This window comes from Bradyrhizobium sp. ISRA464, assembly GCF_029910095.1.
GTDB lineage: Bacteria > Pseudomonadota > Alphaproteobacteria > Rhizobiales > Xanthobacteraceae > Bradyrhizobium.
On sequence record NZ_CP094526.1, the window covers coordinates 5,579,949 to 5,637,619 of the forward strand.

General features: G+C 62.5%; 51 protein-coding genes and 2 pseudogenes (2 of these 53 cut by a window edge). 19 read left to right on the forward strand and 34 right to left on the reverse strand.

The window, feature by feature from the left end; genetic code table 11:
• Together yghU and MTX19_RS26045 are read right to left on the reverse strand one after the other, a co-directional pair.
• On the reverse strand, nt 1-18 hold the beginning of the coding sequence (gene yghU, locus MTX19_RS26040) for a glutathione-dependent disulfide-bond oxidoreductase (protein WP_280979940.1). 861 nt of this gene lie to the left of the window's left edge; only the first 18 of its 879 coding nucleotides appear in the window; the start codon lies at nt 16-18; the stop codon falls past the left edge of the window.
• 225 nt (nt 19-243) lie between these two features.
• Entirely contained in the window at nt 244-1,902 is a 1,659-nt protein-coding gene (locus MTX19_RS26045) for an NAD(P)/FAD-dependent oxidoreductase (RefSeq protein ID WP_280979941.1), read from the reverse strand.
• A 277-nt stretch (nt 1,903-2,179) separates the two neighbouring features.
• Between MTX19_RS26045 and MTX19_RS26050 the strand changes: the two genes are divergently transcribed.
• Together MTX19_RS26050 and MTX19_RS26055 are read left to right on the forward strand one after the other, a co-directional pair.
• Complete coding sequence (locus MTX19_RS26050; protein WP_280979942.1) at nt 2,180-3,313, forward strand: nitronate monooxygenase; 1,134 nt, start codon at nt 2,180-2,182, stop codon at nt 3,311-3,313.
• Between the two features lie 169 nt (nt 3,314-3,482).
• On the forward strand, nt 3,483-4,994 hold the full coding sequence (locus tag MTX19_RS26055; protein WP_280979943.1) for an acetyl-CoA acetyltransferase: 1,512 nt from the start codon (nt 3,483-3,485) through the stop codon (nt 4,992-4,994).
• A 159-nt stretch (nt 4,995-5,153) separates the two neighbouring features.
• Here MTX19_RS26055 and MTX19_RS26060 read toward each other — a convergent pair whose 3' ends face one another.
• From MTX19_RS26060 to ltnD, 6 genes are all read right to left on the reverse strand, one after another.
• The gene (locus MTX19_RS26060; protein ID WP_280979944.1) at nt 5,154-6,356 is read right to left on the reverse strand and encodes an efflux RND transporter periplasmic adaptor subunit; all 1,203 of its coding nucleotides are present in this window, start codon (nt 6,354-6,356) and stop codon (nt 5,154-5,156) included.
• Nucleotides 6,343-9,522: an efflux RND transporter permease subunit gene (locus MTX19_RS26065; protein WP_280979945.1), complete on the reverse strand. Its 3,180-nt coding sequence runs from the start codon at nt 9,520-9,522 to the stop codon at nt 6,343-6,345. The genes MTX19_RS26060 and MTX19_RS26065 overlap by 14 nt, the downstream gene beginning before the upstream one ends.
• 398 nt (nt 9,523-9,920) lie before the next feature.
• The gene (locus tag MTX19_RS26070) at nt 9,921-11,612 is read right to left on the reverse strand and encodes a methyl-accepting chemotaxis protein (protein ID WP_280979946.1); all 1,692 of its coding nucleotides are present in this window, start codon (nt 11,610-11,612) and stop codon (nt 9,921-9,923) included.
• A gap of 167 nt (nt 11,613-11,779) precedes the next feature.
• On the reverse strand, nt 11,780-13,069 hold the full coding sequence (gene otnK, locus MTX19_RS26075; RefSeq protein WP_280979947.1) for a 3-oxo-tetronate kinase: 1,290 nt from the start codon (nt 13,067-13,069) through the stop codon (nt 11,780-11,782).
• Nucleotides 13,066-13,848: a 2-oxo-tetronate isomerase gene (gene otnI / locus MTX19_RS26080; RefSeq protein WP_280979948.1), complete on the reverse strand. Its 783-nt coding sequence runs from the start codon at nt 13,846-13,848 to the stop codon at nt 13,066-13,068. Before otnI ends, otnK begins: the two co-directional genes overlap by 4 nt.
• Nucleotides 13,849-13,860: 12 nt before the next feature.
• A complete protein-coding gene (gene ltnD / locus MTX19_RS26085; protein WP_280979949.1) occupies nt 13,861-14,772 on the reverse strand; it encodes an L-threonate dehydrogenase in 912 nt (303 codons plus the stop codon).
• A 176-nt stretch (nt 14,773-14,948) separates the two neighbouring features.
• Here ltnD and MTX19_RS26090 point away from each other — a divergent pair, with 176 nt between their 5' ends.
• Nucleotides 14,949-15,605, forward strand: coding sequence for an aldolase (locus tag MTX19_RS26090; RefSeq protein ID WP_280979950.1), 657 nt, complete (start codon nt 14,949-14,951; stop codon nt 15,603-15,605).
• Between the two features lie 33 nt (nt 15,606-15,638).
• Nucleotides 15,639-15,905 (forward strand): hypothetical protein, encoded by a 267-nt coding sequence (locus tag MTX19_RS26095; protein WP_280979951.1) that lies wholly within the window; start codon nt 15,639-15,641, stop codon nt 15,903-15,905.
• Between the two features lie 95 nt (nt 15,906-16,000).
• Here MTX19_RS26095 and MTX19_RS26100 read toward each other — a convergent pair whose 3' ends face one another.
• The 6 genes from MTX19_RS26100 to MTX19_RS26125 form a co-directional block, all read right to left on the reverse strand.
• Nucleotides 16,001-16,705, reverse strand: a complete 705-nt coding sequence (locus MTX19_RS26100; RefSeq protein ID WP_280979952.1) for an ABC transporter ATP-binding protein — start codon at nt 16,703-16,705, stop codon at nt 16,001-16,003.
• Complete coding sequence (locus tag MTX19_RS26105; RefSeq protein ID WP_280979953.1) at nt 16,689-17,420, reverse strand: ABC transporter ATP-binding protein; 732 nt, start codon at nt 17,418-17,420, stop codon at nt 16,689-16,691. The genes MTX19_RS26100 and MTX19_RS26105 overlap by 17 nt, the downstream gene beginning before the upstream one ends.
• Nucleotides 17,417-18,394 carry a branched-chain amino acid ABC transporter permease gene (locus tag MTX19_RS26110; RefSeq protein ID WP_280985532.1) on the reverse strand — a complete coding sequence of 326 codons (978 nt, stop codon included), beginning with the start codon at nt 18,392-18,394 and terminating at the stop codon, nt 17,417-17,419. Before MTX19_RS26110 ends, MTX19_RS26105 begins: the two co-directional genes overlap by 4 nt.
• On the reverse strand, nt 18,394-19,272 hold the full coding sequence (locus MTX19_RS26115; RefSeq protein ID WP_280979954.1) for a branched-chain amino acid ABC transporter permease: 879 nt from the start codon (nt 19,270-19,272) through the stop codon (nt 18,394-18,396). The genes MTX19_RS26110 and MTX19_RS26115 overlap by 1 nt, the downstream gene beginning before the upstream one ends.
• Before the next feature lie 177 nt (nt 19,273-19,449).
• A complete protein-coding gene (locus tag MTX19_RS26120) occupies nt 19,450-20,697 on the reverse strand; it encodes an ABC transporter substrate-binding protein (RefSeq protein WP_280979955.1) in 1,248 nt (415 codons plus the stop codon).
• An 87-nt stretch (nt 20,698-20,784) separates the two neighbouring features.
• Nucleotides 20,785-21,600 (reverse strand): putative hydro-lyase, encoded by an 816-nt coding sequence (locus tag MTX19_RS26125; RefSeq protein WP_280979956.1) that lies wholly within the window; start codon nt 21,598-21,600, stop codon nt 20,785-20,787.
• A 120-nt stretch (nt 21,601-21,720) separates the two neighbouring features.
• Between MTX19_RS26125 and MTX19_RS26130 the strand changes: the two genes are divergently transcribed.
• From MTX19_RS26130 to MTX19_RS26140, 3 genes are read left to right on the forward strand one after another with little or no spacing between them, the layout of a single operon-like run.
• Nucleotides 21,721-22,653 (forward strand): LysR family transcriptional regulator, encoded by a 933-nt coding sequence (locus tag MTX19_RS26130; protein ID WP_280985533.1) that lies wholly within the window; start codon nt 21,721-21,723, stop codon nt 22,651-22,653.
• A gap of 14 nt (nt 22,654-22,667) precedes the next feature.
• Nucleotides 22,668-23,918 carry a Zn-dependent hydrolase gene (locus MTX19_RS26135; protein ID WP_280979958.1) on the forward strand — a complete coding sequence of 417 codons (1,251 nt, stop codon included), beginning with the start codon at nt 22,668-22,670 and terminating at the stop codon, nt 23,916-23,918.
• 31 nt (nt 23,919-23,949) lie between these two features.
• A complete protein-coding gene (locus MTX19_RS26140; protein ID WP_280979959.1) occupies nt 23,950-24,861 on the forward strand; it encodes an NAD(P)-dependent oxidoreductase in 912 nt (303 codons plus the stop codon).
• A 101-nt stretch (nt 24,862-24,962) separates the two neighbouring features.
• On the opposite strand, the gene MTX19_RS26145 is transcribed toward MTX19_RS26140, so the two are convergent.
• The gene (locus MTX19_RS26145; RefSeq protein WP_280979960.1) at nt 24,963-26,036 is read right to left on the reverse strand and encodes a tartrate dehydrogenase; all 1,074 of its coding nucleotides are present in this window, start codon (nt 26,034-26,036) and stop codon (nt 24,963-24,965) included.
• 169 nt (nt 26,037-26,205) lie between these two features.
• Here MTX19_RS26145 and MTX19_RS26150 point away from each other — a divergent pair, with 169 nt between their 5' ends.
• Entirely contained in the window at nt 26,206-26,982 is a 777-nt protein-coding gene (locus tag MTX19_RS26150; RefSeq protein ID WP_280979961.1) for an SDR family oxidoreductase, read from the forward strand.
• A 260-nt stretch (nt 26,983-27,242) separates the two neighbouring features.
• Nucleotides 27,243-28,664 carry an amidase family protein gene (locus MTX19_RS26155; RefSeq protein ID WP_280979962.1) on the forward strand — a complete coding sequence of 474 codons (1,422 nt, stop codon included), beginning with the start codon at nt 27,243-27,245 and terminating at the stop codon, nt 28,662-28,664.
• Between the two features lie 188 nt (nt 28,665-28,852).
• On the opposite strand, the gene MTX19_RS26160 is transcribed toward MTX19_RS26155, so the two are convergent.
• Both MTX19_RS26160 and MTX19_RS26165 read right to left on the reverse strand, forming a co-directional pair.
• Nucleotides 28,853-29,485 carry a TetR/AcrR family transcriptional regulator gene (locus MTX19_RS26160; protein WP_280979963.1) on the reverse strand — a complete coding sequence of 211 codons (633 nt, stop codon included), beginning with the start codon at nt 29,483-29,485 and terminating at the stop codon, nt 28,853-28,855.
• 297 nt (nt 29,486-29,782) lie between these two features.
• Nucleotides 29,783-30,436 carry a response regulator transcription factor gene (locus tag MTX19_RS26165; protein ID WP_280979964.1) on the reverse strand — a complete coding sequence of 218 codons (654 nt, stop codon included), beginning with the start codon at nt 30,434-30,436 and terminating at the stop codon, nt 29,783-29,785.
• Between the two features lie 469 nt (nt 30,437-30,905).
• On the opposite strand from MTX19_RS26165, the gene MTX19_RS26170 reads away from it, so the two are divergent.
• Complete coding sequence (locus tag MTX19_RS26170; protein WP_280979965.1) at nt 30,906-31,793, forward strand: response regulator transcription factor; 888 nt, start codon at nt 30,906-30,908, stop codon at nt 31,791-31,793.
• A 285-nt stretch (nt 31,794-32,078) separates the two neighbouring features.
• Here MTX19_RS26170 and MTX19_RS26175 read toward each other — a convergent pair whose 3' ends face one another.
• Nucleotides 32,079-33,437, reverse strand: a complete 1,359-nt coding sequence (locus MTX19_RS26175; protein WP_280979966.1) for an O-antigen ligase family protein — start codon at nt 33,435-33,437, stop codon at nt 32,079-32,081.
• A gap of 297 nt (nt 33,438-33,734) precedes the next feature.
• Between MTX19_RS26175 and MTX19_RS26180 the strand changes: the two are divergent.
• The 7 genes and pseudogenes from MTX19_RS26180 to MTX19_RS26210 all read left to right on the forward strand — a co-directional run.
• A pseudogene (locus MTX19_RS26180) lies at nt 33,735-33,920 on the forward strand (WecB/TagA/CpsF family glycosyltransferase); the annotation flags it as partial.
• Nucleotides 33,917-35,332, forward strand: coding sequence for a lipopolysaccharide biosynthesis protein (locus MTX19_RS26185; RefSeq protein WP_280979967.1), 1,416 nt, complete (start codon nt 33,917-33,919; stop codon nt 35,330-35,332). The pseudogene MTX19_RS26180 and the gene MTX19_RS26185, both read left to right, overlap by 4 nt.
• Before the next feature lie 58 nt (nt 35,333-35,390).
• Nucleotides 35,391-36,170, forward strand: a complete 780-nt coding sequence (locus MTX19_RS26190; RefSeq protein WP_280976797.1) for a polysaccharide deacetylase family protein — start codon at nt 35,391-35,393, stop codon at nt 36,168-36,170.
• A 111-nt stretch (nt 36,171-36,281) separates the two neighbouring features.
• On the forward strand, nt 36,282-37,469 hold the full coding sequence (locus tag MTX19_RS26195) for a glycosyltransferase (protein ID WP_280986140.1): 1,188 nt from the start codon (nt 36,282-36,284) through the stop codon (nt 37,467-37,469).
• Nucleotides 37,436-37,615: pseudogene (locus MTX19_RS26200) on the forward strand (transposase domain-containing protein); the annotation flags it as partial. The gene MTX19_RS26195 and the pseudogene MTX19_RS26200, both read left to right, overlap by 34 nt.
• Before the next feature lie 414 nt (nt 37,616-38,029).
• Entirely contained in the window at nt 38,030-39,007 is a 978-nt protein-coding gene (locus MTX19_RS26205; protein WP_280979969.1) for a Wzz/FepE/Etk N-terminal domain-containing protein, read from the forward strand.
• 260 nt (nt 39,008-39,267) lie between these two features.
• Nucleotides 39,268-39,909: a phosphatase PAP2 family protein gene (locus MTX19_RS26210; RefSeq protein ID WP_280979970.1), complete on the forward strand. Its 642-nt coding sequence runs from the start codon at nt 39,268-39,270 to the stop codon at nt 39,907-39,909.
• A gap of 136 nt (nt 39,910-40,045) precedes the next feature.
• Here MTX19_RS26210 and MTX19_RS26215 read toward each other — a convergent pair whose 3' ends face one another.
• The 9 genes from MTX19_RS26215 to MTX19_RS26255 form a co-directional block, all read right to left on the reverse strand.
• Nucleotides 40,046-41,380, reverse strand: coding sequence for a Gfo/Idh/MocA family oxidoreductase (locus tag MTX19_RS26215; RefSeq protein ID WP_280979971.1), 1,335 nt, complete (start codon nt 41,378-41,380; stop codon nt 40,046-40,048).
• 6 nt (nt 41,381-41,386) lie between these two features.
• Nucleotides 41,387-41,950 carry a dTDP-4-dehydrorhamnose 3,5-epimerase gene (rfbC, locus tag MTX19_RS26220; RefSeq protein ID WP_280979972.1) on the reverse strand — a complete coding sequence of 188 codons (564 nt, stop codon included), beginning with the start codon at nt 41,948-41,950 and terminating at the stop codon, nt 41,387-41,389.
• Between the two features lie 20 nt (nt 41,951-41,970).
• Nucleotides 41,971-43,053, reverse strand: coding sequence for a GHMP kinase (locus MTX19_RS26225; protein ID WP_280985535.1), 1,083 nt, complete (start codon nt 43,051-43,053; stop codon nt 41,971-41,973).
• A gap of 30 nt (nt 43,054-43,083) precedes the next feature.
• Complete coding sequence (locus MTX19_RS26230; protein ID WP_280979975.1) at nt 43,084-44,151, reverse strand: SDR family oxidoreductase; 1,068 nt, start codon at nt 44,149-44,151, stop codon at nt 43,084-43,086.
• Nucleotides 44,144-45,403, reverse strand: a complete 1,260-nt coding sequence (locus MTX19_RS26235) for an HAD-IIIA family hydrolase (RefSeq protein ID WP_280979976.1) — start codon at nt 45,401-45,403, stop codon at nt 44,144-44,146. Before MTX19_RS26235 ends, MTX19_RS26230 begins: the two co-directional genes overlap by 8 nt.
• Complete coding sequence (locus MTX19_RS26240) at nt 45,403-46,038, reverse strand: SIS domain-containing protein (RefSeq protein WP_280979977.1); 636 nt, start codon at nt 46,036-46,038, stop codon at nt 45,403-45,405. The genes MTX19_RS26235 and MTX19_RS26240 overlap by 1 nt, the downstream gene beginning before the upstream one ends.
• 112 nt (nt 46,039-46,150) lie before the next feature.
• On the reverse strand, nt 46,151-46,483 hold the full coding sequence (locus MTX19_RS26245; RefSeq protein WP_280985003.1) for a hypothetical protein: 333 nt from the start codon (nt 46,481-46,483) through the stop codon (nt 46,151-46,153).
• Nucleotides 46,484-46,512: 29 nt separating this feature from the next.
• Entirely contained in the window at nt 46,513-47,706 is a 1,194-nt protein-coding gene (locus tag MTX19_RS26250; protein WP_280979978.1) for a glycosyltransferase, read from the reverse strand.
• Between the two features lie 38 nt (nt 47,707-47,744).
• Nucleotides 47,745-49,415 carry a GMC family oxidoreductase N-terminal domain-containing protein gene (locus tag MTX19_RS26255; RefSeq protein ID WP_280979979.1) on the reverse strand — a complete coding sequence of 557 codons (1,671 nt, stop codon included), beginning with the start codon at nt 49,413-49,415 and terminating at the stop codon, nt 47,745-47,747.
• Between the two features lie 699 nt (nt 49,416-50,114).
• Here MTX19_RS26255 and MTX19_RS26260 point away from each other — a divergent pair.
• Together MTX19_RS26260 and MTX19_RS26265 are read left to right on the forward strand one after the other, a co-directional pair.
• Complete coding sequence (locus MTX19_RS26260; protein ID WP_280985536.1) at nt 50,115-51,464, forward strand: oligosaccharide flippase family protein; 1,350 nt, start codon at nt 50,115-50,117, stop codon at nt 51,462-51,464.
• A 206-nt stretch (nt 51,465-51,670) separates the two neighbouring features.
• On the forward strand, nt 51,671-52,780 hold the full coding sequence (locus MTX19_RS26265) for a glycosyltransferase family 4 protein (protein WP_280985537.1): 1,110 nt from the start codon (nt 51,671-51,673) through the stop codon (nt 52,778-52,780).
• A gap of 69 nt (nt 52,781-52,849) precedes the next feature.
• Here MTX19_RS26265 and MTX19_RS26270 read toward each other — a convergent pair whose 3' ends face one another.
• From MTX19_RS26270 to MTX19_RS26300, 7 genes are all read right to left on the reverse strand, one after another.
• Complete coding sequence (locus tag MTX19_RS26270; protein WP_280979982.1) at nt 52,850-53,764, reverse strand: amidohydrolase family protein; 915 nt, start codon at nt 53,762-53,764, stop codon at nt 52,850-52,852.
• Nucleotides 53,765-53,870: 106 nt separating this feature from the next.
• Nucleotides 53,871-54,275 (reverse strand): recombinase family protein, encoded by a 405-nt coding sequence (locus tag MTX19_RS26275; RefSeq protein WP_280979983.1) that lies wholly within the window; start codon nt 54,273-54,275, stop codon nt 53,871-53,873.
• Nucleotides 54,276-54,565: 290 nt separating this feature from the next.
• Complete coding sequence (locus tag MTX19_RS26280) at nt 54,566-55,288, reverse strand: TylF/MycF/NovP-related O-methyltransferase (protein WP_280979984.1); 723 nt, start codon at nt 55,286-55,288, stop codon at nt 54,566-54,568.
• Between the two features lie 110 nt (nt 55,289-55,398).
• Nucleotides 55,399-55,533 (reverse strand): hypothetical protein, encoded by a 135-nt coding sequence (locus MTX19_RS26285; RefSeq protein WP_280979985.1) that lies wholly within the window; start codon nt 55,531-55,533, stop codon nt 55,399-55,401.
• A 53-nt stretch (nt 55,534-55,586) separates the two neighbouring features.
• Nucleotides 55,587-56,585 (reverse strand): UDP-glucose 4-epimerase GalE, encoded by a 999-nt coding sequence (gene galE / locus MTX19_RS26290; RefSeq protein ID WP_280979986.1) that lies wholly within the window; start codon nt 56,583-56,585, stop codon nt 55,587-55,589.
• Nucleotides 56,582-57,055, reverse strand: coding sequence for a hypothetical protein (locus tag MTX19_RS26295; protein ID WP_280979987.1), 474 nt, complete (start codon nt 57,053-57,055; stop codon nt 56,582-56,584). Before MTX19_RS26295 ends, galE begins: the two co-directional genes overlap by 4 nt.
• A gap of 126 nt (nt 57,056-57,181) precedes the next feature.
• Nucleotides 57,182-57,671, reverse strand: the 3' portion of a protein-coding gene (locus MTX19_RS26300; protein WP_280979988.1) for a WecB/TagA/CpsF family glycosyltransferase. 329 nt of this gene lie beyond the right edge of the window; 490 of the gene's 819 nt are visible here — the last part of the coding sequence; its start codon lies off the right edge, out of view — the gene reads right to left on this strand; it ends in the stop codon at nt 57,182-57,184.

The following is a 57,671-nucleotide window of genomic DNA, read 5'->3' on the forward strand; positions in this document are numbered from 1 at the left end:
GGCAGGGGTATCGGTCATGCAATTGGCTCCGGCGCAAAGGGCGCGTCCGTTCTAGCTAGCCTCGAAACCGTGATTGGCAAGGGTACTGGGCGAGCGACCGCCCTTTCCCGTCGTCATGCCGGGCATGACGAATCTGGGTCTCGCGTTGCCCCACCGGTCATTGCGAGCGAAGCGAAGCAATCCATCTCTCCGCTTGCTGACGCATGGATTGCTTCGTCGCTTCGCTCCTCGCAATGACGGAAACTATGATGCCGCTGCTCGCTGCCTCTGCTCCACCCCCGTCATCGCGAAGCCCTCGTAGCCTTTCGCCGCGACCTCGTTGCAGATCTGCCGGTACGGACCGACGCCGCCGATATAGGGCATGAAGATGCGCGGCTTGCCTGGAATGTTGGCGCCCATGTACCAGGAATCCGCCTGCGGATAGAGCGTCGCGAAGGCGACCTCGTTGACATGGGCGACCCATTTGTCCTCGGCGTCCTTCTCTGCCTCGAGCATCGCAAGGCGATTGTCGCGCATGTAGCTCAGGCAATCGCTGATCCAGTCGACATGCTGCTCGATCGACACGATCATGTTCGACAGCACCGACGGGCTGCCGGGGCCGGTGATGACGAACAGGTTCGGGAAGCCCGCGCTCATCAGGCCGAGATAGGTGCGCGGCCCCTCCGCCCAATTCTGGTTCAGCGTCTGGCCATCGCGGCCGCGAATATCGATCCTGGCCACCGAGCCGGTCATCGCATCGAAGCCGGTCGCCAGCACCAGCGCGTCGAGCTCGTAATCCTCGCCGCCCGAGCGCACCGCGGTCTCGGTGATCTCCTCGATCGGATTGGTCTTGATATCGACCAGCGTCACGTTCGCCCGATTGAAGGTCGCGAAATAGTCGGTGTCGATGCAGATCCGCTTGGTGCCGATCGGATAGCTCGACGGCGTGAGCAGTTGCGCGGTCGCGGCGTCCTTGACGATCTCGGCGATCTTGCCGCGCACGAAGTCGGCCGCGGTGTCGTTCGCCGCCTTGTCGAGCGCGAGGTTGTTGTAGACCGTCATGAAGGTGAGGCCGCCGCGCTGCCAGCGCGCCTCGTATTTGGCACGGCGTTCATTGTCGCCGTCGTCGAGTGCGCCGCGATCGGGCAGTTCGGTGTAGATGCCGTTCTTCGCCTGCTCGCGGGCGAACGTCCTGATCTCCGGATAGTTGGCGCGGAACCAGGCGCGTTCCTCCTCCGTCAGTTTGGCGTTGCGCGCGGGGATCGAGAACTGCGCCGTGCGCTGGAACACCGTGACGTGCCTGGCCTGCTCGGCGATGACAGGGATCGACTGGATGCCGGACGAGCCGGTGCCGATCACGCCGACGCGCAGTCCAGTGAAATCCACCGGCTCATGCGGCCAGTGGCCGGTGTGATAGACCTTGCCCTTGAAGCGATCGAGCCCCTTGATGTCGGGCTTGCGCGCATTGGACAGGCAGCCCGTCGCGAGCACGACGAACCGAGCCGTCACCGCCTTGCCGTCCGATGTCGCGACCTGCCAGAGATTGTCGCGCTCGTCGAACTCGGCGCGCTCGACGCGGGTGTCGAACTGGATGTCGCGCCTGAGGTCGAAGCGATCGGCGACGTGGTTGGCGTATTGCAGGATCTCCGGCTGCGGCGCGTAGCGCTCGCTCCAATTCCATTCCTGCTGCAGTTCCTCGGAGAAGGAATAGGAGTACTGCATGCTCTCGACATCGCAACGCGCACCGGGGTAGCGGTTCCAGTACCAGGTGCCGCCGACGCCGCTGCCCTGCTCGTAGACGCGCGCGGAAAAGCCGAGGCCACGCAGACGGTGTAGCATGTACATGCCGGCAAATCCGGCACCGACCACGACGACGTCGTAATGTGCTGCGCTTGTCTTGGCGGCTGACGATTGAGCGGACATTCCAGCAAACTCCCCGATGAATTCTTCTCGCTTTGCCGAACAGAATTCTCTCTCGATCGCCAAAGCGCAAGAGGACAATGCGCGCCCCTTCGATCCGCATATTTTGCCTTACGGAATGCGTTGAGCGCAGCGCCGTACCCGTAGCGCCTGCACGCAAGATCGCCGCCGACGAAAGCCGCTTGGCTTCGCCGACCATCAGGGCTAGCGTCGCCGAGGCTGATGCCATCGAAGCAGGACAAGCAGCCGTCGAAGCTGCCGCCGGGGAGAGAACGCATCCATGAAATCACCGATCTGCGACATGCTGAGAATCGAATTCCCCCTGCTCGCCTTCAGCCATTGCCGCGACGTGGTGGCGGCGGTCAGCCGCGCCGGCGGCTTTGGCGTGCTCGGCGCGACCGCGCATACGCCGGAGACGCTGGAGCAGGAGCTGAAGTGGATCGACGCGCATGTCGACGGCAAGCCCTATGGCATCGACGTGCTGATCCCCGAGAACATCTCGACATCAGGCGAGAAGAACGTCACCTGGAAGAGCCTGGAGGCGCGTGTCTCGCAGGAGCACCGCGACTTCACCCGCAATCTGCTGAAGAAGTACGACATCGAGCTGACGACCCGGAACGTCGCCGACAACCAGCCGCAGCCGTTCGATGCCGAGACCGCGCTGCAGCTGCTTGAGGTCTCCTTCGGTCATCCGATCAAGCTGATCGCGAATGCGCTCGGCGTGCCGCCGAAGGCGATGATCGAGATGGGTCGCAAGCACAGCGTTCCGGTCGCAGCGCTGGTCGGCTCCAAGGAACATGCGCTGCGCCAGGTCGCGGCCGGCGTCGATATCCTGGTCGCGCAGGGCACCGAGGCCGGCGGCCATTGCGGCGAAGTCTCGACCATGGTGCTGGTGCCGGAGGTGATCAAGGCGATCAAGAAGGTCCGCGACGTGCCGGTGCTCGCCGCCGGCGGCATCATGACGGGAAGCCAGATGGCCGCTTGCATGGCGATGGGCGCGGCCGGCGCCTGGACCGGTTCGGTGTGGCTCGCGACCGTTGAATCGGAGACATCGGAGATCTTCCGCGAGAAGATGATCGCGGCGTCCTCGCGCGACGCGGTGCGCTCGAAGGGCCGCACCGGCAAGCCGGCGCGCCAGCTCCGCTCGGTGTGGACCGATGCGTGGGATCGCGCGCCTGATAGCCCCGGCGCGCTGCCGATGCCGCTGCAGAGCATCATCAGCCGCGACGCCTTCAACGCCATCGACCGCTCGGCCGCCGCCGGCAACGAAAAGGCGCGCGACCTCGTCAGCTACTTCGTCGGCCAGGGCGTCGGCCTGATCGACAGCGTGAAATCCGCAGGCGCCGTGGTGCAGGAGTTCAGGGAGGATTTCGTCGAGGCCGTCGAGCACATGAACGCGCTGGTGGCGGAGTAAGTCTCCCCCCGTCATTGCGAGGAGCTCGCGACAAAATTGCGAAGCAATTTTGCGCTGAAGCGACGAAGCAATCCATTCTGCTCCGATGCGGAGATGTGGATTGCTTCGCTTCGCTCGCAATGACGTCCAGAATTGACATCAAGCCTATATCTGAGAGCGAACAACAAGAATGTCGAACAACCTTCCCGAAGACCGCATTCCCGTCATCGTCGGCGTCGGCGAGATCGTCGATCGTCCAAAGGACATCGCCGCCGGTCTCGAGCCGCTCACGCTACTGGAAGAGGCGCTGAAACGCGCGGAGGCCGACAGCGGCGCAAGGCTGCTCGGCGACGTCCAATCGCTCGACATCGTCAACTTCCTGAGCTGGCGCTACCGCGATCCCGAGAAGCAGCTGGCGCAGCGTCTCGGCATCAATCCGGCCCATCTCTATTACGGCCCGGTCGGCGGCGAGAGCCCGATCCGCTATCTGCACGAGGCGGCACAGCGCATCGCGCGCGGCGAATGCAGCGTCGCTGCAGTCTGCGGTGCGGAGGCGCAATCGACCGCGACCAAAGCTCAGCGCGCCAACATCGAGCTGCCCTGGACGCCGTTCGCGCATGACGTCGAAGAGCCGAAGCGCGGCGCCGCGTTCCAGAAGCCGATGGCGGTGACGCTCGGCGTCTTTCGGCCGATCACAGTCTACCCGCTCTACGAGTCCGCCACATCGGCGCATTGGGGCCAGACGCCGCGCGAGGCGCTGAAGGAATCGGGCGAGCTGTGGTCGACCTATGCGCGGGTTGCGGCCGACAATCCGAACTCCTGGCTGAAGCAGCGCTTCACCGGCGAGGAGATCACGACGCCGACGCCGGACAACCGGATGATCGCCTGGCCCTACACCAAGCTGATGGTGGCGAACCCGACCGTGAACATGGGCGGCGCGCTGATCCTGACCAGCCTTGCGAAAGCGCGCGCCGCCGGCGTGCCGGAGGATCGGCTGATCTATCCGCTCGGCGGCGCTTCGGCGGAAGAGCCGCGCGACTATCTGACTCGCGATCAGTTCGTCGAGAGCCATTCGCAGACCGCGGTGCTGAAGGCCGTGATGGACCTCGTCGAGGGCGACGGCAGGACATTCGACGCGATCGAGCTCTATAGCTGCTTCCCCTGCGTGCCGAAGATGGCGCGCCGGACTCTTGGCCTGGGCGTCGACGTGCAGCCGACCGTGACCGGCGGCCTCACCTTCTTCGGCGCGCCGCTCAACACCTACATGACGCACGCGGCCTGCGCGATGGTGCGCAAGTTGCGAAGCGGCGGCAAGCTCGGCCTGCTCTACGGCCAGGGCGGCTTCGTCACCAAGCATCACGGCCTCGTGCTGTCCCGCCAGGCGCCGAAGGCGGCGCTCAAGCAGGCGACCTCCGTGCAGGCCGAGGCCGAGCGCCATCGCCGCAAGGCGCCGGAGTTCACCACCGAGGCGCGCGGCAAGGGCAAGGTCGAGGCGTTCACCGTGATCTATCGCGGCAATGGCGAGATCGAGCACGGCGTCACCATGCTGCGCACCGAAGACGGCCGGCGCACGCTCGGCCGCATCCCGGCCAGCGACACGGCAACGCTGGCGCATCTGCAGAACATGGAGCGCACGCCGGTCGGTACGACGGGCGACATCGTCACCGCCGGCGACGGCATGCTGGAATGGCGGGTGAGCTAAGATTCTTTCCGCGTCATGGCCGGGCATAGCCGTCCGAAGGACGGCGTCGCTTCCGCTCGCCTATGACCCGGCCATCCACGTCTTACTGGGTGACTGCCAAAAACGTGGATGCCCGGGACAAGCCCGGGCATGACGAAAAGGAAGCTGCTTGCGCCCGCCCTACCCCTTCACATCCTGCTTTTCGGAGGCCGTCGTCGGCTTGCCCTTGGCGCCGACGCCGACCACGCGCACCTGCTCGCCGTCGTTGAGACCATCCGGCGGGGCGGTGATGACGCGGTCGTCGGGCGCAAGGCCCGAGGCCAGCTCGATCTCCTTGCCGAGATCGCGCCCGATCTTCACTGTCTTGAACACCACCTTGTCGTCCGGGCCCACGGTCGCGACCCGCAGCCCGCTGGCGTTGAAGATCAGCGCGCTGGCGGGAATGCTCAGCGGCGTGGAATCGCGTTGCAGGTTGAGCTTCACGCTGGCGTAGCCGCCCGGCATCAATTCGCCCCTGGGATTTTCCAGCCCGAGCTGCATCCGCGTGGTGCCGGAGGCGACGTCGACCGCCTGCGACGAGGCCTCGACCGTCGCCTCGAACGTCCGGTTCGGATATTCCGGCAGCGAGATCGTGGCCTTGGCGCCGATCTTGATCGCGGGCACGTAGTTCTGCGGCACGTTGACGTAGACGCGCAGCTTGCTGATGTCGGAGATCGTGAACATCGCAGGGCCGGTGCCGCCGCCGGCGTTGATCAGGGCGCCGACGTCGGTATCGCGCGACGTCACCACGCCGTCGAACGGCGCCGTGATCTTCTTGTAGCCGGCGAGCGCTTCCAGCCGCTCGACATTGGCCTGGCCGGCCTTGACCGAAGCATTCTTGTTGGAGAGGTCGGCGGTGCGCTCGTCGATCTCCTGCGCGGAGACGAAGTTCGACGCCACCAGGGTCTTGCGTCGGTTCAGCGTGGCCTCCGAGAGCCTGGCGCTGGCCTGCGCGCTGGCGAGGTCGGCGCGCGCCTGCAGCAATTGCTGGTCGAGGTCGGGAGCCTCGATCTCGGCGATCACCTGGCCGGCCTTGACCCGCGCACCGATGTCCGCGTTCCAGCTCTTAAGGTATCCGGAAACCCGCGCGAAGATCGGCGCGCGATAGTAGGCCTCCAGCCGCCCCGGCAGATCGATCGTCGGGCTCAAGGCCTTCGCATTGGGCAGCGCCACGGCAACGGTCGGAATGGCCTGGTCATCGGTCCATTGCTTCAGCCGCGTGTCTTGCTCCTCACGGGCCCGGATGCCGGTGCCGACGATCAGTCCCGCGCCGATCAGTGCGACCACGCCGAATATGCCCAGTTTCCGGTGAGAGACCGGCGGGCGCTGTTCAGTGGGCGACATGCGGGATCTCCGATGAGGCGGCGGCTTTGGCGCCTTGTTTCTTATGTACCATACTGAATACCACGGGAACGAACATCAGGGTCGCGAAGGTCGCGAAGATCAGGCCGCCGATCACGGCCCGGCCGAGCGGCGCATTCTGCTCGCCGCCCTCGCCCAGTCCCAACGCCATCGGCGTCATGCCGATGATCATCGCGAGCGCCGTCATCAGCACCGGGCGGAACCGGACGAAGCCCGCCTCCAGCGCCGCCGCGATGGGATCGCCGAGCTCCTCGTAGCGCTCGCGGGCGAAGCTGATCACGAGCACGCTGTTGGCGGTCGCCACGCCCATGCACATGATGGCACCGGTCAGCGCCGGCACCGACAGCGTCGTCTGGGTCGTGAACAGCATCCAGACGATGCCGGCAAGCGCGGCGGGCAGCGCCGTGATGATCACGAACGGGTCCGACCAGGACTGGAAGTTCACGACGATCAAGAGGTAGATCAGCACCACGGCGCCGAGCAGGCCGAACAACAGGCCGGTGAAGGCGCTGTTCATGGTCTGCACCTGGCCGAGTAGCACTACGGACGAGCCCTTCGGCGCCTCCTTGGCGGTATCGGCGATCAGCTTGCGCACGTCGGTTGCGACCCCGCCGAGATCGCGGCCCTGCGTCGTCGCGTAGATCTGCACCAGCGACTGGATGTCGTATTGCGACACCACCGCGCTCGAAGTCGAGCGCTTGATGTCGGCGATGCCGCCGAGGATCGGCGCCTGGGTGTTGCCCGTCGCCGTGATCGGCAAGGTCTGCAGCGCACTCAGCGAGTCGATCTGGTATTGCGGCGTCTGCATCACGATCGAATAGGACACGCCGTTGTCCCGATTGAGATAGTAGGTCGGCGCGACCTGCGACGAGCCGGCGAGATTGACGACGAGGGCGTTGGTAACGTCACGCTCGGTCAGGCCGACATATTGCGCGCGGGTCCGGTCGACATCGATGTTGAAGGTCGGGCTGTTCGGCGACTGCTGGATGCGCGCGTCTGCAATGCCGGGGATCCGGCGGATCTTGGCAAGCAGCTTGTTGGCGTAGGCGAAGTTGGCCTCGAGATTGGCGCCGCGGATCTGCAGGTCGATCGGCGCCGGCGCGCCGAAGTTCAGGATCTGGCTGACGATGTCGGCCGGCAGGAACGCGAAGCTGGAGCCCGGGAACAGCCGCGGCAACTGCTCGCGCAGCGTCTGCACGTGTTCCGCGGTCGGCTTGTGGCCTTCCTTCAGCTTGATCTGGATGTCGCCGTCCTGCGGACCGATCACGCCGGTGTTGTTGTAGGTCATGTTGATGCCGGAAATCGGCATGCCGATGTTGTCGGTCAGGGTCTCGATCTCACCGGGGACCAGCTTGCGGATCGCCTTCTGGACGTCGGCGAGTTGATTGGCGGTTTCCTCGACGCGGGTGCCGACCTGGGTGCGGACATGCATCAGGATGTTGCCGGCGTCGACCGACGGGAAGAAGTTGCGCCCCAGGAACGGCACCAGAAGGAAGGACGCGGCGACGATCGCCAGAAAGCCGGTCACGAACACCTTGCGGTGGCCGAGCGCGAGCGCCAGCAGGCCGTGATAGCCGCCGCGGATGCGCTCGAACCGCGCCTCGAAGCCGCGCTGGAACCAGACCAAAGGATTGCGCGACTTCGGCGGCTCACCCTCGTGATGGACATGCGCCTGCAACAGGTAGTTCGCCATGGTCGGCACCAGCGTGCGCGACAGGATGAACGACCAGATCATCGCGAACATCACCGCTTCAGCCATCGGCACGAACAGGAAGCGCGCGACGCCGGTCAGGAAGAACATCGGCACGAACACGATGCAGATGCAGAGCAGCGAGACGAAGGCCGGCGTCACGATCTGATTGGCGCCGTCGAGGATCGACTGCTGGACCGGCTTGCCCTGCTCCAGATGGTAATTGATGTTCTCGATCGTCACCGTGGCGTCGTCGACGAGGATGCCGACCGCAAGCGCCAGGCCGCCGAGTGTCATGATGTTCAGCGTCTCGCCGATCGCCGACAGCATGATGATGGCGCCGAGCACCGACAGCGGGATCGACACCGCGATGATGATCGTCGAGCGCCAGCTGCCCAGGAACAGCAGGATCATGACGCTGGTGAGCAGTGCGGCGATCACGCCCTCGAAGGCGACGCCCTCGATCGCGCCGCGCACGAACAACGACTGGTCGCCGATGAAGCCGATCTTGAGCGCGTCCGGCATCTGGTCCTTGACCTCGATCACCTTCTGCTTGATGCCGGAGATGATGTCGAGCGTCGAGGTCGCGCCGGCCTTCAGCACCATCATCAGCACCGAACGGTTGCCGTTGACGTGCACGATATTGGTCTGCGGCGGGTTGCCGTCGCGCACGGTGGCGACGTCGCGGATGTAGACCATCGCGCCGTTGACGGTCTTGATCGGCAGGTCGCCGAGCTCCTCGAGCTTGAGCGGCGAGTTGTTCAGGTTGATGGTGTATTCGAACTCACCGATCTTCTGGGTGCCGACCGGCGTGATCAGGTTCTGGGCGGCGAGTGCGTTGGCGACGTCTTGCCCCGACAGGCCGCGCGCCTGCAGCGCCGTCGAATTGAGGTCGATCTGGACCTGGCGCTGCTTGCCGCCGAACGGATACGGGATCGCCGCGCCGGGCACCGTGACCAGCGGCGTACGCAACTGGTTGATGCCGATATCGGCGAGGTTCTGCTCGGTCAGCCCCTCACCGGACAGCGCGACCTGGATGATTGGGACCGTCGAGGCGCTGTAGTTCAGGATCAAGGGCGGCGTCGCGCCGGGCGGCATCTGCTTGAGCAGGGTCTGCGAGATCGCGGTGACCTGCGCATTGGCCGTGCGGATGTCGACGTTGGGCTGGAAGAAGATCTTGATGATGCCGACGCCGTTATAGGAATTGGCGACGATATGCTCGATGTCGTTGACGGTCGTCGTCAGCGCACGCTGGAACGGTGTCGTGATACGACCGGACATCTGGTCCGGCGGCAGACCGGTGTACTGCCAGACCACGCCGATCACGGGAATGCGGATATCCGGGAAGATGTCGGTCGGCGTGCGCAGCGCCGCCAGCGGTCCGATGATCAGCAGCAGGACCGCGAGCACGACGAACGTATATGGCCGGCTCAGCGCGATACGGACCAGTGCGATCATAGAAAGGGTATTCCCGAAATTCTCGAAGGAGCCTGCCCATGCAGAGGAATCGGCGCTGGAAAAAGGCCGTTGTGCACAGGCCGATTTACCCGAACGACCGTGAAACGCCAACCCGTCGCGGGCCGGCCGCCTTCACTTCCTTGGCATAGCGCGTGAGCGAGCCGCCACGACGCCTCCCGCGCGAGCAAGTTATCGCCCAAAAAGAGACTGACCTGCTCTGAAAATCGACGCCCCAACGACATTGTCTTGACCCCACGAAGCCGATGCATCGCAGGTCTGCGAAATTATCAAACGTGGTGCGCTGATCCGACGCGCCACGTTCTGTTGCAGCTCGTCAATGCGGGTTCCGGCCGCCGCTCGAGGACGATGCCTTTGCGGCTGCTTGATACGCAAGCGCGTCAGGCGGCGCGGACCGCGTTCAGGAATCGGCCGACCTCGAGCTTGAGACGGTTGCTGTCACCCGACAGCGTCTGCGCCGCCGACAGCACCTGGCTCGAGGCCGAGCCGGTTTCGGTCGCGCCGTGCTGCACGTCGGTGATGTTGGCCGAGACCTGCTGGGTGCCCTGCGCCGCCTCCTGCACGTTGCGGGAAATCTCCTGCGTCGCGGCGCCCTGCTCTTCGACCGCGGCCGCGATCGTGGACGAAATCTCCGACAGGCGCTCGATGGTCGAAGAGATTTCCTTGATCGCGCCGACCGACTCCTGCGTCGCGGCCTGGATGCCGGAAATCTGCTGGCTGATCTCGCCGGTCGCCTTCGCGGTCTGCTCGGCCAGGGCCTTGACCTCGGAGGCCACGACCGCAAAGCCGCGGCCCGCCTCGCCGGCGCGTGCCGCCTCGATGGTGGCGTTCAGCGCGAGCAGGTTGGTCTGGCCGGCAATGGTGTTGATGAGCTCGACCACGTCGCCGATCCGCGCGGCCGCCTTCGACAACTCGCTGACGCGGTCATTGGTGGTGCGCGCTTGACCGACGGCGTCATTGGCCATCCGCGCCGACTCCTGCACCTGGCGACTGATTTCGGTCACCGACGACGACAGCTCCTCGGTCGCAGAGGCCACAGACTGCACGTTGGCGGACGCTTCTTCGGAGGCCGCGGCGACCGTGGTGGTCAGTTCCTGCGAACGCGTGGCCGTCGCCGACAGCGTGCCGGCCGAGGCTTCGAGCTGGGTCGAGGCCGACGACACGGTCTGCACGATCTCGCCGATCATCTGCTCGAAGTTGCGGGTGATGGCATCGACCCGGCGGCCGCGCTCGATCTTGGCTTCCGCGTCCGCCGCGGCGGTCTCGTCGGCGGCCTTCTTGGCGATCAGGACTTCCTTGAACACCTGCAACGTATCGGCCATCGTGCCGATCTCGGTCTTCTCGCCCTGATGGGGAACGACCACGGTCAGGTCACCGCGTCCGAGCGCCTGCATCGGCGCGACGATCGAGGCGATGCCGGCCGAGACGTCACGAACGAGGTAGAAGCTGACGCCGACGCCGATCAGGACGGCGACGCCGAGAATGACCGCAAGCACGATGAAGGCCGAATTGTAATTGTCGGCAGCATCCTGCGCAGCCTTGTCGGCGCCGGCGTTGTTGAGTGCGATGTCCTTGCGCAGGATCTCGTCGGCCTCGAGGCCGATATTGTTCACGACCTTGGTGTTGAGCTGATGCGCTTCTTGCGGGAGCTTGCCGGCTTCCTTGCGCGACAAGGCCAGCACGTCCTCGGTCCCCTTCTGGTACCTGTCCCAGGTCTCGGACCACTGCTTGTAGAGCGCGCGCTCCTCCGCCGAAGCGATCATCGGCTCGTAGGTCGCCCGCACCTTGCTGTTGGCCTCGACCACGCCGGCGAGCGTCTTCTCGGCCGCCAGCTTCTCTTCAAGAGTCTCGGCGAGCATGTGCTCGCGGGTCACGTTGCGATAGGTGATGACGCCGGCGCGCAGCTCGCCGAGGACGCGCACGCTCGGCAGCCAGTTGGTCGTGATGTCGACCGTATTGGCGTTGATCGCCTGCATATCCTTGACGGCAAGCAGCCCCATGCCCGCCATCGCGACAAGCAGGAACGCCACCACGGAAATGATCTTGGCGCGAATCGAGAGTTTGGCGAACATCGTGATGTCTCTGGCTGGTGGGCGCGGCCCTGGCGGGAATCAAATGGCGACGCGACGGACGCCGCAGGCGTCAAAGCCTGCGCCGTTCCTTTGGTTGGGTTAATTTGAAACTCCGTTGAACTACGCACCCGCGAATTGCCGCCCGTGACGGCATGGGCGAGGCGCGCTCAGCGCATCAGGGCGAGCGCGTCCGAGAAGAATTCCGGTCCGCCGAAATTGCCCGATTTCAGGGCAAGCAGCATGTCGCCGCTGCTGATTCCGACGGCACGCAAGACCGGAACGCCGGCGGCGATTTCCGCACCGACGAGGAAGCCGGGGATGCGCAGGCGATCGACCACGGCGCCTGACGTTTCACCACCGGCCACCACCAGCCGGCGTACGCCCGCCCGCACCAGGCCTTCGGCGATGTCGGCCATCGCCTGCTCGATGGCATGTCCGGCTGCGTCGCGGCCATGACGGGATTGGAGAGCTGCGACCTCGTCGGGGGTCACGCTGCTCGCGATCAGGATCGGGCCGTCGCCGATCCGATCCTTTGCCCAGGCCAGCGCGCGCTGCGCCTCGTCCTTGCCGGTGACCACCCGCTCGGGATCGAGATGCAGCACCGGCATCACCTTCTCGGCGTTCGCGATCTGCTGCAGGGTCGCCTGCGAACAACTGCCGGCGAGACAGGCCGCCGGCCCGCCGACTGCAGCATCGGGCATCGCGCTCGAGGCATCCGGTTTCACTATCCCGGCCGCGACCAGCGCCCGCGCCAATCCGAGGCCGATGCCGGAGGCGCCGACCGAGACACGATGGTCGAGCGCCACCTGCCCGATCGTTTCGAGGTCGCGGTCGAACACCGCGTCGACGATCGCAGCGCCAATGCCCCTGGCGGTGAGATCGGCGAGCTTTGCCCTGACGGCCCCGATGCCACGGGTCAGCGTCGCGAGATCGACCAATCCCACCTTCGTCCTGCTCTGGCGCGCCAGCACCCGCACCAGGTTGGAATCGTGCATCGGATTGAGCGGGTGATCCTTCAGCGGACTCTCGTTCAGCGGCACCGAGCCGACGAACAGATTGCCCTGATAGACGGTGCGGCCGGTCTCAGGGAACGCCGGCGTCACCAGCACGATGGTATCGCCGGAATCCGCGCGCAGCGCGTCCATCACCGGACCGATATTGCCGGCGTCGGTGGAATCGAAGGTCGAGCAGATCTTGAACAAAATATGAGCAGCGCCGCGGCCGCGCAGCCATGTCTCCGTCGCGCGCGAGCGCGATACCGCGAGATCAGCCTCGATCGAGCGGCTCTTCAGCGACACCACGACGGCGTCGACCTCGGGCAGCGCGAGATCGCCGGCGGGGACGCCGATGGTCTGCACGGTGCGCAGGCCGGCGCGGGTCAGCGTGTTGGCGAGGTCGGAGGCGCCGGTATAGTCGTCGGCGATGCAGCCAAGAGACAGTTTCGCTGCTGGTGTCACGGCTTCACTCCGGCGTAGGGCTTGAACCAGGCGAGACCGTCCGTGGTCTTGCCGCGCGGATTGTATTCGCAGCCGACGAAGCCGTCATAGCCGAGCCGGTCGAGCTCGCCGAACAGGAACGGATAGTTCAGCTCCTCTCCGTCGGGCTCGTTGCGCGAGGGGATCGATGCGATCTGGATGTGGCCGATGACAGGCATCATCTCGCGCAGCCGCATCGTCACGTCGCCATGGATGATCTGGCAGTGATAGATGTCGAATTGCAGCTTGAGGTTCGGAAGCTTCAGCTCGTTGATCAGGTCGTGGGCAAAGTTGAAGTTGTTGAGGAAGTAGCCGGGCACGTTGCGCGGATTGATCGGCTCGATCACGACGTCGCGGCCGTGCGGCGCGAAGAACTCCGCGGCGTAGGCGACAGATTTGTAAAAGGCTTCCACCGCGTGCCGGTCACCACGGTCTGCGATCCCTGCCATCAGATGCAGCCACTTCACCCCGGTCGCCTGCGCATAGGGCAGCGCGGTCTCCAGGCTCCGCTGCAGATCGGCAAAGCGATCAGGCAGCGCGGCGAACCCCTTCTCGCCGGCATTCCAGTCGCCCGGCGGCAGATTGAACAGCGCCTGTGTCAGCCCGGCGGCCTTCAGCCGTTTGCCGACCTCGTCGGCCGGATGGTCGTAAGGAAACAGGAACTCGACCGCAGTGAAGCCGGCTTTCGCCGCCGCCTCGAAGCGGTCAAGGAACGGGACCTCGTTGAACATCATGGAGAGATTGGCGGCAAAGCGGGGCATCTGGAGGTCCTCTTATTTCTTGCCGGGCAGTTTGGTACCGGTGACCTGCGCATACATCCGCGCCACCGACGCATCGTCGTCACGGCCCATGCCGGCGGCCGCCGTCATCAGGAACATCTGCAGCGCCGCGGCCGAGACCGGCACCGGGAAGCGCGCGTTGCGCGCCATGTCCTGGATGATGCCGAGATCCTTGACGAAAATCTCCACCGCGCTGCGCGGGGTGTAGTCGCCCTCGAGCACGTGCGGCATCCGATTCTCGAACATCCAGGAATTGCCGGCGGAGGCCGTGATCACCTCGTAGACTTTCCGGATATCGAGGCCCTGCTTGGCCGCGAACGCGATCGCTTCCGAGGCAGCGGCGATATGCACGCCGGCGAGCAGCTGATTGATCATCTTGAACGCGGCGCCCTGCCCCGCGGCATCACCAAGCTCGTAGAGCTTCGCCGCCATCGCATCCAGCGCCGGCCGCGCTTTTGCAAATGCCGCGGCGCTGCCCGAGGCAAGGATGGTCAGCTCGCCCTGCGCCGCGCGCTGGGCGCCGCCGGAGATCGGCGCGTCCAGATAGTGCCGGCCGCTCGCCTCGAGCTGCTTGGCGAGGCGCCGCGCGATATCAGGGTCCATGGTGGCCGACGACACGAACACCGCGCCCTTGGGCAGCGTCTCGGCGACGCCCCCTGCGCCGAACAGGATGGCCTCGGTCTGCGCCGCGTTGACGACGACGCTGACCGCGATATCGGCATCCTTCGCGGCCTCCGCCGGCGTCTTGGCGCCCTTGCCGCCGTCGGCAACGAACCGCCCGACCGCATCCGCCGAAACGTCGCAGCCGGTGACGTCAAAGCCGGCGCGCCTGAGCGAGGTCGCCATGCCGAAACCCATCGAACCGAGCCCGATGACGGCGACGCGCGGTTTGGCGGAACTGGACATGCGGCGATCCCTCGAATGTTTCCCTGTTTGAGCATGATCTCTCCGGAAAACCGGCTGCCACTTTGCGCTAGCGCGGCCCTCCGGGTCCGGATCATGCCCGTTATTGCCTGCCTATCACGGCTTGGCCGCGCTGCCAAAGCATGAGACAAGGCGAAAATACGGGAGGCTCGCGTGTCATGAGCGAAACAAAGCTTCGTGAGGACATCTGCCGCTTCGGCCGCTCGCTGTTCGAGCGCGGGCTGACGCCGGGCTCCTCGGGCAATATCAGCGTCCGGCTCGATGACGGCGGCTGGCTGGTGACGCCGACCAATGCCTCACTCGGCTTCCTCGACCCGGCAAAAATGTCGCGGCTCGCGGCCGACGGCCGGCTGGTCTCCGGCGATGCCCCGACCAAGGAAGTGCCGCTGCACACCGCGCTGTACCAGACGCGCACCGCGGCACGCGCCGTGGTGCACCTGCACTCCACTCATTCGGTGGCGCTCTCGATGCTGCCCGAAATCGACCCGCGCGCCGCGCTGCCGCCGATGACGGCCTATTACGTCATGAAATGCGGCCAGACCGCGCTGGTGCCGTACTATCGGCCGGGGGACCCCGCCGTTGCGGACGCGATCAAGGGGCTGGCCGGGGAATATTCATCCGTGCTGCTCGCCAATCACGGCCCAGTGGTCTCGGGCGACACGTTGGAAGCCGCGGTGTTCGCGACGGAAGAGCTGGAGGAAACCGCCAAGCTCTATCTGCTGCTGCGCGGGCTCAATCCGCGATATTTGTCGCCGGAGCAGGTGGCGGATTTGATCAAGACCTTTGGGCTCGCGCTGCCGGAGCACTCTCACTAGAATTCGCATAGGGCAGACATGCGGAGGACAGTCATGACGAAGCTCATAGGCTTGGCAGTCGCGGTTCTGTTCGTCGTCGGTCTGGCGGGATCGGCCGCACAGGCCGAGGAGACCTTGCAGGGCATGCTGGCAGCACAGCTTCGTGCCCAAGGCTATGCCTGCGACAAGCCGCTCAAGGCCGAGAGGGATGACAAGCTTTCGAAGCCGGATAACGAGGCCTGGACTCTCACATGCAGCAACGCGACCTACCGCGTCAGCCGCGTGCCGGACCTCCCCGCCAAGGTCGAAGTCGTCAAATAGGTTCTAGGCCGATCGTAGCCCGCATGCGCGCAGCGATATGCGGGACATCCCCGGATGTCGCTCCGCTCATCCGGGCTACGGCAGTGTGATGACCGCTACAGCCCCAGATACGCCTTGCGCACGTCGGGATTGGTGCTGATCTCCGCGGCCGGGCCCTGCATCAGCACGCGGCCGGTCTGCAGGATGTAGGCGCGGTCGGCGATCTCCAGGCACTCGGCCATGCGCTGCTCGACGATCAGCACCGTCATGCCCGCGTCGCGGATGCGCTTCACGGCCTGGAAGATCTCGTCGACCAGCTTCGGCATGATGCCCTGCGACGGCTCGTCCAGCATCAGCAACCGCGGCCGCGTCATCAGCGCGCGGCCGATCGCCAGCATCTGCTGCTCGCCGCCCGACAGCGTCTCGGCGCGCTGGTCCAGACGCTCCGAGAGCCGCGGAAACAACTTGAACACCAGATCGAGCGGCTCGTCGCGATTGGCCTGGCTGCGATAGAGATAGCTGCCGAGGCGGAGGTTGTCGCGCACCGACAGCCGCGGAAACAGCCGGCGATTTTCGGGCACGAAGGCGATGCCGCCGGCCGTGATGACGTGCTGCGGCTTGCCGTCGATCCGAGTACCGTCGAAGGTCACAGTCCCGGAGCGCGGCCGCTCGGCGCCGGCGATCGACTTGAGCAGCGTCGACTTGCCCGCGCCGTTGGCGCCGGCGACGCAGACGATCTCGCCCTTGGAAACGTCGATCGAGACCGAGGAGATCGCAACCAGGCCCTGATAGGCGGTGGTGACTTCACGCACCGACAGCATGACGATCCCCGAGATAGGCAGTGATGACTTTGGGATTGCGGACGACCTCAGTGGGCTTGCCTTCGATCAGCACCTTGCCGAGATCGAGCACGATGGCGCGGTCGACCAGCGGCATCACGATCTCCATGACGTGCTCGACCATCAGCACCGTGATACCGGTGGCGCGCACCTTGCGGACCAGCTCGACGCCGGTCTGCGCCTCGACCGGCGTCAGCCCGGTGAGGACTTCGTCGAGCAGCAAGAGCTTCGGCTCGGTTGCGAGCGCGCGCGCAACCTCGAGTCGACGCTTCTCCGACGGCACCAGGTCGCTGGCCAGCACATCGGCGCGCGCGGCAAGGCCGCAGAACTCCAGCACCTCGTAGGCCTTCTTCCGCGCCACCCGCATCACGGTGTTGCGGATCAGCGCGCCGACGATGACGTTGTCGATGACAGTCATGGTCTCGAAGCTCTTCACCACCTGGAAAGTGCGTCCGATGCCGCGCTGGCAGCGTTCCGCCGCGCGCAGGCGGGTGACGTCCTCGCCGTCGAAGATGATCGAACCTTGCGTCGGCGGCAGCACGCCCGCGATCAGGTTGAACAGTGTCGACTTGCCGGCGCCGTTCGGACCAATCAGGCCGACGATCTCACCGCGGCCGACCGAGATCGAGACGTCGCTGTTGGCGACAAGGCCGCCGAAACGCTGCCAGACGCCGCGGGTTTCCAGGAGCGCCGTCATCGCGCGCCCCCCTTGCGCAAGGAAAACACGCTCACCAGCCCCCGCGGCAGCGCCAGCGAGATCAGGACGATCAGCGTGCCATAGACGATCAGGTCGACGCCGCGCCCCGAACCGCCGACGAAGGACCGCGTCAGCTCGGTGAGCGGGATCAGGATGACGGCACCCAACATCGGCCCCCACAACGTGCCGATGCCGCCCAGCACCGCAGGCAACGCCATCAGCAGCGAGAACTGGAAGCCCATCACGCTTTCGGGGTCGATATAGGAGACGAACTGGGCGTAGAAGCTGCCGCCGACCGCGACCAGGAAGGCAGACACCGCCGCCGCACCCATCTTGGAATTGAACACGACCACGCCCAAGCTCTCGGCAGCATCCGGATTGTCCTTCACCGCGCGCCACCAATAGCCCCATTTGGAATCTTCCAGCCACCAGGTGACGAACCAGGCGATGCAGGCCAGCGCCAGCGCGAAATAGAAGTATGGCAGCTTGGAACGGGTGAACTGGAATTTCAGCCAGCTGTCGCCGCGCACGGGAATGTCGATGCCGAGCGCCGCGCCCGCCCAGTCCCAGTTCTGGATCAGCAGCAGCGCAATCTCGGCGATCACGATGGTCGCGATCACGAAGTAATGGCCACGCAGGCGGAAGCAGGGATAGCCGAGCGCCATCGCGATCACCGCGGAGATCGCGCCGCCCGCCAGCATGCCGAACCAGGGCAGCACGCCGAACTTGGTGAACAGCAGCGCGGTGGTGTAGGCGCCGAGCCCGAAATAGAGCGCGTGGCCCAGCGAGATCTGCCCGCAATAGCCGGACAGGATGTTCCAGCTCTGCGACAGCGCCGCATACATCAGGGTCAGCACCATGATGTTCTGGACGTAGACGTCCTTGACGAACAGCGGCACCAGCGCGGCGATCACGGCCAGGCAACCGGCCATGATCAGGTCACGCCTGCGGCGTTGGGCGAAGTGCTTGTCCATCACATCGATCCGAACAGGCCGCGCGGGCGGATGAAGACGATCAGGAGGTAGACGGCATAGATGCCGACCGACTTCAGCGACGGCGGCAGGATCAGCGCGGTGGTGGCTTCCACCAGGCCGACGATGATGCCGCCGGCAAAGGCGCCGAATACGCTGCCGAAGCCGCCGAGCGCCACGGTGACGTAAGCGATCAGGGCAAAGGACGCGCCGACATCGGGATAGACGTAGAAGAAGATCGCCATGATGGCGCCGGCGAGCCCCACCAGCGCGGCACCAAGGCCCCAGCCCAGCGCGAACACCCTGTTCTTGTCGATGCCGACCAGCGCCACCGCGCCGGCGTCCTCGCGGGTCGCCTCGAGCGCGCGGCCGAAATCGGTACGATGGATGAAGAAGTAGAGCGCGACGAAGGCCGCGATCGAGACGAACGCGCCGACCAGTTGCGGCTCGGGCAGATAGATGCCGGCGACCGCCACCGTCTTGCCGCCGAGCCAGGAGCTCGTGACGCTGCGATAGTCGGGCGTGAAGAAGAACTGCGCCAGGCCGCGCATGACGATCGCAAGACCGAAGGTCGAGAAGATCTGCACCATGCCGGCATTGGCTTTGGCGCGCACGGCGAAGCGGACGACCAACAGATAGACCACCGCGCCGAACACGAACAGCGCCGCGGCGACCAGCGGCGCCGACAGCAAGGGATCGATCGCGAAGAATGCGAACAGGAAGAAGGTCGCGTACATCGCGATCATCAGGAACTCGCCGTGCGCGAAATTCACGACGTCCATCAATCCGAAGATCAATGCGAGCCCGGCGGCGATCAGTCCGTAGAGCAGCCCCATCAGAAGGCCGCTCGCCAGACTCTGGATAATGGTCTCGGCTGTCACCGTTGCGCCCCGATCAATGCACGGCTCCAGCGTCGTCCTGGCGAATGCCAGGACCCATAACCACAAATGCATCGAGAGGAGAGACAGCAACCAATCATCGCAAAACGCCTGCCTGGGGTAATGGGTCCCGGGTCGCGCTTCGCTTGCCCGGGACGACGAAGGAGAGTGGCCGACCGATCAGCTGTTCATCGGCCAGATCGCCTCGGAGACGGCGGCCTGTTCCGGGAAGATCGTGACGAAGTTCTTCGCAGCATATTGCAAGAGCACCGGATCGGCGAAGTTGTTCTGCCCCATCTCGTCGAACTTGACGCGCCGCCACGGCATGATGGTCTGCTCGCCGGGCATGTCGGTCGCGGCCAGCGCCTCGCGGATCTTCTCGCCGTCGGTCGACTTGGCGCGGTTGATCGCATCGGCCATCACGATCAGGCCCATGAACTGGCGCGACGAATAGTCATTGAAGTCCTTGCCGGACTTGGCGCGGTACATCTCGTTGATGAGCCCCACCATCGGACGCTTCTGCGCAAGGTCGAGCGAGAAGCTGCCGCGCGAGATCACGCCTTCGAGCTTGTCGCCGACCGCGTCGTACAACGCCTTTTCCGAGAAGCCGGCATCCTGCGCTACGATGTTCTTCGGCTTGTAGCCGAGCTCGGCCATAGTCTTGACCAGCAGGATCGCGTCGGTGGTGTAGCTCGACGGCATCAGCACGTCGGCATTCGCGGCCTTGAGCTGCTGCACCTCGGCGGTCAGCGACGGCGAGTTGGCGCGATACTTGATGTCGGCCATCACCTTGTAGCCGCGCTCGTTGGCGAGCTTGAGCTGTGCGTTCGACGAGTCGGTGCCGAAGATGGTGTCCTCGTGGAACAGCGCCAGCGTCTCGATCTTCTGGCCCTTCTTCTTCATCGCGTCGAAGAAGTCGAACATCGCGGTCGAGAACATCTCGTCATGCGGCGCCGCGCGGAAATAATACTTCAGGCCGCGGCGATGCAGGCTCGGCGAGGAGTTGTCGGCCGAGATGAACGGCACCTGGTAGCGTTCGCAGATCTGGCTGACGGTGACGGCGACCGCGCTCTGATAGGTGCCGATCACGGCGCAGACCTTGTCCTGCGTGATCAGGCGCTCGGCTTCGGCGCGGCCCTTCTGCGGGTCGGCCTGATGGTCGGCGAACACGAGACGCACCTTGGCGCCGCCGAGGCCGGGCAGGCCTTCGCCCTTGGCCAGCGGCAATGCGAAATCATAGTTCTTGTTGATGATGTCGGCCGCGGTCTCGAATGCGCGCTGCGCGTCGACGCCGATCTGGGCGCTGGAGCCGGACAGCGGATAGATCACGCCGATCACCACTTCGCTGGTCTGCGCGCGCGCGGCCATCGGACCGAGCGCAGCGGCGGCAGTGGCACCGAGCAACACGTTACGGCGAGAGATCGTCATTCCCAATTCCCCTAGGTCAGTCTGTTTTTATCGATGAAGTGCTTGTAGCGCGCAGTAAAGCCTCAATGAATTGCACGAATTGCCTATTCAAAGCACAGCGAGCTGTTTGTTCCTGAGATCCGTGACGAGCATCAATCCCGGCGCGTGCGTGATTGCGAACGGCAGCTTCGCATTTGCGATCACCGCTTGCGGAGTCACACCGCAGGCCCAGAACACAGGGATCTCGTCGTCCGCGACCGGCACCGGATCGCCGTAGTCGGGTTTCGCGATGTCCTTGATGCCGATCGAATGGGGGTGGCCGAGATGGACCGGCGCTCCATGCACCGAGGGAAAGCGCGAGGTGATCTGCACCGCGCGGATCGCATCCGCCGGCTTGAACGGCCGCATCGACACCACCATGGGTCCCTGGAACGGACCCGACGGACTGCACGCGATGTTGGTGCGGTACATTGGCACACGCACATTGTGCTCGATGTGACGGATCGGCAGCCCCTCGTCCATCAGCGCCTCTTCGAACGAGAACGAGCAGCCGAGCACGAAGGCGACGAGATCGTCACGCCAATATTGCATGATGTCGGTCGGCTCGTCGGCCACCTCGCCGTCGCGCCAGACCCGGTAGCGCGGCACGTCGGTGCGGATGTCGAGGTCGAGGCCGAGCGCGGGGATGCGGGGATCGCCGACATCCGACATGCCGATGATCGGGCACGGCTTCGGATTGAGTTGGCAGAACCTGTGGAAGGCGCCGGCGAGTTTCTCCGGCAGGATGGCGAGATTGCCCTGGACGAAGCCGTTGGCGACGCCGGCGGTGGTGGAGGCCATGCCGTTGCGGCAGGCCTGGCGGGCCTCAACGCTCGGAAGCACCGCTTCCCCCTGAGATCGCTGCACTGCCGCAAAAACAGTCATGGGACCCTCCTGCCCATAATCTCGACAAGGACAAGCCAACACCAAGCGTGATATAATGTCTAATCGTCCTTTCTAATCAAAATCGATAACTTTGATTTATCGATTGGAAAAATGCTTCCAATGACCGACTTCCGCTCGATCGAAACCTTCCTCTGGGTCGTCAAGCTCGGCAGCTTCCGCGGCGCCGCCCAGCGGCTCAACACCACCCAGCCGGCGATCTCGCAACGCATCGCCCAGCTCGAGCGCGAGATGGGTGTCAAGCTGTTGAACCGCGAGCATCGGGTGGCCTCGCCGACGCCGAGCGGGCGGCAGATGATGATCTATGCCGAGAAGCTGATCGGGCTGCGTTCGGAGATGATGGCCGAGGTCGGCGACCGGTCGGCGATGCGCGGCGCGCTGCGGCTCGGTGTCGCGGAGACGATCGTGCACACCTGGCTGCCGCGGCTGGTCAAGAGCGTGAACGAGATCTACCCGAACTTGTCGCTGGAGATCGAGGTCGACATCACACCGAACCTGACCGCGCGGCTGCTGGCACAGGAGATCGAACTCGCCTTCGTGCTCGGACCGGTCTCGGCTTCCGGCGCGCACAACCGCGTGCTCTGCGACTATCCGATCGGTTTCCTCGCGAGCCCTGCGCTCGGGCTCGGCGCCGGCCCGGTGGCGCGGCAGGATCTGGCGCGGTTTCCGATCATCACCTTTCCGCGCAAGACCCAGCCCTACGAGACCGTGCGTGCGCTGTTCAACGGGCCGGATCTACCACCGATCCGCCTGCACGCCAGCACGTCGCTGGCAACCGTCATCCACATGGCCAATGAAGGTCTCGGCATCGCCGTCATTCCGTCGGCGATCGTCGAGAACGAGCTTGCCGATGGGCGGTTGCAACTGCTCGATACCGACCTCAAGCTGCCGCCCCTCACCTTCACCGCAAGCTGGCTCGCCTCCCCCGATGCGGTGGCGATCGAGCGCGTCGCCAATCTCGCCGGGCAGATCGCACAGCCAAGCGTGGCGGTTGACGGGGCGACAGTGGCGCGTCATGAAAAAACGATCGCGTAAAGGGAAGAGCCGCAATGAGCCGAGCCGCCACCAACCTGCAGATCGATTCCGCCCGCCTCTGGGGCACCATCCACGAAACCGCGCAGTTCGGCGCCACCCCGAAAGGCGGCGTACGGCGGCTGACACTGAGCGCCGAGGACAAGCAGGTGCGCGACTGGTTTCGCAAGGCGTGCCAGGATGCCGGCCTCGAGGTGCATGTCGATGCGCTCGGCTCGATGTTCGGCCTGCGCAAGGGTCGCGACATGTCGAAGCCTCCGATCGGCGTCGGCTCGCATCTCGACACCCAGCCGACCGGCGGCAAGTATGACGGCGTGCTCGGCACGCTCGCCGCGCTCGAAATGGTGCGCACGCTCAACGATGCCGGGATCGAGACCGAGCTGCCGATCTGCATCTGCAACTGGACCAACGAGGAAGGCTCGCGGTTCGCGCCGGCGATGATGGCGTCCGCGGCCTATGTCGGCGACTTCACCACCGACGGCATTTTGTCGCGTAAGGATGCCGACGGCATCACGGTGGCTCAGGCGCTCGACACCATCGGCTATCGCGGTGACAGCCCGGTCGGCCGCCAGAAGTTCACCAGCTTCGTCGAGCTGCATATCGAGCAGGGACCGATCCTTGAGGCCGAGAACAAGACCATCGGCGTGGTCGATTCCGGCCAGGGCGTGTTGTGGTACGATGGCAAGATCACCGGCTTCGAGAGCCATGCCGGCTCGACCCCGATGCCGCTGCGGCGCGATGCCCTGGCGACGCTGTCGGAGATCGTGCTGGCGATGGAAAGCATCGCCAAAAAGCACGCCCCGAATGCGGTCGGCACCATCGGCGAGGCCGTGATCGCAAAGCCCTCGCGCAACGTCATTCCCGGCGAGATCGCCTTCACGGTGGATTGCCGCAGCGCCGACGCCGCGATCATGGACGCACTGGATCGCGACCTACGCGCGGCGGTGGCCGAGATCGCGACGCGCCGCAAGGTCGAGGTTCAGCTCGATCTGGTCTGGCGCAAGGCGCCGACGCATTTCGACCCGAAGCTGGTCGATGCGGTCGAGAATGCGGCAAAGCAGCTCGGCTATTCGCACCGCCGCATCACCTCCGGCGCCGGCCATGACGCCTGCAACCTCAACACGGTGATGCCGGCGGCAATGGTTTTCGTGCCCTGCAAGGACGGCATCAGCCACAACGAGCTGGAGGACGCGACGCAGGCCGACTGTGCCGCCGGTGCCAACGTGTTGATGCACACCGTGCTGGCGCTCGCGGGCGTCGCATCCTGATCATCATCTTTCCCTTTGGACGGAGGCTTTCGTGCGCGGAGTGTTTGTCGACGCCAATGAATCGCTCGCTGCGATCACGGAGCGGCTGGAGAAGCCGGGCGATCCCAAGGTGCGGATCAACCGCAATCCCGACATCAAGCCCGAGGATTACCCGGCAGTGCTCGACGGCGCGGAGATCGCGATCATCGACCACACGGCGCTGCCGACCTACGTCGCCAAGAAGTGCTCCGGGTTGAAGCACGTCGTGTTCCTCGGCACCGGCGCGCGCAGCTACATGAACCCGGAAGAACTCGCCGAGCTCGGAATCTCAGTGCATCTGATCAAGGGTTATGGCGATACCGCGGTCGCGGAATCCGCGATCGCGCTGATGTGGTCCTCGGCGCGCGTGATCGCGCAGATGGATCGCGAGATGCGCGCCGGCAACTGGCTGCGCGAGGACGGTATGCAGCTCACCGGCAAGACGCTCGGCCTGGTCGGCTTCGGGGGCATCGCCGCGGAGGTCGCCCGCATAGCGCTCGGCAGCGGCATGAAGGTGATCGCCTGGAACCGGTCGCCGAAGACCCATCCGGGCGTCGAGTTCGTTGACCTCGACACCGTGCTGGCCAGGAGCGACGTGGTCTCGATCCATCTCCTGCTCAACGACGAGACCCGCGGCCTGATCACGCGCGAGAAGATCGCGATGATGAAGCCGGGCGTGGTCCTGATCAATACCGCGCGCGGCGCGCTCGTCGACGAGCAGGCCATGATCGATGCACTCAAATCGGGCCATATCCGCCACGCCGGCCTCGACGTCTACAACATCGAGCCGCTGCCGAAGGATCATCCGCTGACCAAGATTCCCAACGTGACGCTGTCGGCCCACTCCGCGTTCCGCACACCGGAAGCGAGCGAGAACCTGATCCACGCGGCATGGGAGCATTGCCGAAGGATCGTGAAGTCATAGACATCGTAGGATGGGTTAGCCGAAGGCGTAACCCACCGATTTTGTGACTGCGGAAAGAAAGGGTGGGTTACGCTTCGCTAACCCACCCTGCGCAGGCGATCTTAGTCCACCATCTCCGCGACCGCCTTGCCGCAGGCCGTCGTGTCGGCATTGCCGCCGAGATCGCGGGTGCGCAGCGTGCGTTCGCCGAGCGTGCGCTCGATCGCACCGACGATCGCGTCCGCGGCCCGCTTCTCGCCGAGATGCTCCAGCATCATCGCGCCCGACCAGATCATGCCGATCGGATTGGCGATGCACTGCCCGGCGATATCGGGCGCCGAGCCGTGCACCGGCTCGAACACCGAGGGGAAATCGCCCTCCGGATTGATGTTGCCCGACGGCGCGATGCCGATCGTGCCGGTGCAGGCCGGACCGAGGTCGGACAGGATGTCACCGAACAGGTTGGAGCCGACCACGACGTCGAACCGGTCCGGATGCAACACGAAGTTCGCGGTCAGGATATCGATGTGGTACTTGTCCCACTTCACGCCAGGATACTTCTTGGCCATCGCCTCCACGCGCTCGTCCCAATAGGGCATGGTGATGGAGATACCGTTCGATTTGGTCGCCGAGGTCAGATGCTTCTTCGGCCGCGACTGCGCCAGATCGAATGCGAATTTCAGGATGCGGTCGACGCCGGTGCGCGTCATCACCGTCTGCTGGGTCACGAATTCGCGGTCGGTATCCGGGAACATGCGGCCGCCGACGGAGGAGTACTCGCCCTCGGTGTTCTCGCGCACCACCCAGAAATCGATGTCGCCGGGCTTACGATTTGCCAGCGGCGACGGCACGCCGGGCATCAGCCGCACCGGGCGCAGATTGACATACTGGTCGAACTCGCGGCGGAACTTGATCAGCGAGCCCCACAGCGAGATGTGGTCCGGGATCTTGGCCGGCCAGCCGACCGCGCCGAAATAGATCGCGTCGTGCTTGCCGATCTTCTCCTTCCAGTCCGCCGGCATCATCTCGCCGTGCTTCTCGTAATAATCGTAGGAGGCGAAGTCGAAATGATCGAACTGCACGGCGACGCCGTGCTTCTTCGCCGCCGCCTCGATGACGCGCAGCCCCTCCGGCATCACTTCCTTGCCGATGCCGTCGCCGGGAATGACCGCAATCCGATACTGTTTCTTGCTCATCGAGAACACCCTTGTGATTTGCCCGGCCAGCAATGCCGCCTATCCTGATCGCCCTGCAATGGACCAAACTTCGCGCGAGTGCAACGCTGCAGTGCAGTGTTGACCGCCGCGCCACCCTGCCCCTACGAATTCGCCGACATCCGTTCCTTTCTAGCAAGCGAGTCATCCCATGGATCTGCATCTGCGCGGCAAGCGTGTCCTGATCACCGGCGCCTCCAAGGGCATTGGCGCGGCCGCCGCCGAAGCCTTTGCCGAGGAAGGCGCCAATCTGCTGTTGGCCGCCCGCAACGGCGACCAGCTCAAGGCGCTCGCCGAGCGGCTGCGCTCCGCGCACCAGATCGATGCGGCAACCAGCGTGGTCGATCTGCGCAAACCGGAGGATCGCGCCCGGCTGGCCAACGAAGCAGCCGACATCGACATCCTCGTCAACAATGCCGGCGATATCCCCGGCGGCTCGCTCGACAAGATCGACGAGACGACCTGGCGTCACGCCTGGGAGTTGAAGGTGTTCGGCTATATCAACCTGACACGCGCAATCTATGCCCAGATGAAGGCGCGCGGCGGCGGGGTGATCGTCAACGATATCGGCGCGGCCGGCGAGAAGTTCGACGCCAACTACATCTGCGGCAGCGCCGGTAACGCCGCGCTGATGGCCTTCACCCGTGCGCTCGGCGGAAAAAGCCTCGCCGACAACATCCGCGTCGTCGGCATCAATCCGGGTCCAGTCGGCACCGATCGCCACGTCACGCTGCTCAAAACCCGCGCCAAGCACCAGCTCGGCGACGAGAATCGTTACAAGGAGTTCCAGACGGGCCTGCCGCTCGGCCGCCCCGCGCATGCGCGCGAGATCGGCGACCTCATGGCGTTCCTCGCCTCCGACCGCGCCGGCTATACGTCGGGCGTGATCTACACGGTGGATGGCGGGCTGACTGCAGGATGGGGTTAGGCACGTCCTTCTCCCCCGTCATTGCGAGGAGCTCGCGACAAAATTGCAAAGCAATTTTGCGCTGAAGCGACGAAGCAATCCATCGCACCACACGCGCAGAGCGATGGATTGCTTCGCGGAGCCTGTCATCGGGCGGCGCTTTGCGCCGACCCGTTGGCTCACAATGACGCGCGTGGCTCGCCTCCCGCGCATTGCCACGACTGCGGAAAATGTTCTACAGCAGCAAGAACAGAAGACTTATAAGAGACGGAGACAAGCAAGTGGCAGATCAGGGGCTCATTCGGGAAACAGCCTGCGCCGTCGTCGATAAGCTGAAGGCCGGCGAGGTCACGCCGCTGGATCTGCTCGACGTGCTGGAAAAGCGCATCGCCGAGGTGGACGGCAAGGTGAATGCGCTGCCCACCCTCTGCTTCGACCGCGCCCGCAGCCACGCCAAGGCCCTGATGCAGAAGCCCGCCGCCGAGCGTGGCCTGCTCGCAGGGCTTAGCGTTCCGATCAAGGACCTCACCGCTGTCGAGGGCGTGCTGACCACGCAGGGCTCGCCGATCTTCAAGGATAACATCCCGGCAAAGTCCGATCTCCTGGTCGAGCATCTCGAAAACAATGGCGGCGTGATCTACGCCAAGTCGAACACGCCGGAATTCGGCGCCGGCGCCAACACGTTCAACGAGGTGTTCGGGCCGACCCGCAATCCCTGGGACACGTCACGCTCGGCGGCCGGCTCCTCTGGCGGCGCGGCCGTGGCCCTTGCGACCGGCACGGCCTGGCTCGCGCACGGCTCCGACATGGGCGGCTCGCTGCGCAACCCCGCCAGCTTCTGCGGCATCGTGGGCTTGCGGCCGAGCATCGGCCGCGTCGCGCACACGCCGAAGTTCGGGGTCGACCGCACGCTCGGCGTACAGGGACCGATGGCGCGCAACGTCGAGGACCTCGCGCTGCTGCTGGATGCGATGAGCGGAGAGCACGCGGCCGATCTGCTGTCGCTGCCCGCGCTGCCGACGTCGTTCCTCTCGGCGGCGCGTTCGAACCAGATGCCGAAGCGCGTTGCCTATTCGCCCGATCTCGGCATCACGCCTGTCGATCCCGAGGTCAAGGCGATCACGCGCAAGGCGGCGGAGCGCTTTGCAGAAGCCGGCGCAATCGTCGAGGAGGCGCATCCCGACCTGCATGAAGCCCACGAATGTTTCCATGTGCTGCGCGCGTTCGATTTCGCGATCAGCAAGGCCGCGCTGCTGCGCACCAAGCGCGACCTGCTCAAGCCCGAAGTGATCTGGAATATCGAGGAAGGGCTGAAGCTCACCGTCGAGAAGCTCGAGCGCGCCGAGGCTCAGCGCGTCGCAATGACCGAACGTGCGCTTGCCTTCTTCGACAAGTATGACTTGCTGCTGGCGCCTGCGACCATCGTGCCGCCATTCCCGGTGGAGAACCGTTATGTCGCCGAATGCGACGGCAAGAAATTCGACAACTATGTCGAATGGCTCGGCATCGTCTACGCGATCACGCTGGCCTGCTGCCCGGCGCTGTCGCTGCCCTGCGGTTTCACCGCGTCCGGCCTGCCGGTCGGTTTGCAGATGGTCGCGAAACCCCGTGCCGAGGCGCAGCTCTTGGCCGGGGCGAAGGTGCTCGAGGATATTCTCGGCCTGCGCGGCACGACGCCGATCGATCCGCGGCCGCCGAGGTAAGGACGCGACCTACTCCGTCACCAATCCTCATGGTGAGGAGCGCGGAACGCGCGTCTCTGGACGATGCTGCGCATCGCCAGGCGAACCATGAGGCCGCAGCGGTGGCCTGCATCCTTCGAGACGCCGCTTCGCGGCTCCTCAGGATGAGGAAATGAAGTCGCCACTTGTATGGTAACAAGGCAGGCGTCCTAGGCCTTCTCTTCCGCCGACTTCAGCGCGACGGTGAGCGCAAGCTTGGTCTGCTCGACGATCTCGTCCAGCAGCTCCTCGCGGCTGATCTGCGCGACCTCGCCGGTAAGCAGTCCCTGCTCGGCTAGCATGACGATGCCGTGCAGCCCGGCCCAGATCTTGAGCGCCTGGCGTTCGCGCAACAGGCCGACGGCCGGTGCCTCGAACGCCTCGATCAGGAGCGCGAGCGTTTCCATCGCCGCGGTGTGCAGCTCGCTTCCCTTCGGCGCACAGGCCATGGTTCGCGAGGCAAACATCAGCCGGTAGACGCCGTGGCGCTGCAGCCCGAAGGCGAGCGCCGCCTGCGCGAAGCGTGACAATTTGGACTGCTTGCCTGGTTTGTCGATCGCCTCGCGCATGATCACGTTGAATTGCCGGAACGCCTCGGCGGTGACCGCCTGCAACAGCGCGTCGCGATCGGCGAAATGCCGATACGGCGCCGGCTGTGAGACGCCGAGTTGCTTGGCCAGCGCCTTGATGCTGATCGCCTCCGGCCCGCCAAGCTCGACCTCCTGCAGGGCAGCCTGGATCAGGGCTTCTCGCAGATCGCCATGGTGGTAGGTCTTGAACGGCTTACGAATGATTTGTCCCATTGCGGTGATGATCGCTGGTCGGTCAGGCAACAGAGAACGTAACATTAGCGATATCAACCGCTTGCGTCACTTCCTCCAAACGGTGCATACGAAATCTGCAGGCCATTAACCGCGAAACCGCCAGGTCCGTCCATCAAAAACAGCTGCCCGAACGCCACGGAATACCACCGGGCGATCTGCGTCCCGCGCAGTACGGACGAGACGTGTCAACGGGTGGCGGTCGAGAGGGCCGCGCTTGGGCGTCCAGCGCTCCGGCCCTGCCGCTCTTGAAGGCAGCCCAATCCGGTTTCCGCGTCCTCAGGACTCAATGGAAAGCCGACCTCCGGAAACAAGCTCGAAGCCCTCGCTTTGCGAGATGGCGAACGCCGCGAGAGCCGTTCGATTGCTGATCTCGAGTTTCTGGAAAATGTTGTGCAGATGAACCTTGATGGTGCCGTCGGCGATGTTCAATCGACGTCCGATTTCCTTGTTCGACAATCCCGCAGACACCAAATGCATGATCTGCCGCTGGCGCCCCGTCAGCGATGCCAGCCCCTTTTCCGCGATCGTGCTCATCTCACGGGGAGCAAGCGGACTGGATGACCGCGGCAGCAGTCGTTGGCCATCGGCAACCTGCCTCAGGGTCTGAACCAAGATGTCCGGCTCGGCTTCTTTCGGAATGACGGCGTAGGCTCCAGCCTCGACCAGCGCCACCCAGTCTTCCTCTTCGACCGATGCTGTAAAGAACACAATTCGCGTTGCGACGTTCGCGGCATTTGCCGCAGAAAGTATTTCTCGCCATGACATGTCGAGGATCGAGAAATCCAGAATAGCGATATCAGGCGCAAACCTGCGGATCGCGTCGAGACAGTTCGTACCGTCGATACAACGCGCGACAATTTTGAAATCACGCTCCGCACTCAGCGCGCTACTGAGGCCTTGCAGGACGACAGGATACTGGTCCGCAATCACCACACTCGTACAACGCATCCGAACCTCGGTTCGCCCTCCTCGCGACATGCGTACTGTCTACCCCTTACCCATACAATTTCCCTTTTTAGCCTACCTCATTTGGAGAGATAATCTTTCATAAAATTGCACGCTGCATTGCAGCAACGCGAATTTCCGCGCTCTTCGCGGAGGTCAAGAGACCACAATGTTTGATGGTCACATATCAAACTTTCATCCGAAAGGTGCGCCATGTCCTCGCGCATCGTTGATCGTGCGGTCGATCGGCCTATACCCAAAGGCATATAGGGATATCGTGCATTCGAATCTAAACTTCATAAATGACGTCACAGTGAACGGAGGTTCCGCACGAATCGGAAACTGCATCCAACAGATATTGACGAAGCCTTCAAATTTTTTCCGCCACCGCATTAAGGCGTAAGAGTCGGATTTCAACCGCGCCCCCACTGTAATTTTGGCAGGGAGTTTCATCATGAGGCGGCAACATTGCTTTTCAGTCGTACTTGTCGGCAAAAACGGATTACGCAGGGAAGGCCTGGCTGGCATCCTCCGATCGGCGAATTTTCGCATCCTGACTTCAGTTTCAAGCGCCGATGATTTGCACGCACGCAAGGCTCCGTCTTGCGAGGTACTGTTTCTTGTCGTCCATTCGGGCGACGAATTTGACGCCACCGTCGAGCAGATCGAACTTTGCAGGAGCCATCGTCCGGACGGACGCATCGCCGTCGTGGCCGATCGCTACCAGATGAACGAGCTGGTTTCGGCATTCCGCGCAGGCGCCACAGGCTACTTCGTCGACATCACGACCCGCGACGTGTTCATCAAGTCGATTGAGCTCGTGATGATGGGGGAAACGGTTTTCCCGGCGACGTTCCTGTCAGGGACCCTCGATCCCGCGGCGGATGGCCCGAACGGGGCAGGTTCGCGCGACAACAGCGACACCGCGATCATTGCATCGGACGACAGGACCTCTCCCCAGCTTTCGCCACGGGAGAAATCGATTCTGCGCTGCCTCATCGAAGGCGATTCCAACAAATGCATCGCGCGAAAGATCAATATCGCCGAGGCCACCGTGAAGGTCCACATCAAGGCGATCCTTCGCAAAGTCCGGGTCCACAACCGGACGCAGGCGGCAATTTGGGGGATGAACAATGGGTCGCTGACACGACCGGCAAACGACAGCTCTCGGCCCTTGATCCCGGATTCAAGCAACCCCGATTCCAACAAGGTCATCGGCGAAATCAGACAAGTTGAGGGGCCGACACTGGCATGCGCGGTCAATCACCAGGCAAACCACGTCGACGTGGCTCACATCGAGAGCCTAATCCCTCGAAGGACTCTCGGCACGACGCAAAAATAGGCACCCACGTCAAGGCTGCCGACAGGAGCAGTCGCCACCTCCCCGCTGTTGAAGAGGGTTGGGAGCCGTCTGGCGCTGTCCACGGCGGCCGGGATTGAGGTACCCGGCCCGACCTCAATTGCTTCCCGCGGACATGAGGCGTCAGCACAAGACATCAGAATAGGTAAACTGAGCAGGCACCCAAGGGCCGGTCCCGCGAGGGACCGCAACCGTGTTCTGTGCCGGTCAAACGGCAACCAATCACGTCATAACACATCGCGGCCTCTCGCTAATCGCGGAGCGCATTCAGCTGGCCGTAACCCTGAACCCCCGCCAGACCGGCTCGTGATGTTGCGCGCGATAGACCATGACCGAGCCTATTCCGAAGCCGATCAGGCACCAAAACCAGACTCCCTGCACGGGCGCCTCAAGCGTGACGTCGAATGTAGCATTGATGACAATCGCCATGACATAACAGGCGATGAAAAGGAGCAGAGCGGCCCAGTCGGTCTGCCCGCGGCGGCGAGCGATCCACATCGTGCGCATCATCATACCGAGCCAGGAGGTGAGGAAGGCCCCCCACAGCGCCAAGCCCGGCACGCCGGCCCGCGCCAGGATCGTCATGTGCACATTGTGCGGACTTCGGAGTGGACGTGTTAGTCGGTGGTTGTCCGAAATGCCAGCCGCCTCGGCCAGATTCAATCCGAACCCGCGTCCGGTCCAGAAATATGGACCGTAGACCGTATTGTTGACAATCGCGTTCCACCATTCCACGCGCCATTCCTTCGTGCCCTCGGTCTGCTCTTGCCCCTCGCCGGCCATGCTCACAATGTTGTTGACAATCTGCCGCGTGCTGATCGGACGCTCTATTGAGGAGGCCGTCTCGCGATAGTGAGTGAAAATCGGCTCGAGGACGTAAGCCACAGCAAAGATCCCCAGCCCGGCCACAAGAACGATTGCCAGTTCGCGTATCTTCCCGAGCACGAGGGCCGCAAACGTGACGGGAACGGCAAAGGCAAGCATACCGCCGCGACTCTGGGCGCAAACCATCGCGAGCGCCGCGACCAGAAGAGCAATCCACGGCGGCGTCGCCTTGCGAAATCCCACAACGGCGAACACCGCAGCTCCGGCCAAATGCGTCCCAAGCTCGCTAGGTGCAATGAGAATTAGGGGAACATCTGTTCCGGGCACATTCGGAATGTAGTTCTCCATGAAATGATTGAACGCGAAGATGAAAGGAATGGCCAGAACATAGATCTTCGAAAATCCGCCATAGCAACGAACTATCGTATTGATGCGGTGCGGGTCCTCCAGCAGGAGCGCGATGATGATGAAGGCGAAGCCTCCGTACATGATCACGACGCTGTCGCGCAGCGCATCGAAGCCATACATGCCAACAAACGGCAGCGTGCGCAGCATCACCCAAGCCATCGCCGCAGCAAGGAAGAGGCTCGGCAGACTCGCAAGTGCAGCGATGAGGCAGCTGGTCCGCAAAAAGATGATAAATCCGGTGAGGAGGGCTATCTCTCCGATATAGAGGGGCGGAAATCCGAGGTATGCAAAGCCCTTTCCAATGAACGCGTATCCGAGCAGCACGCCCCAGAGCAGCAAGAGATAACGGTCGCCCAAGTTGACCGGTCGTAATGTGCTAGAAACGTAATCCATGCGTTTTCCAGACCAACGGACACAAGAGCTGCCGCGCATGAGCGCGACGTGGCTGCCTCAGCTGCTTGTTCGGCGACGGCCGTCCGAACACTAGCGGCCCGGCGCGCGCGGTCCCGGTCAATTTGTGGCTAGGCTAGTTCTTCATGAGTACTCCCTTCTGGACGCATCATGACTACCCCCCGCTCATGCACTATTGCCCCCTATGAGCAGTTATCAATCGTTGTCCTGTCAATCATCATGCGAAGGCGCATTGAGGCGCGATCGGCCTCGCAGAGACCAAGCGCCAGGCGCCTCCTCTGGATGCAGCGAAACGGACTTGAATGGCTGTTTCGGCGGTGCTCGGAACCGCGCCGCCTATGGCGTCGCTATGCCTACGCGGTCCCCGGCTTTCTTGGCGAGCCCCTGCATCGTGCAATCGGAAGCAGCGGAGGGAGATCGCTGCCTGAAGCCGGGGAAGCGCCACCTGGGAAGGAGGAAGGTTGAACTGGGATTTGAAAGACAGCCTGCGGATCACGGAACTGCGCACCCCCTGGGCAACTTGGCAAACGCACGCCTTGGCCCTGGCAGATCAGGCGGTGGTGAGCGGTACCAGCTTTCTCACAATGGTCGTGGTCGGCCGCTCGACCTCTGCGAGCGAGCTGGGGCTTTACTCGATCGCAAGTTCCCTGCTGGTCGCGTTGGTTACAATCCAGGATTCGCTGATCTCGCTCCCTTACACGATCCAGCGGCATCGGCCGCTGGGAAAGCCGGCTGAACACTCGAACAGTTCGCTCAAACTAAGTTTTCTGCTGTCGGTACTTTGCATTGTCGTTCTGGCCCTGACCGCTCGGGGCCTGTCCTCATGGAACGCAAAGGCCAAGCTGGTGGCAATGATCTGGGCGCTGGCGGCGGTGGCACCATTCGCGTTGTTGCGAGCATTCTGCCGGCGGTTTGCTTTCGCGCACTTCCAGATGAACCAAGCGCTGATCCAGGACACTGCAGTGGCCGCGATCCAGCTTGGTGGACTCGGCGCGCTGGCATGGACTGGGCTGTTGTCCGCCACCACGGCGTTCGCCGCAATCGGCGCAGCGAGTGCTGGGATCGGTGTCGTTTGGTTGTACCGCGCGCGCGCCACTTTTGCGGTCCGCGGGGACAATCTGCCGGAAACGATGCGGCAAAGTTGGAATCTGGGAAAATGGCTCTTAGCCAATCAGCTGATCATGGCAGCGCAAACTAATGCCACCTACTGGCTGTTGGCATCGGCCGCTGGCACGAGCGCGACAGGTGTCTACGCCGCGTGCATGAGCATCGCCTTATTGACAAACCCTCTGATCATGGGGCTTAGCAACATCTTGGCTCCGAGAGCCGCCTTGGCCCTCAAGGAGGGAGGTGGCGCGAGGTTGCGGCGCGAGGTCATTCAGGAATCGCTGGTGCTTGGCCTAGTGATGGCCTTGTTCTGCATCGTGGCCCTGTTCGCCGGCGAGCAGGTTATGCATCTACTCTATCACGGCAAGGAGTACGAGGGGAACGGCCACACCGTCACGGTCCTGGTCCTGGCGACGCTGGCGGGGGGTATGGGGATGCCTGCTTTCAACGCCCTGGCAAGCGTTGAGCGTGCGCGTGAGAGCTTCTGGATCGGTGCATTCGGAGGCATTCTCGCCGTTGCTCTCGTCTGGTGTTTGGTGCCCGGGTGGGGCTCGTTGGGGGCCGCCTGTGGATTCCTGGTGGGCACCGCGATCCGGGCGGCGGGAAGGTGGCTAGCGTTCTTGGCCCTCGTCCCGCGGCACGGCCCGGAAGCGGTTCGGAGAACACTTCCGGATGCAGGTCCGAGGACGATCGGCTCGGATTCCATCTCTGCACCGCTGAAGCCGGTGCTCTCCCGTCCCATGGACGCAAGAATTCAAGACCGAACTTGAGAGATCCGGTCCGAACTAACTGTTCTGCCAGCAAAGCAATGAGTGTCGCGCGGTGACTATGAAGCAGACATACATCACGACCAGTTGGGACGACGGTCATCCATTGGATTTGCGCGTGGCGGAATTGCTCACGAAGTATCGCCTGCACGGCACGTTTTACATACCGAAGGCGGCAGAGAGCGGGACGATGACGGCGGCGCAGGTCCGGGAGCTGAGCTGCGCTTTCGAGATTGGCGCACATACCCTCCATCATGTTGTTCTCACCAGTACCACCGACCAGCAGGCTTGGCAGGAAATCATCGGTTCCAAGTCTTGGGTTGAAGAAAACACCGGTCTGCCGTGCCTCATGTTTTGTCCGCCGACAGGCAAGTATTCGAATTGTCACCTGGAAATGGTCCGAAAGGCCGGCTACCTCGGCTTGCGCACCGTCGAGATGGTTTCTCTCGACTTCCCACGACAGAAATCTGGACTCATGTTGCTGCCGACCACGATTCAGGCTTATCCGCACAGCCTCCTCGCCTTCGCGAGGAACAAGATCAAGCGGGCCGCCTTCGGCAACATGTGGCGGTTTGTTGCTCACGGCTGCACGACTGAGTGGCCGACCTTGGCGCGATCCTTGTTGCGTCAAGCCCTCACATCCGGCGGCGTGTTCCATCTCTGGGGCCATTCATGGGAGCTGCAGGAAACCGGCCAGTGGCAGCGTCTGGATGAAGTCCTGCGATTCATGGGTGAGTTCGCGAGCCAAGCCCCCGCGCTTACAAACGGGCAAATCTGTCTGAAGGCTGCCTCCTCCCACGAAACAGCGCGAGCGGGAGAACTCATCAGAAACGAACGATGAAAGCTGGCCCCAACGGGATCAATGTTCCCGCGGCCGAGACTTGCCCACGATACAGTCTTCGTCGGGATATCCTCTGTGATGAAAATTCTGGTAGCCCACAATTTCTACAAGATGCCCGGTGGTGAAGATCAATGCGTGGCCACCGAGGTCGCCATGCTCAGAGCGCATGGGCACGAGGTGACGCAATACTGCATGCGCAACGAATCGATCGATTCCATGAGTCGCCTTGACCTCGCCTCACGCACGATCTGGAGCCGGCCGGCGTTCCACGAGTTGCGACAGCTGTTCCGAGCGCATCGGCCGCAGATCGCCCACTTCCACAACACGCTGCCTCTGATCTCACCGGCCGGCTACTATGCGGCACGGGCGGAAAATGTGCGCGTCGTCCAGACCTTGCACAACTTTCGTCTTCTCTGCGCCAATGCGCTTTTGTTCCGTAACGGAGAAGTCTGCGAAGACTGTCTGGGAAAATCGATTCCCTGGCCGGGCATCGTCCACAAGTGCTACCGCAACAGCCGCGCGGCGAGTACTGCCATCACGACGATGCTCATGACACATCGAGTACTGGGCACCTGGCGGAAGGCGGTCCATGTATACGTCGCGCTCAGCGAATTCTCTCGACGCAAACTCGTCGAGGGGGGCCTCCCCGCGGACAGGATCGTGGTCAAACCCAACTTCGTCTACCCGGATCCTGGCCCCGGTGCGGGGACGGGCGGGCATGCCGTGTTCGTTGGGCGATTATCAGCAGAGAAAGGGGTGGGCACGCTCCTCGAGGCTTGGCGGCATCTCGGTGGCAGTCTGCCCCTGAAGATCATAGGCGATGGTCCAATGTCCGCGATGGTCCAGGAGGCCGCGGCGAACGACGCCTCGATCGAATGGTTGGGAAATCTCCCGCTCGAGGCGGTTTTTAGGTTGATTGGAGAAGCGGCATTCTTGGTGCTGCCATCCCAATGCTACGAGAATTTTCCCCGCGTCATCACCGAGGCGTTTGCAAAAGGCACACCGGTGATTGTTCCCAAGCTGGGGTCAATGGCCGGGCTGGTCGACGATAACCGCACGGGGCTGCACTTCAAGCCGGGAGACCACGTCGATCTCGCCGCGAAGGTGCATCGGCTCCTGGCGGAGCCGTCACAACTGCCGCCGATGCGGCAGGCCGCTCGCCAGGAATTCAACGACCAATTCACCGCTGACGCCAACCATAAGATGCTCATGGAGATCTATGAGCGGGCCCTCTGTGGCCGCCCCAAAGTCGAGCGCGGGGCCTTGGCGCCGGGCATTGGGCCACTACCGCCTCACTGATCGAGACCTGCAAACTCAACGATATCAATCCGCTCGAGTATCTCGCCGACGTCCTCATCAGGATCGTCAACGCCCACCCCAACAGCGATATCGATCAACTGCTTCCGTGGGCCTACCCGCGTCAAGACCTGAAAGCCGTGGCCTGAAAAGCGACGCTTACGTTGTAAACGAGGACATCGCGGACAATCGGCAAGTGAGCGCCGCGTCGAAGGCGGAGCGACACCACCGCTGGTCTGTTTCTGGGACTGTTCCAGGCCGGGGATCGTGGCGGGAAAATGCCTTGGCGCCGAACCAGAATGCCAACGCGACCGCCCTGCAATCCAGGGGCAAGTCTGAAGGCTGCTAACGCGCAGCGGCGGCGTTGAGTTGTGCGCCAACCAGAAGGTCATTCGGGTTACCCCCGCTGCAACCCTTTTTGATGCGGATTACCCCCAGGGAGCCCTTTTCATCAATCTTCATCGGGCGTTCACTTCTATCAGTTTGGGGCAACCCCAGACTGAGCGGTATGTCTCGTACCGCAGCTGAGACCTGTCATCCTTAAGGTAACAGGAATATCCGGAATGACGGTTCAACTCAAGATCGAGACGAAAGAGACCGCTGACTTGCCCGCCCATTATGAGCAACTCGCGCATGACACACTGCGGGTCCTGTGGCAACGGAAGTTGCTGATCTCAGCGATCCTCGTCGCGGCCGTTTTGCTCGTGTCAGTCATGCTCGTGCTATTAGGGCCACGTTATTCGAGCGAGGCCATCATCGAGTTCGATTTCAGCCGCGAGGCGCCGACCGCCGGTGCGCAAATCCAACCGACCGCCTCGGTGGAGGCTGCGGCCATTGTAGACAGCGCAGCGCGCGTCATTCGCTCGCGGGCGACCGCCAGCGCGGTGGTGACTCGGCTCGGGCTCGACAAGGATCCTGCTTTCGCGCGCCGGTCAGCCTTCTCGTATGTCCAATCAGTGCTCGGTTCGTACGTCCAATCAGTGCTGGGTCTGGAGGCGGCGGCGACGCCGTCGCCCCACGACCTTGCAGTGAGTGAGCTCATGCGGAAGATCACGGTGACAAACGAGCTACGTAGCTATCTGATATCGATTGCCGTCACTACAGGAGATCCGGAACAATCCGCCAATCTCGCCAATGTTGTTGCGGTGGAGTACCTTCGAGGCGAATTGCTGCAACAGCTGACCGACGCAAAAGCCTCGGCTGAGCGCGACCTAAATCACCTTGCTTCGCTCTACGGCGTACGCCACCCGAATTACGTGAACGGCCGGACAAGGCTCGAAGATTGGGACGCGCAGTTGAGGGCCCTGCCCGGGTTGCCAGCCGATGACGTGGTCAAGCTCGTGAGGGGGCTGTCGCTCCTTACTGCCGAAAAAGTCATGGTTCCCTCCGGCCCCAATATCACGTTGATCCTCGGGCTTACCATTGCCGCCGCGCTCGGGGTGGGGATCTGGCTGGCTCGGTGGCTTGGGCCGCGCAGGCCCGTCCGGTCGCAGCGGCTCGCCGTCCTGGGTGAGCAGTTTTCAGGGCCGGTCCGCGGATAATCGATTTGGCTTTCGGCTTCCTTCACGGGGAGTGGGTCGCCACTGAACAACTGCGCCGATGTTCGATCCGTAAAGCCGCTGCGAGAGATTCGACGCGCCGGCAGGAACCATAGGGAGCGGATCTGATGCGAGCGGTCCCCCATCGCCGGTGCCTGGCAAATGCAGCTGCGTTTTCGCTTTTGTTTCTCGGGAGCGCCATACTGGCACTGTATCCGGATTGGTTGAACAGGCCCGTCGCAAAGGCCATCAATAGTCTCACAATGGACTGGCAGTTCGCGAATGCGCTTGCCTTCAGTGTCGCATATCCAATACTGCAGGGTTTGGCCGTAGTATCGCTGGTCTGGTGTTGCTGGTTCTCTGGCATCAAAGCGGAATTGCGAGCTCACATAGTCAGTGGCACCTTTGCGGCCATCCTTGCTGGGCTCATCGCTCATCTATTGCATCGAACGCTGCCCTCATCTCCGCGGCCCATTTTCGATCCACTGCTTCAACTTCACGTACCGGCCGTCCTTGGCGATATCGACACCCTGAGGACCACCTCATCTCCTAACTCGCACACTTTTCCGAGCGAGCGTGCGACCATGTTCGCGGGCTTGGCAATTGCCGTGTTTCTAATTCGACCCAAGCTTGGATTACTCGCGCTTGGGTGCGCGATGTTGGCGGATGTTTCGCGCATCTACTTAGGACTTCACTACCCGACTGACATCATAGGAAGCTATTCCCTGGCCGCTGCTATGGTGTGGCTTGCGCAAATGCAGTGGAGTTCTGAACTGGGTCTTCGATTCGTCAGATGGGAACGTATCTCCCCATCGACCTTTTACATGTGTGCTTTCCTTGCGTCCTACCAAGTGGCCACCGCGTTCCAGGATTTGCGCGATCTTGCGGGCATTCTTCTTCCGTAACCGGCACGACGCGCCCATCTCGCCATGAGGTTCGCCTGCGATGCAGCCTGGCATGAGCTTGATATGTGGGTATCCGTTCGGCGTAGGCCGCAGGGTCACCGCTTAAGCAGTCCAGGGTTTTCTTTGTAGATCCAGCTTAGGCATTTACCGTAGCCTCAGAGCGTATGGATGACGGGCTGCCGAAAAAGAGGGTGTCTTGCTCCCGGCGCAGGGCGTCGCACAATCGGCTCACCGGAATCTCGACGTCATCGTATCCGAGCACGTGGTCTCGCGTGACGTTCCGCCGAAGACGACAGCCTTCGGCGAGGCCGATCGGAAGAAGGCGCTCGGCGTGAACGACCTGCGCGTTCTCGCACAAGCCGTAGGTCATGTAGTGGCCAAGCCCGTCCAGGACCTCTCCGGCCTTGAGATCCCTCTTCGCGGCTGCAACCACGTCGACGTGCGGCGCGCCGAGCGGAGTGATTGCTGCATCTCGGAAGATCGCCGCGCGGGCAATCGTGAACGGGACTTCAAAGTGACAAAGATGATAGGGCCAGTAGAAGCAGTAGAGCGGGCCCGCTCCCATCTTGTAGAGCGATAGGTAGTGCTTCTCGATCGTATCGTTTGTTGTCCCAAGTACGAATACGCCTGGGTTTGGCATAGCTCCGACGCAGTAATCCACGATACCGGGACCCTCGAGAAGCTCGTCGATCGGGTACCAGTTGACCGCTTCCTGGATCGGGGTGCCGGCCTCGACGACGGGACCGTGCATCCCGCGCCTGGCGACCCGCATGCCCGTTGCATTGGCAACGATCGCGTTCTCGAAGGATATCTTGGTGCCGTCTGCGAAAGACGTGACCATCGGGGCCTTCATCCCCCATCTTCTGGCGAACCCCTCCTGGGTTGTGGGATTGCGGTAGGGGTCGTGCAGACCTTTGATGTTCCCGCACAGAACCGGCCTGATGCCCAATCCCTTCACCCACCGATACAGGTTCATGATGACGCCTGGCTGGTCACCTTCCGTGTTCGTGATGACGACCCCGGCGCGGTCGGCATAAACCTTCAGGATCGGGCCGAGGGTGCCGTCGAGTTCAGCGTTCATCATGACGACGTGCTTAGCTCGGGCGATCGCCCGCATGACCACATCGGCCGCGAATTCGATCGTACCGGTGACCTCCAGAATCGCATCGATTCCATTAGCGTTGCAAAGAAGCATTGGATCGTCGGTGATCGCGTGCTGGCCCCGGGCGATGCAGTCGTCCAGTTCGTCCACGCTGCGCACATGTGTGACATTGCTCTCGCCGGATTCGGCGTAGGCCCTACGGGCTCCCTCAAGATGACGGTTGGAAATCGCCACGAGTTCCATGCCCTTGGTATAGTGCAGCATCTGACGCACGATGCCTCTGGCCATGAACCCGGCGCCCACCATTCCCACCCTGATCGGGGTGCCGGCCCGTTTCAGCCGCTCGAGCTCGCGGTCGACGATGAACATGGCTGTCTACTCCTGATCGGCGGTCGCGACGAGCCTGCGCTCGTCCACAAAATCAGGCCAGCTGCAGTCCTTTTCGGAGATGACGGCGGGCTCGGCGGGCCACTCGATGCGAAACGCCGGATCGTTCCAGCGCACACCCCGCTCAGCGGCCGGCGTATAGAACTCAGATACAAGATACGTGACCTCCGTCTCGTCCGCGAGGGTCAAAAATGCGTTCGCGCAGCCTTTCGGGACGAGGAGCATGCGGTAGTTTTCCGCACTGAGCTCGACCGCTATGTGACGCATAAAGGATGGCGAGTCCGGCCTCAGATCGAGCATCACGTCGTGCACGGCGCCGCGAACGCAGCGTAGGAGCTTGTCCTCCTGGTACGGGGCGACCTGGTAGTGGAAGCCGCGCATCGTGTGCTTGCGGCGGTTGAAGGAGATATTCATCTGGACGATCCGGTTGGGGAGGCCGCGATCGTCGAACTCCTGGCTGCACCAGCCGCGGGCAAAGAAGCCGCGGCTGTCCGCTCGCTTATCAAGTTCTACCGTATGGGCGCCCTCGATTTCGGTGGTCTTAAAAATCATCGGATCCTCCGAGACCAGCCTCACCCGGCCGGGTAAAGCACCCGCGAGCCGTGTACCTCGTACCCAAGCGACACCAAGGGGAGGTCCGAGAGCGCCTGACGCACCCGCTCGCGTTTCTCCGGCTTCACGATGAACATGAGGAAGCCGCCACCGCCGGCGCCGCAGAGTTTGCCACCTTCGGCACCTGCCTCAAGGGCTCGCGCGTAATAGCGGTCGATCTCCGAGGTGGTAATCTTGGAAGCAAGACCCCGCTTCATCACCCAGCCGCGGTGAAGAGCCTCGCCCACCTGCTCGAGCTCGATGTGGTGACCGGAGCATAGGGCACGAAACTCATAGGCGTCGTTGCGCATGTGCCGCAGGACGTCCAGGTTTCGCGACGTGTTGCTCCTCTGCTCGGTGAGCACCGAGGCGGCCGGGCGCTGATGACCGGTCCAGAACATCATGATGTTGCTGAACAGGTGGGCAGCGGAACCGTTTCGGACCGGCTGCGGCTCGACCGTAACGCGGCCGCCGCGCCCGAACCGAAGCAGATTCAGGCCGCCGAAGGCGGCGGCGTATTGGTCCTGCTTGCCGATCGGCTCTTTAAGAACCTCCATCTCAATATAGCAGGCCTCTTCAGCTAGTTGACCCGCGGTGACGCGCTCGCCACGGAAGGCGTGGAGCGCGTGGAGCAACCCCACTGCAAAGGAGCTCGATCCCCCCATGCCGGTCGAGGCCGGCATGTCGGCAACGGTACTGATGAAAATCGGAGGCTCGATGCTGAGAAATTTGAGGCACTCGCGGGCAATGTTGTTGTCAATCTCCGCAATAGTGTTGACCTGCTCGGTGCGCGAGTAGTTGAGCCGGATCGGCTCGTTGAAGAGGTCGCTGTGGCGCTTGACAGTGACGTAGACGTATTTGTCAACGGCCGCGCTCAGGACGGCGCCTTCTTCAACCTCGTAAAACTCCGGCAAATCCGTGCCGCCTCCTGCAAAGCTGACGCGCAGCGGAGTCCGCGTCATGACGATGCTGGTCGGACGCCAGTTGGCGTAAGCAGGTCCGTGCCCCTCCTCATCGAGGATTACGGATGCAGGCTCGAGTTCACGCGTCGATAGAGTTTTCACTGCGCTCGGCCTCCTACCCTGTTGAGAGACTCAGGCTCGATTTCGGCTCACATTGGCTCTGATCTCAGTCCACCTGAGCGACTCGTCGATCGATCCGCTGTCGAGCAGATGCCGCAACCAGCTCAGACGCGTAAAACGCTTGTCCGTGAATACGCCATGCTTCAGACCGATTCTTTGGAACGCGGTATAAAGCTCCTTCGCTCCGTCCCTCGCCGTCCAACGGAAGCGGAATCCCGGAAAGGTTCGCTTGAACTTGGCAAAATCCGCCTTGTAGGTGCGCTGATCCGCGCCGGGCTGCGGCACGCTCGCGAGTTCGCAGCCGGGAACCCTTTCCGCCGCAATCTGCCCGAGATCACGGATCTGGTGATTGAGTTCGTCCGCACCGATGTTGAAGGCCTCGTTGTGGACAGCCTCTAATGGCGCCTCGAGCACCGCCTGAAACGCGCGCGCAACGTCCTGGACATGGACGACTGGTCGCCAGGGTGTGCCGTCGCTTTGGATCACAATGCGGCCAGTCGTAAAGGCATTGCCCATGAAATCGTTGAGGACTGTGTCGAACCGCATCCGCGGCGAGAGGCCGTAGACAGTCCCGTTGCGGCAAAACGTCGGAGAGAAACGATCATCGGCGAGCGCGCGCAGCGCCATCTCCGCCTCGACTTTGGAGCGGGCGTATTCGGTGCGCGGCGCGAGCGGCGCATTCTCGTCGACAACCGCCTCTTCCGACGTCCCGTACATGATGCAAGAGGATGAAAAAATGAAGCGCGGGACGCCCGCCTGCTTCGCGAGTTTCGCAAGCCGGATCGTCCCCTGCCAGTTGATCTCCCGCGTCCAGGCTTCGTTCAAGTTGCCGATCGGATCGTTGCTGAGTGCCGCCAGATGAATCACCGCGTCGAAACCGGCGAGTTCCTTGGCGGTAACCTCTCGTAGGTCCTCGCGGATAGTCGGGACGTCAGCGAGGTCGGGGACAAGTGTGCAGACAGAGAAATATCCGGTGTCGAGACCAACCACGTCGAAGCCTTGGCCCTGGAGCCAAGGCGCCATAACCGATCCGATATAGCCGTTGTTGCCGGTGATCAGGATCCGCTTGTTGTTAGGCATATGCGGGGGTGCCTTTCCGTTCAAGCAGTTGTCGGGTGACGTCGAGGAGCGAGCACGCACTGGTCACGCGACGGAAGGGGCAGTCAGCCGCCGCCGCAGCCGCGGCGTCGCGCTCGTCGTCGCCAACAAATAGCGTGCGCGTGAGGTCAAGGTGGAAGTCCCGCTGGGCTTGGTAAAGGAGGCCGGGTTTCGGCTTGCGACACTCGCAACCGTCTCCCCAATCGTGCGGACAATAATATATTGCGTCGATGCAGCCTCCCGCCTGCGCGATCTCACGCTTCATGCGGTCATGTACGGCTTCGAGGTCGGCCTCGTTCATAACGCCGCGACCGATGCCGGGTTGGTTGGAGGCGACAATTGTGCGGTAGCCCCGGTCGTGCAGGAGCCGCAGTGCCTCGAGAGAGCCCGGGCACCATGTCCACTCACTCCAGTTCCGTACGTATTGCGCCGGCGGCGGCTTGTGGTTGAGCACGCCGTCGCGATCGAGGATCACGGTTGGCTTGCGCCGCATGAAGGCTTCCGTTGCCGGGAGTCGCTCCAGCGAGCCGACGCCGTAATAGCGGTGATCGCTCAAATACGCCGTGAGCCGCCCCTGTTGAGCGAGCGGCGTATAGATCGCCTCTTCGAACAGCGTGTCCTGCTCGGGTAGCAGCGCGAGGGCGAGGTCTGTAAGGATCGCGTAACTGATTTCGACCTGCTGCAGCCCGGGGGTCGTGCGCAAACGATCGAATACGCTCACGTGGCCGTCGTGGTCGAGGAGGACGCTGCCTCGGGAGTAACCGTCCTTGTTGCCGTAGACGGTGATCAAACCGGGCTTCCCGGCCTCGCGGAACCGCGCCCACAGCCGGTTCATCTGCATCGGCCAGTAGTTGTCGCAGTACAACAGCAGGAAGCAAGGATCGATCAAGTGCCGAGCAGTCGCCACTCGGCTGCTGGTCAGTTGGTCGGGAGCCGTTACCGAGTACTCGATGTGCACACCCCAGTCACGACCATCGCCGAAATGGTTCTGTACGACCTCGGGCAAATACCCCAGGAGGATCAGGACTCGTTCAAAACCCTGGTCGCGCAATTGCTCGATCTGGTATTCTAGAAAAGGGCGCCCCAGAACCGGCACCATCGGCTTAGGCCGATCATCCGTGATCGGCCGCATTCGGGTGCCACGTCCACCGGCAAGGATGACCGCCTGCGTCGGCCGATCATAGATCCGGCCTTCGATACGCGCGTGGAGGGAAGTGTCGTCGAGGGCGGCCATTAATTAGGACCTGGTCTGTCGGCAACGAGGCACCTTGTGGCCGCGTGACAGATCGCTGAATGGACGTCCTCGACGAGCTCGTACCTGCCCTTCTCGGTCTCGACGCACACTGGCTCGTCGACCAGACCCTTCAGCACGCCCCCATCAAATCCGAGTAGGGCCACGGTGGTGAGCTTCAGCCTTCGCGCCAATTCGACCGCGCGTACCAGGTTCGGGGAGTTGCCGCTCGCAGAGATGCAGGTCAGCACATCTCCCGGGGTCGCGAAATTCTCAAGCTGGCCCGCGAACGCCCTCTCGTAACCTTCGTCGTTTGACAGAGCGGAGAACCAGGACATGTTGTCAGATAAGCACATGACCTTTAACGGTCGGCAGCCCGAGCGTTTGGTTGCCTTGCCAAGGTCATTCACCCAGTGAGAGGCGGTTGAAGAGCTACCGCCATTGCCGGCGATGTAAATGAAGGCCCCTCGGTCGCGGGCCTCACGGAAAATCCCGACTAGTCTCTGGACCGCGTACACTTGAACTTCAGCCAGCACGCGGCGCACATTCTCAAAATGCATCGAGATGACGTCTGATGTCTCCAGTGATGTCGAAATCACCGGCGGCACATGTGGTGATTCAGACCGAATTGTGCGCATACGCCCGGTTCTCCAGGGTGAATAATGGCTCGAACCTCTGGATCCATTAGACGCCAGATCTTGCTGCCCGACACCCACTCTTTGGGGGTAGGCCGGATTGGCCAGCACAAGATCATTGCGGCCAAATAGTTCTCAGTGAACAAGCCTCTAAGCGATTGAGCGGGGAGTCTGTTTTCGGATGCGGGGGCATTTGCGAACCATGATTCTGCGGTGCATCGGAGGAGACCATGCGGCCGAAGAAGCACCAGACGACGGGGCCGAACGATCGACGGCGCCGGCTACGGCCCATGCCAAGCAGTTCAAGCGGCATCGGCGGCAGTTGCGCATCCTGCGCAGCCGGCTGGGCCGGATCATCCGCGACATCCGTTGCAAGATCGAAGGTGAAGCTGCGCTCGAAGAGGCGTTCGCGCTCCCGCAGCGACGATGCGCAAAATCCCCGCCGCATCTTCATCTCGGGCCAGAAGCACGGGTATCTCAGGCGGCTGCGCTATCGGGCGATGGCGACATGGCGGCGGCTGCGACTTCGCTCAGCCGGGACTTGCGATCGTGGAGCTGCGGAAGCGGCTCCATTCCGATTGTGGCCAAGATGTGCTCCCAGCGGTAGACCCAATCGTGCCGTAGCAGGCAACGCACGGCGTTCGTCCGGCGCACGCGCTCTATCCGCTCGGGCTGCGCATCCAATTCGTCGATCACGGCGGCGATATCGCTTGACTGTGGAGAAACCTCAATCACCGCATCTGGCCAATCGAAGCACTCTCGGAACTCGGCGCATTGCGGCGTGGTGCCAAGGATGACGGCGCCCCCGGCGGCACCCTCGAACAGACGTGACGGCAGGACCTGCTCGCCTACGATCTTGTGCGATTTTGCACCCACTACTGCCGCGGGACTGAAGCCCATGAAGTAACGGGTGCGCTTGATAGTGTTGGCGAGAAGCAGTCGATGCTCCCGCCAATCCTTGACCTGGGAATCGCCGCTCGAGAGCGAGTCATAGAGATAGAAGAAATTGCGCCGTTCAGCCAGCGCCACCAATTGCCGATGTAGTCCCGTTGCGCGATTGCCCATCGAATATACATCGACGACCCGCTCGGGCGGCGACGGATACGGTGTGGCAATCAGGCAATCGACGCCCGTCGCCAGAAAGGAACAGGGAGCGGACGTGTATGGGGAAAGGCGCGGTACGCTTGCGCTGTGAAGCAGAAACACGTGGTCGAACTGGTCCAACAGTCTCAAGTAATGGCTGTCCTGTTCGAGTGTGCTGGACCAGAGCTCGAACAGATATGCCACGGCGATCTTGCACCGACCGCGCCAATTTTGGATGCGCGAGAGCTCAACGAAACTTTGCGGACTCCAGGCCACAAAGAAGAAAACGTCGTAGTTCTGGTCGAGCTCGACCCGCTTGATCGTCGGCGCGTTCTTCAGTCCAAGCCCCTTACGGACACCATTGACCAGCCTGTTGAAGTCGCGCTGGACGTTCAGACTGTCGTGAGGTGGCAGAATGCCACTGAGATACCTCGTCAGGTAGTTGTCGATGCCAGGCGCGACGAGGTCTGCATGATCACATTCGGTGACGATACGGCAGAACTCGTAGGACAATGCGAAGTGAGCTCGATCTTTCGCGTTAAAGTCAGAAGCAACGAGGATTCGTCTCTTCAAGGACAGGTCCTCCATGTTACCTTTTTGGCCACCTCTAGCCTCTGGATTGCGATCTACCCCTGTACGGCCGGCTGAGCCGGACGCTGGACCCAGTCGGAGGGATCAGAATGCATTGCGGGCAAAGGATGCCGTCCCAGAATCATGTCCGCGGCCTTTTCTGCGATCATGAACACAGCCGCGGACGTGTTGGCGGAGGGCACAGTGGGCATTATCGAAGCATCCGCTATCCGCAGGCCGTCCAAACCGTGGACACGTAATTGATCATCGACGACCGACGCCGGGTTGTCCTGCGGGCCCATTTGGCACGTCCCGCACACGTGATATGCTGTCAGTCCAGCTTCCCGCGCGTATTCTAGGCACTCGGAGTCGTCCGTGACCGAGGGACCGGGCAACTCCTCCCCGCAGTAGTAAGGCTGAAGCTCTGGGGCGCCGAGCAGCCGCCGCACCGTCCTGATGCCGTCGACAGCAACACGCTGGTCCCTTTCGTCCACGAGATAGTTGGGCTGAATGATCGGGGCACGGAAGGGATCGGGCGAGCACGCGCGGACGAATCCGGTGCTGTTCGGCCGCAGCTGATAGAATCCGGGCTTGAGGACGGGAAAACTTTCCAGGGTGTGGTTCGTATAATTCCCAATGGCAATATCCAGCTGAATATCCGGAGTGGAGGAGAGATCCCGCGAATTGGCGAAACCGTAGACGAGAGACGGACTAACGGCGAGAATGCTCGGACGGCCGAAGGCCCATTTGGCGCCTTCCCGAAGCAGAGCAAAGCCGTGCCCGCTGATCGTCTTGCCCTTCACCCGGACGATGAAATGGATCATATAGTGGTCCTGCAGGTTCGCGCCGACGCCAGGCAATTCATGCAGGATCGGAACACCAAGGTCTGCGAGCAATGCTGGTGAACCGACCCCTGAAATCTGCAGCAGCTTCGGCGTATTCGTAGCCCCGGCGGTGAGGATCACCTCGCGACGTGCTTGCAAGTCACGAGCAGGACGGCCAGGTCCTTGCGCGTACCGAACCCCGATCGCGCGCTTTCCCTCGAACACCACCGCAGTGGCTTGAGCTCTGGTCCGAATCTCCAAGTTCCTCTTCTTGGTAACTGGCCGCAGAAATGCCCGCGCCGCACTTACGCGCCAGCCGTTCTCGATATAGCGCTGATAGTACCCGACCCCCGCCTGCCTTGCGCCGTTGTAGTCGGAATTGTGCGGCAGTCCGAGGTTGTGCGCAGCCTCAATGAAAGAATCGCAAAGCGGGTGTTGCCAATCGCAGTCCGTGATGGGAAGCGCTCCTTCCAGGCCTCGGTACGTGGTATCGCAGGTCCCGATTCTCCGTTCGGTTCTTTTGAAGTACGGAAGCACGTCAGCGTAGCCCCAGCCCCGGTTGCCCCGGCGGGCCCAACCATCGAAATCCTCGTAATGGCCCCGGTTGTAGTTCATTCCGTTGATCGCGGTCGAACCACCGAGCGTCTTGCCCTGAGGGATCGGTATGGCGCGGTTTGCCGTCGCTGGGCTCGGCTCCGTTTCGAACTGCCATGCGTATTTCGGAATTGATGAGGCCTTGTAGACCCCGGCGGGGACACGCAGGAAGACACTGTAGTCGGGCGGGCCCGCCTCGAGCAGGCAAACAGTGCAGTCTTCTGCGGCCGCGAGCCGATTGGCCACCACGCACCCCGCGGCCCCGGCGCCGACAATTACATAGTCGAAAACCTCTGTTTCCGCCGACATTGTTTCTACCCCACGGGTTCCACTGCACGGAGAATGTTAGCGGATGGGTCTTCGCGTCACTTGGCTCATCGGTGTTACCCCTTCGGAGCGCTTTTTGAGATTGTCATTCGCAGGCATGCTCCGGAGTGCCGCGCGGCTCACCATGAAAGAGGGCCCCCGGGGGGTGATCGGCATTGCTTCACTCTCTAGGGTGCGGTGCGGCTCACGGCTCCGAACGTGTTCGCCAATGCAGCGCAAGACGCTGTTCACCAAGCTCAGATTGGCGACGCCTGGGACGTGTAACCGGGCGTGTCCAGAGGCAAGCCATGAACTTCTTTCGGCAATCGCGACGCGGGCTGACCTCCCGGACGGCTCTCTGCTCGTCACGACGTCAGCGGATGGTGGCCATCCCCTCAGAGATTGGTATCGCGGAGTCGCTCAAGGAGCATGGGCTGAGCAGGATTCTTCCCACTTCTGGCGCCATTTCAGACGCCAAGCCGGTCATGCGGTTGGCTGAGATTGCTGAATACGGGCGGGGATTTGAGATCAGAGGCTACACCAAGGACCACATCAGCCTCACCAGGATCGCTCCGCGTTTAGCCCCGCATCAGATTCAGCCAACAAGCGCAGGCTTGAGGATCTCCTTGGTCGGGACGTCTGCGGCTTCGCCTGCCTGGACGGAGTCAGGACTTATGGGACTTCCCTCAGTGAGGACTGCTTATGAGCCTGCGTAAGCAAGCGGCCAGTTTAGCCATTATGCATGCGGCGGACGTCCTGCAGCCCCTTCTCATTCTGCCATATGCCGGCAGGGTTCTGGGGCCCCTTCAGTTTGGACAATACGCATACGCCCTGAGCGTCGGATGGCTCGCAGCCACGATCGTGGAGTATGGTTTTCATTGGACTGCGCAACGTGCGGCGGCGTCCGCCCGGCATGAGCCAGCCGTGATCGCCTCTCTCTTCGCGGAGGTCGCTGCCACGAAAGCTATACTGTGCTTCGTGGTGACGCTCGCTGGCGTCGCTGCCCCGGACGGCCTCCTCGCTGTCAGCAAGCCCATGTTCTTGTGCGCCATGCTGACCTCAGTGGGAGGCATCCTGTTTCCGACCTGGCTGTTCATCGCTCTGGAACGCGCATGGCAAGCGGCCGTCGCGGTGGTCGTCGGCCGCAGTTTGGCTCTGGTGTGCTTCCTGACGATGGTGACCTCGTCCGCCCAAATCGAACTTGCGGTGGCGATTCAGAGCTCGATACCCCTGGTCGCGGGCCTTGTCAGCCTGCCGTTCATCGTTCCCATCGGCTTCAGCGGCTTCAGGGCCGTGACACCGTCCACGGTTGGAATGCAGCTTCGCAACGGCTGGCGAGGATTCCTCTTTACTCTTGTCGAGAGGCTGTTCGTGACTCTGCCCGTTCCGCTTGTCGAGCATTTTGCGGGTTACGTTGCCGCCGGGCACTATTCGATCGCCGAGAAGTTCGTGAGCGCCACACGGCCTTTTTTCAGAGCCATGTGCGAAACGCTTTTGCCCAGAGTCGCATATTGCGCGCACCACGACCCGGAAGCTGGGCTCGTTCTGATTCGGCGTTCCCTGCTGACCCTCGTCGTTGGTGCGGCACTCAGCCTTTTTTTGTTCTTTCTCGCCCCATATGTCATCCTCTTATTATTCGGCGAGAGTTTTTCGGGTGCGATCCCGATCGTTCGGGTGATGTCTGTCATTCCTATTCTAATAAACGCGAATACCTGCACGTCAAACCTCTATATGTTTAACTACGGCCACGAGCGCGCTTGGGCCTCTCTCAATGTATCAGGCTTATTGATATTCCTCGCCGTAGCATACCTACTTTCTCTCCAACTCTTGAACGCGGCCATCGCCGTCGCGATCGCACTAATCGCGAGAGAATGCTTCGTGCTGGTGGTTTCGGCAGGTTTCTTCTTGGTGTTTGGCACTGCCAGAGTGCGGATTCCCGCAACTCAAGGTGACGGCAAAGCGCGCGCAAGCGACGTTGCAGCGGGTTCCATGCTCGCGTCCCCCACCAGCGCCGTGCCGCCTTGGCGCGGTCAACTTCGCTCCGAACGCTAGCTCGACGTGCTTCCTCCAGGCTTACCGCCTCACGAGTTAGCCGAGGATCCTCTAGAGCCAAGCGATCCGGGTGGCGGCGTAAGCACCGCCGCACACGTGGATGGCTGCTTCAAGGCGGGCGTCACGAGCGTATGGAGTACTCCTCTGTTGACGGTTGAACCTATGCCCTTTGTAATTCACAATCGACAGACGGAAAGGTCGATCGCATGCGTGTTGTCCTCACTCGGCGCGAGGCTCTCGACTCGCCGGACGGCATCAATATTTTCATCGTATCGCTTGCTCAAGCCCTGTCCGATCTGGATCACGAGGTGAAGATCGTTGTGGGGAGCCTCCAGAGCCATGCGGAGTACCGGCGCCTTCTAACTCCTCGTCTCGATCTGCCGATCCTTGCATTGAGTCGCACGCCTTCGACGGGGCTTGCCTCCGTTGCGGCCTGGCTTCGCGCGAAGTGGATTATCGATCGCTTCAGGCCGGACCTCGTCATCCACAGCGAGGCAGTGCCCCTCCCGCTCCGCGGCACAATCGTCCAGGTTGTCCACAATCTCGAGCTTCGCAGTGGGCGACTTGCTCCGGTGTGGCGGATCATTCGGCGGTTCAGCACCAAGCGGTGCGACTACGTGGTCGCCACGACGACTGAGCTTCGTGATGAACTCGTCCGCGATCTTGGCATGCCACGGCACCAGCTTGCTGTGATCCCCAAATGCATCGACCTTCAGGCCTACCATGGGATTGACCTTGCAGCCCGCGAGCGGGCGATCCTCCATTCCGGGACCCTGCCCTACAAGGATCCCGGTGCCACGATTCGGGCATTCGGTGAGCTCGACGATCCGTCAGTAGGACTCTACGTTGCAGGCGACATCACTCAACCGACGCAAGCGGCGGTGGATGCTCTCCCGGATCGGATTCGCAAGCGCGTTACCCTCCTGGGTCCCGCGGATGGGCAGACGGTGCGGAGGTTGCATGGTCGGGTTAGGGTCGCTGCCTTCCCCACTCGCTATGCGACCCCTGTCGCGTCTGCAACTGTCATGGAGGCGATCGCTAGCGGAACGCCTATTGTCGGTTCTTCACGGCTCAGCCGGGATGTGCTCGTGAATGGCGTGAACGGGCTTGTGTCCGATACAGACCCAAGCGCGATGGCGATTGCGCTCAGATCCGTCCTGAACGATGACGCGTTGTGGTTACAGCTGTCCGCAGGCGCGCGCCGAATGGCCCAACGGTTCGATGCTTTTCGCGTCGCGCGGCAGTACATCGAACTTGCGTCTGCGACGAGCCCGCGGCAGCTACCGTCTTATCGACTGCGAAAGCGGTTCCGGTGACAATCTAATCAGCTCTGGGCGGGAGAACCCACATTCGCCGCAGCGGTTGTCGAGCAACGGTTCGTGTCTCTAGAACCCGTAAAGCCGAGCAGGGTTCTCCACCAAGATGGTGCGGCGGATCTCCGCGTCGGGCACCCACCTCGCAAACAGATTGAGAAGATGCCCGGTATCGACCGGAAGGTTGGGCGCGAGATCCGTGTTGGATCGACCAGCGACAGGGGTCGAGTCAACGTGTGGCCAACCCGAGCCCCATAGCAGCCGATCCGGGTTTGCGGCCAGAAGAGCCCGAACCACAGGTATGAGGTCCCCGTAGTCGGGAGCTTTCTTGGAGAGCCGATATGGTTCTGCGAGTTTGACATAGGCGCGCCCCGATTTGACCAGCGACAGCACCGCCTCGAAGCCGGGCTGCTGCACGCCACCGGCAACCCATCCGAAGTAATCGAGAACAAGGGGCACAGGGCACGCGGCGAGTTGCGGCGCGAGAGCTGCGACCACGTCGGGAGGTGCCGAGATGTCGAGGTGCCATCCCCGTACGTTAGCAAGATCGATTGCAGTCTGTAGGTGCTTTGCTGCAGCCGCCGGACGGAAGACGCCGGCGCCGCCGAGGAACAGCCGCATGCCGGTGATGCCACCCTTCATCATTGAATCGAGCCTCTCCGACGAAGTGGCCTTGTCGACCAAGGCAACGCCGCGCGCGCGATCTCGCCCGAGCTTCTCGATGGCAGCAAGAGTCACTGAATTGTCATTTCCATAGACGGTCGGGGTGACGATGACCGCACGTTCGATACTCAGGAATTTCAGCATTTCAACCAAGTCGTCGGCGGTCGCGACGGGAGGGGTGTAGTCCCGCTCCGGCGACATGGGGAATTCCTCCGGCTCGCCAACGACATGGACGTGCGCGTCGCAGGCGCCGCGCGGGACATCAAAAGCGACCGTTGTATTCGGCTTTGGGCCGGCGGCAGAAACCCGCTTCAAGTTGGCCATCGAGACGCATAAAGCGCTTGCGGTCTTGAATAGCGCTCGACGTGTCAGCATGGATCTCCAAAGCCTCGGTCTTACGTGGCGTCCCGCCGCACTCCGGAAATGGCCGTCACCGTCCGCGCCACCAACCGATACTCAGGTCCCACAGCACAGACCGCAGCGGGGAAGCGCCAAGCGACCAAAGGGGTGCCGATCCGAGGATCATACGTCCGGTCGTGGTGCTCGTGTCAATCGGCGTACCGAGGATGCGAAGGCCGACGCCCTTGCGGCCCAGCCGCTCGATGAGCGCCAGCACCCCTCGGGTCGAACGCGCCACTCGATAGGGTTTGGTGATCGCGATCACGTCCCCTTTCCGAGTGGACTCGATCGCCCGCTCCAACTCCGGCATCTTCCCGAAGACGCTGGCCTTCTCGCAAAAGTACTCCTGTGCCCCGATCGCGGCCAGATCGCGCTTCTGAGCGTCAAGTCGCTCGATGGGTTCGAGCGGACCAATGCGACAATAGCCCACGATCACGGACTTCCCCCTAGCAGCCACATACAGGCCCAAAACACGTGCCGCTTTGGACGGTAGTTCAGAACAGTCTCTCGCGGCAACCACTTTGAGCGAATCTACTTCCGGCGCAAGTTTCGGATTCTTGATGGGTTAGTCTGCACCACCGTGGGTGTTGAGGGTGATCACCAGAGCACAACTCAATACAACACTCTTTGACGGGTTTATTGCGAACGGACTCGCGCTGCGAGACCAGCGGTTTCGGCGGTGATGCTGGCACGCCCCCGTAGACTGACTGTCCAGCTAACCAAGCGCTACTTCACCAAAGTACGTCCGGTGTAGTCGATGCGATGAAGCAAAGGCGACATGCTCTGTTCTTCGAAGTATTGGTCTACAGCCTTTCGCGCTCCGGCCCAGTGCCCATAATCGTCAATGATGAGAACTCCGCCCGGTGAGAGCCGCGGGAAAAGGTGAACGAGTTCGTGATAGGTGGATTCGTACCAGTCCGTATCCAGTCGAAGCAGCGCAATTCTCTGCGGGGCCTGCTTTGGGACTGTGCTCTCAACCGGGCCCTGTACGTAATTCAGGAGGTGCGGCGGGTAGCCGGTCGACGCGACATTCCGCTTGACCTCGTCCAACGGGGCGACAGCCCAAATATGACTGGTGTCGCGGGACTCTGACGACAGCAATGTAGCGGCCGATTCGCCTCGTAGATCGCGGTCCGCATCGGTTGGCTGTGACATGCCTTCAAACGTGTCGAACATCCAAATATCGCGTAAATCTCCCGCATCTAAAAGCGTGAGGGCGCAAGCCATGACGCTGCCGCCCTTCCAGACGCCACATTCGAGGATGCTGCCCGGGATGCGATTGCGGACGACATATCGGACCGCTTCGTGCAAAGCGGAAACCCGTTCTGGTGTCGTCATGGTGAAGGGTTTGACTCTGTCGCAGAGGGAAATGGCTTCTGGGCTGAAGTCAGGGGGACAACCCGTCTTTGTGCGTGCGGCGATCGTGTATCCAGCCTTCTCGACCAGCAATCTAATCACTCGTCTCGCAACTCTTCTCATTCCCCCCTCCATTGGTCGGGGTTTCGCTGTCCTTTCTGCACTCGTAGCGTATTCAGATTGAGACTGGCCGCTTACAGCAACTAAGGAGTAACCCGGTTTCTCTTGCGTTCGGCGTGAAGCTCTTCATGCTGGCCGTACAGCCTGCCAAAATCGCGCGACAGATCCTTCAGCGCAGCGTCAACCAGGACGCGAATCGCACGCAGCAGGTGATCCACCAGACCGCTGCTCCAACCGCACGCAACTTTTCAGCAGCCTGTTAGTGGCCTCTCTAATGGATGCCGATCCCGAACGCATCTGCTGTCAACTTTTTCTCCCAGTTGTGAGCATGCTCAATCATCTTTGACAGATCGTCTAATTCTGGCCTCCATCCCAGTTTCATAAGTTGACGGCTATCTGCCACAATTGAGGCGGGATCTCCCGCTCGACGGGGCGCTTGGCGAATTTCGAAATCAACTCCCGAGACCCTCCTTACCGCATCAACAACTTCTCTGACCGAGTATCCTCGTCCATAGCCGCAATTAAGGGTTCGGGACTCACCACCGTCCCGCAGATGATCGAGCGCCGCAAGATGCGCACGAGCCAAATCGGAAACATGCACGTAATCTCGCACGCATGTACCGTCGGGTGTTGGATAGTCGCTGCCATAAATACTCATGCAGGAGCGTCGGCGAAGTGCCGTCTCAAGTGCCACTTTGACGAGATGCGTCGCACCAGGTGTCGATTGACCAAGGCGTCCGGCCGGATCGGCTCCGGCGACGTTAAAGTATCGCAGGGTCACATACCGCAGATTATATGCCGCGCTTGCATCACGCAGCATATACTCCGACATTAGCTTTGACCTTCCATAAGGCGAAAGCGGCGCTGGATCAGCTGTCTCACTTACGGGCGTAACGCTTGGGTTTCCATAAACTGCTGCAGTTGAAGAGAAAACAAAATGCTTTACGTTTCCTCTCACCGCAGCTTGTAGCAGAGCATGTGTTTTGACCGTGTTGTTGAAATAATAGCTAAGCGGATCGGCTACCGATTCCGGAACGACTATTTTGGCCGCGAAATGCAGGATCGCGTCAATCCGATGATTTTGTACAAGACGCAATACCAAATCCATATCTCCGACATCGCCGGCAGAGAAAGGGACACATGACGGAACTGCCGCCCTATTGCCAGTCGATAGATCATCCAAAACAATCGGAATCTCGCCCCGATCGAGAAAGGCGAGAACTGTATGGCCGCCGATAAAGCCAGCGCCCCCTGTGATCAGTATCGTCATTCGGTAACTCCCTTCGATGAGTTACAGTTTGGATCGAGATCGTGCCGAACCGAGGAGCTGGGGTGATCGTCGACAATGGCGCGGCGGGCCTGCGCCAGGTTCTGAACGTGTAGAAGCGATCTCCGAGTGGGTGCGGTAGGGCTTGCGACCGGCCATGCCGACCTGAGGAAGGGCTTTGCGAACGAGACGTTGCTGATGCAGGAAGTGTCGCGGCGCGAGAGCCCGACATGCTCCCTCGGACTGCGCGACGAACGATGCCGCTGGATCGCGTAAGGCATCAGGATGAGGGCGTCCCGCACCGCGAGCACCGATCCCAAGATGGAGAGCCCGATGGTGTAGATGCCGAGTTGACTGGGCTGGGTGTAGCGACCGACCAGCACCGTCGACAGCGGGCTGGTGCCGCTGACCACCGCCTGGTCCGCCAGCGCCAGGGCGTGTGTTCCGAAGATGACGCGCGTGATCGCGGCCACGCTGCTGCGCTCCGGTTTCCGGATTCTTCCAAGATATGGAGTTTCGGCTGCAGCAGCGCACCACGGTCCGCTCCAAGCGCCAAGGGCCGGTCTTTCACTCCGACTTCCTGCATGCCAACCTTCGACTCAACCCGTCTCGCGCGACGGCATCGCGCCGGCGGACTCTCGACCACGCATGGCGCGTCGCAACAGCCCGCCCGCTGCGAGACAAGCGAATCCCGGCACGATGTAGACATAGCGTCGCCACAGGCGTCGCGGCTCCGAGCACAGCCGGAACAGCCATTCGAGGCAGTGACGTTGCATCCACCTCGGAGCCTGGCGCTTGGTTCCTGCCAGGAAATCGAATGCCGCGCCGACGCCGATCATGACCGGCGCCTCGATGCGGCCGAGATGCGCCGCCATCCACCGTTCCTGTTTCGGCGTGCTCAACCCGACCCAGACGATGTCCGGCCGCGCGACATTGATCATGTCCACCACCGCGCGATCCTCGTCCGGGGTGAGTGTCCGAAACGGCGGAGAGTATGTGCCGACCACCTGGAGCCCCGGAGTCGCGCGAACCAACGTCTCCCTCAGCTTCTCGGCAAGACCGACATCTCCACCGTAGTAGAATTGCCGG

Bases quoted from the DNA above. Each gene is read 5' to 3' on its own strand.
- MTX19_RS26245 (WP_280985003.1), bottom strand. From the start codon at position 46,483: ATGCGGCGGGGATTTTGCGCATCGTCGCTGCGGGAGCGCGAACGCCTC.
- MTX19_RS26100 (WP_280979952.1), bottom strand. From the start codon at position 16,705: ATGCTGTCGGTGCGTGAAGTCACCACCGCCTATCAGGGCCTGGTTGCG.
- MTX19_RS26195 (WP_280986140.1), top strand. From the start codon at position 36,282: ATGCCCGGTGGTGAAGATCAATGCGTGGCCACCGAGGTCGCCATGCTC.
- MTX19_RS26145 (WP_280979960.1), bottom strand. From the start codon at position 26,036: ATGAGCAAGAAACAGTATCGGATTGCGGTCATTCCCGGCGACGGCATC.
- MTX19_RS26105 (WP_280979953.1), bottom strand. From the start codon at position 17,420: ATGACGGCGCTCCTGGAAACCCGCGGCGTCTGGCAGCGTTTCGGCGGC.
- MTX19_RS26065 (WP_280979945.1), bottom strand. From the start codon at position 9,522: ATGATCGCACTGGTCCGTATCGCGCTGAGCCGGCCATATACGTTCGTC.
- galE (WP_280979986.1), bottom strand. From the start codon at position 56,585: ATGACGATACTGATCACAGGGGGCGCTGGCTTTATCGGCGGCCATACA.
- rfbC (WP_280979972.1), bottom strand. From the start codon at position 41,950: ATGATTTTTAAGACCACCGAAATCGAGGGCGCCCATACGGTAGAACTT.
- MTX19_RS26265 (WP_280985537.1), top strand. From the start codon at position 51,671: ATGCGTGTTGTCCTCACTCGGCGCGAGGCTCTCGACTCGCCGGACGGC.
- MTX19_RS26110 (WP_280985532.1), bottom strand. From the start codon at position 18,394: ATGGACAAGCACTTCGCCCAACGCCGCAGGCGTGACCTGATCATGGCC.
- MTX19_RS26250 (WP_280979978.1), bottom strand. From the start codon at position 47,706: ATGGAGGACCTGTCCTTGAAGAGACGAATCCTCGTTGCTTCTGACTTT.
- MTX19_RS26230 (WP_280979975.1), bottom strand. From the start codon at position 44,151: ATGCCTAACAACAAGCGGATCCTGATCACCGGCAACAACGGCTATATC.
- MTX19_RS26170 (WP_280979965.1), top strand. From the start codon at position 30,906: ATGAGGCGGCAACATTGCTTTTCAGTCGTACTTGTCGGCAAAAACGGA.
- MTX19_RS26210 (WP_280979970.1), top strand. From the start codon at position 39,268: ATGGACTGGCAGTTCGCGAATGCGCTTGCCTTCAGTGTCGCATATCCA.
- MTX19_RS26055 (WP_280979943.1), top strand. From the start codon at position 3,483: ATGTCGAACAACCTTCCCGAAGACCGCATTCCCGTCATCGTCGGCGTC.
- MTX19_RS26070 (WP_280979946.1), bottom strand. From the start codon at position 11,612: ATGTTCGCCAAACTCTCGATTCGCGCCAAGATCATTTCCGTGGTGGCG.
- MTX19_RS26135 (WP_280979958.1), top strand. From the start codon at position 22,668: ATGAGCCGAGCCGCCACCAACCTGCAGATCGATTCCGCCCGCCTCTGG.
- MTX19_RS26090 (WP_280979950.1), top strand. From the start codon at position 14,949: ATGAGCGAAACAAAGCTTCGTGAGGACATCTGCCGCTTCGGCCGCTCG.
- MTX19_RS26205 (WP_280979969.1), top strand. From the start codon at position 38,030: ATGACGGTTCAACTCAAGATCGAGACGAAAGAGACCGCTGACTTGCCC.
- otnI (WP_280979948.1), bottom strand. From the start codon at position 13,848: ATGCCCCGCTTTGCCGCCAATCTCTCCATGATGTTCAACGAGGTCCCG.
- MTX19_RS26190 (WP_280976797.1), top strand. From the start codon at position 35,391: ATGAAGCAGACATACATCACGACCAGTTGGGACGACGGTCATCCATTG.
- MTX19_RS26255 (WP_280979979.1), bottom strand. From the start codon at position 49,415: ATGTCGGCGGAAACAGAGGTTTTCGACTATGTAATTGTCGGCGCCGGG.
- MTX19_RS26050 (WP_280979942.1), top strand. From the start codon at position 2,180: ATGAAATCACCGATCTGCGACATGCTGAGAATCGAATTCCCCCTGCTC.
- MTX19_RS26240 (WP_280979977.1), bottom strand. From the start codon at position 46,038: ATGCGCACAATTCGGTCTGAATCACCACATGTGCCGCCGGTGATTTCG.
- MTX19_RS26270 (WP_280979982.1), bottom strand. From the start codon at position 53,764: ATGGCCAACTTGAAGCGGGTTTCTGCCGCCGGCCCAAAGCCGAATACA.
- MTX19_RS26060 (WP_280979944.1), bottom strand. From the start codon at position 6,356: ATGTCGCCCACTGAACAGCGCCCGCCGGTCTCTCACCGGAAACTGGGC.
- MTX19_RS26095 (WP_280979951.1), top strand. From the start codon at position 15,639: ATGACGAAGCTCATAGGCTTGGCAGTCGCGGTTCTGTTCGTCGTCGGT.
- MTX19_RS26125 (WP_280979956.1), bottom strand. From the start codon at position 21,600: ATGACTGTTTTTGCGGCAGTGCAGCGATCTCAGGGGGAAGCGGTGCTT.
- MTX19_RS26150 (WP_280979961.1), top strand. From the start codon at position 26,206: ATGGATCTGCATCTGCGCGGCAAGCGTGTCCTGATCACCGGCGCCTCC.
- MTX19_RS26175 (WP_280979966.1), bottom strand. From the start codon at position 33,437: ATGGATTACGTTTCTAGCACATTACGACCGGTCAACTTGGGCGACCGT.
- MTX19_RS26160 (WP_280979963.1), bottom strand. From the start codon at position 29,485: ATGGGACAAATCATTCGTAAGCCGTTCAAGACCTACCACCATGGCGAT.
- MTX19_RS26130 (WP_280985533.1), top strand. From the start codon at position 21,721: ATGACCGACTTCCGCTCGATCGAAACCTTCCTCTGGGTCGTCAAGCTC.
- MTX19_RS26120 (WP_280979955.1), bottom strand. From the start codon at position 20,697: ATGACGATCTCTCGCCGTAACGTGTTGCTCGGTGCCACTGCCGCCGCT.
- MTX19_RS26235 (WP_280979976.1), bottom strand. From the start codon at position 45,403: ATGGCCGCCCTCGACGACACTTCCCTCCACGCGCGTATCGAAGGCCGG.
- MTX19_RS26045 (WP_280979941.1), bottom strand. From the start codon at position 1,902: ATGTCCGCTCAATCGTCAGCCGCCAAGACAAGCGCAGCACATTACGAC.
- MTX19_RS26215 (WP_280979971.1), bottom strand. From the start codon at position 41,380: ATGTTCATCGTCGACCGCGAGCTCGAGCGGCTGAAACGGGCCGGCACC.
- MTX19_RS26260 (WP_280985536.1), top strand. From the start codon at position 50,115: ATGAGCCTGCGTAAGCAAGCGGCCAGTTTAGCCATTATGCATGCGGCG.
- ltnD (WP_280979949.1), bottom strand. From the start codon at position 14,772: ATGTCCAGTTCCGCCAAACCGCGCGTCGCCGTCATCGGGCTCGGTTCG.